The 55,492-nt window shown below is 68.9% G+C and carries 57 protein-coding genes and 1 pseudogene (2 of these 58 only partly in view); 37 read left to right on the top strand and 21 right to left on the bottom strand.

All coding sequences use genetic code 11. The features are described from left to right. On the top strand, nt 1-533 hold the final stretch of the coding sequence (locus tag P3G67_RS11195; RefSeq protein WP_276093301.1) for an NRAMP family divalent metal transporter. Its footprint begins 1,114 nt before the window's first position; only the last 533 of its 1,647 coding nucleotides appear in the window; the start codon falls outside the window, past its left edge; it ends in the stop codon at nt 531-533. 214 nt (nt 534-747) lie between these two features. Here the strand turns inward: P3G67_RS11195 and P3G67_RS11200 are convergent, their stop codons facing one another. Beyond that, a complete protein-coding gene (locus P3G67_RS11200; protein ID WP_276093302.1) occupies nt 748-1,155 on the bottom strand; it encodes a DUF3224 domain-containing protein in 408 nt (135 codons plus the stop codon). Between the two features lie 110 nt (nt 1,156-1,265). On the opposite strand from P3G67_RS11200, the gene P3G67_RS11205 reads away from it, so the two are divergent. Next, nucleotides 1,266-2,237, top strand: a complete 972-nt coding sequence (locus tag P3G67_RS11205) for a helix-turn-helix transcriptional regulator (protein ID WP_276093303.1) — start codon at nt 1,266-1,268, stop codon at nt 2,235-2,237. Nucleotides 2,238-2,382: 145 nt separating this feature from the next. Here the strand turns inward: P3G67_RS11205 and P3G67_RS11210 are convergent, their stop codons facing one another. Further along, nucleotides 2,383-2,556: a CsbD family protein gene (locus P3G67_RS11210; protein WP_269855853.1), complete on the bottom strand. Its 174-nt coding sequence runs from the start codon at nt 2,554-2,556 to the stop codon at nt 2,383-2,385. A 323-nt stretch (nt 2,557-2,879) separates the two neighbouring features. Here P3G67_RS11210 and proP point away from each other — a divergent pair, with 323 nt between their 5' ends. The 9 genes from proP (at nt 2,880) to P3G67_RS11255 (ending at nt 10,010) form a co-directional block, all read left to right on the top strand. Beyond that, nucleotides 2,880-4,430, top strand: coding sequence for a glycine betaine/L-proline transporter ProP (proP, locus tag P3G67_RS11215; RefSeq protein ID WP_276093304.1), 1,551 nt, complete (start codon nt 2,880-2,882; stop codon nt 4,428-4,430). 119 nt (nt 4,431-4,549) lie between these two features. Then, nucleotides 4,550-4,762 (top strand): hypothetical protein, encoded by a 213-nt coding sequence (locus P3G67_RS11220; protein WP_269855854.1) that lies wholly within the window; start codon nt 4,550-4,552, stop codon nt 4,760-4,762. Nucleotides 4,763-5,249: 487 nt separating this feature from the next. Then, complete coding sequence (locus tag P3G67_RS11225) at nt 5,250-5,675, top strand: STAS domain-containing protein (RefSeq protein ID WP_276093395.1); 426 nt, start codon at nt 5,250-5,252, stop codon at nt 5,673-5,675. 88 nt (nt 5,676-5,763) lie between these two features. Next, nucleotides 5,764-7,239 (top strand): bifunctional phosphatase PAP2/diacylglycerol kinase family protein, encoded by a 1,476-nt coding sequence (locus P3G67_RS11230; protein WP_276093305.1) that lies wholly within the window; start codon nt 5,764-5,766, stop codon nt 7,237-7,239. 52 nt (nt 7,240-7,291) lie between these two features. Beyond that, nucleotides 7,292-8,134, top strand: coding sequence for a YihY/virulence factor BrkB family protein (locus P3G67_RS11235; RefSeq protein ID WP_276093306.1), 843 nt, complete (start codon nt 7,292-7,294; stop codon nt 8,132-8,134). A gap of 111 nt (nt 8,135-8,245) precedes the next feature. Then, a complete protein-coding gene (locus P3G67_RS11240; protein WP_313880008.1) occupies nt 8,246-8,509 on the top strand; it encodes a DUF5133 domain-containing protein in 264 nt (87 codons plus the stop codon). Nucleotides 8,510-8,952: 443 nt separating this feature from the next. Beyond that, a complete protein-coding gene (locus tag P3G67_RS11245; protein ID WP_276093307.1) occupies nt 8,953-9,147 on the top strand; it encodes a hypothetical protein in 195 nt (64 codons plus the stop codon). A 126-nt stretch (nt 9,148-9,273) separates the two neighbouring features. Continuing rightward, complete coding sequence (locus tag P3G67_RS11250) at nt 9,274-9,525, top strand: hypothetical protein (RefSeq protein WP_276093308.1); 252 nt, start codon at nt 9,274-9,276, stop codon at nt 9,523-9,525. 140 nt (nt 9,526-9,665) lie between these two features. Beyond that, entirely contained in the window at nt 9,666-10,010 is a 345-nt protein-coding gene (locus P3G67_RS11255; protein ID WP_276093309.1) for a hypothetical protein, read from the top strand. A 72-nt stretch (nt 10,011-10,082) separates the two neighbouring features. On the opposite strand, the gene P3G67_RS11260 is transcribed toward P3G67_RS11255, so the two are convergent. The 5 genes from P3G67_RS11260 to P3G67_RS11280 all read right to left on the bottom strand — a co-directional run bounded on the left by P3G67_RS11260 (nt 10,083) and on the right by P3G67_RS11280 (nt 13,823). After that, a complete protein-coding gene (locus P3G67_RS11260; protein ID WP_276093310.1) occupies nt 10,083-10,760 on the bottom strand; it encodes a hypothetical protein in 678 nt (225 codons plus the stop codon). Nucleotides 10,761-10,859: 99 nt separating this feature from the next. Further along, a complete protein-coding gene (locus P3G67_RS11265; protein ID WP_276093311.1) occupies nt 10,860-11,858 on the bottom strand; it encodes an AI-2E family transporter in 999 nt (332 codons plus the stop codon). A gap of 325 nt (nt 11,859-12,183) precedes the next feature. Continuing rightward, nucleotides 12,184-13,050, bottom strand: coding sequence for an RNA polymerase sigma factor SigF (locus tag P3G67_RS11270; protein ID WP_276093312.1), 867 nt, complete (start codon nt 13,048-13,050; stop codon nt 12,184-12,186). 170 nt (nt 13,051-13,220) lie between these two features. Next, complete coding sequence (locus P3G67_RS11275; protein WP_269856116.1) at nt 13,221-13,391, bottom strand: hydrophobic protein; 171 nt, start codon at nt 13,389-13,391, stop codon at nt 13,221-13,223. A gap of 66 nt (nt 13,392-13,457) precedes the next feature. Then, a complete protein-coding gene (locus P3G67_RS11280) occupies nt 13,458-13,823 on the bottom strand; it encodes a hypothetical protein (protein ID WP_276093313.1) in 366 nt (121 codons plus the stop codon). Between the two features lie 448 nt (nt 13,824-14,271). Here P3G67_RS11280 and P3G67_RS11285 point away from each other — a divergent pair, with 448 nt between their 5' ends. After that, nucleotides 14,272-14,805: a general stress protein gene (locus P3G67_RS11285; RefSeq protein WP_276093314.1), complete on the top strand. Its 534-nt coding sequence runs from the start codon at nt 14,272-14,274 to the stop codon at nt 14,803-14,805. A 247-nt stretch (nt 14,806-15,052) separates the two neighbouring features. Here P3G67_RS11285 and P3G67_RS11290 read toward each other — a convergent pair whose 3' ends face one another. After that, the gene (locus tag P3G67_RS11290) at nt 15,053-15,532 is read right to left on the bottom strand and encodes a MarR family transcriptional regulator (RefSeq protein ID WP_269855865.1); all 480 of its coding nucleotides are present in this window, start codon (nt 15,530-15,532) and stop codon (nt 15,053-15,055) included. A gap of 147 nt (nt 15,533-15,679) precedes the next feature. Between P3G67_RS11290 and P3G67_RS11295 the strand changes: the two genes are divergently transcribed. The 9 genes from P3G67_RS11295 to P3G67_RS11335 all read left to right on the top strand — a co-directional run bounded on the left by P3G67_RS11295 (nt 15,680) and on the right by P3G67_RS11335 (nt 24,281). Further along, the gene (locus P3G67_RS11295; protein WP_276093315.1) at nt 15,680-16,843 is read left to right on the top strand and encodes a PP2C family protein-serine/threonine phosphatase; all 1,164 of its coding nucleotides are present in this window, start codon (nt 15,680-15,682) and stop codon (nt 16,841-16,843) included. 175 nt (nt 16,844-17,018) lie between these two features. Beyond that, a complete protein-coding gene (locus P3G67_RS11300; RefSeq protein ID WP_276093316.1) occupies nt 17,019-17,921 on the top strand; it encodes an STAS domain-containing protein in 903 nt (300 codons plus the stop codon). Beyond that, complete coding sequence (locus P3G67_RS11305; protein WP_276093317.1) at nt 17,918-18,337, top strand: STAS domain-containing protein; 420 nt, start codon at nt 17,918-17,920, stop codon at nt 18,335-18,337. Before P3G67_RS11300 ends, P3G67_RS11305 begins: the two co-directional genes overlap by 4 nt. Continuing rightward, a complete protein-coding gene (locus P3G67_RS11310; protein ID WP_269855869.1) occupies nt 18,337-18,777 on the top strand; it encodes an anti-sigma regulatory factor in 441 nt (146 codons plus the stop codon). The genes P3G67_RS11305 and P3G67_RS11310 overlap by 1 nt, the downstream gene beginning before the upstream one ends. Beyond that, on the top strand, nt 18,777-19,820 hold the full coding sequence (locus P3G67_RS11315; protein WP_276093318.1) for an ATP-binding SpoIIE family protein phosphatase: 1,044 nt from the start codon (nt 18,777-18,779) through the stop codon (nt 19,818-19,820). Before P3G67_RS11310 ends, P3G67_RS11315 begins: the two co-directional genes overlap by 1 nt. Continuing rightward, on the top strand, nt 19,817-21,682 hold the full coding sequence (locus P3G67_RS11320; RefSeq protein ID WP_276093319.1) for a PP2C family protein-serine/threonine phosphatase: 1,866 nt from the start codon (nt 19,817-19,819) through the stop codon (nt 21,680-21,682). The genes P3G67_RS11315 and P3G67_RS11320 overlap by 4 nt, the downstream gene beginning before the upstream one ends. Before the next feature lie 45 nt (nt 21,683-21,727). Further along, nucleotides 21,728-22,954 (top strand): PP2C family protein-serine/threonine phosphatase, encoded by a 1,227-nt coding sequence (locus tag P3G67_RS11325; RefSeq protein ID WP_391858235.1) that lies wholly within the window; start codon nt 21,728-21,730, stop codon nt 22,952-22,954. A gap of 164 nt (nt 22,955-23,118) precedes the next feature. Further along, a complete protein-coding gene (locus P3G67_RS11330; protein WP_276093321.1) occupies nt 23,119-23,550 on the top strand; it encodes an ATP-binding protein in 432 nt (143 codons plus the stop codon). A 245-nt stretch (nt 23,551-23,795) separates the two neighbouring features. After that, nucleotides 23,796-24,281 carry a MarR family winged helix-turn-helix transcriptional regulator gene (locus P3G67_RS11335; protein ID WP_276093322.1) on the top strand — a complete coding sequence of 162 codons (486 nt, stop codon included), beginning with the start codon at nt 23,796-23,798 and terminating at the stop codon, nt 24,279-24,281. A gap of 41 nt (nt 24,282-24,322) precedes the next feature. Here the strand turns inward: P3G67_RS11335 and P3G67_RS11340 are convergent, their stop codons facing one another. Together P3G67_RS11340 and P3G67_RS11345 are read right to left on the bottom strand one after the other, a co-directional pair. After that, nucleotides 24,323-24,757, bottom strand: a complete 435-nt coding sequence (locus P3G67_RS11340) for an SRPBCC family protein (protein ID WP_276093323.1) — start codon at nt 24,755-24,757, stop codon at nt 24,323-24,325. Between the two features lie 128 nt (nt 24,758-24,885). Then, the gene (locus tag P3G67_RS11345) at nt 24,886-25,059 is read right to left on the bottom strand and encodes a CsbD family protein (RefSeq protein WP_276093324.1); all 174 of its coding nucleotides are present in this window, start codon (nt 25,057-25,059) and stop codon (nt 24,886-24,888) included. 159 nt (nt 25,060-25,218) lie between these two features. Here P3G67_RS11345 and P3G67_RS11350 point away from each other — a divergent pair, with 159 nt between their 5' ends. The 3 genes from P3G67_RS11350 to P3G67_RS11360 all read left to right on the top strand — a co-directional run bounded on the left by P3G67_RS11350 (nt 25,219) and on the right by P3G67_RS11360 (nt 27,753). Next, the gene (locus P3G67_RS11350; RefSeq protein ID WP_269855877.1) at nt 25,219-25,776 is read left to right on the top strand and encodes a hypothetical protein; all 558 of its coding nucleotides are present in this window, start codon (nt 25,219-25,221) and stop codon (nt 25,774-25,776) included. Between the two features lie 160 nt (nt 25,777-25,936). Further along, the gene (locus tag P3G67_RS11355) at nt 25,937-26,356 is read left to right on the top strand and encodes a hypothetical protein (protein WP_276093325.1); all 420 of its coding nucleotides are present in this window, start codon (nt 25,937-25,939) and stop codon (nt 26,354-26,356) included. 125 nt (nt 26,357-26,481) lie between these two features. After that, nucleotides 26,482-27,753 (top strand): PP2C family protein-serine/threonine phosphatase, encoded by a 1,272-nt coding sequence (locus P3G67_RS11360; protein WP_276093326.1) that lies wholly within the window; start codon nt 26,482-26,484, stop codon nt 27,751-27,753. Here P3G67_RS11360 and P3G67_RS11365 read toward each other — a convergent pair. After that, nucleotides 27,750-27,938, bottom strand: coding sequence for a hypothetical protein (locus P3G67_RS11365; RefSeq protein WP_276093327.1), 189 nt, complete (start codon nt 27,936-27,938; stop codon nt 27,750-27,752). The genes P3G67_RS11360 and P3G67_RS11365 overlap by 4 nt on opposite strands. Nucleotides 27,939-28,104: 166 nt before the next feature. On the opposite strand from P3G67_RS11365, the gene glgX reads away from it, so the two are divergent. Further along, the gene (glgX, locus tag P3G67_RS11370; protein ID WP_269855881.1) at nt 28,105-30,243 is read left to right on the top strand and encodes a glycogen debranching protein GlgX; all 2,139 of its coding nucleotides are present in this window, start codon (nt 28,105-28,107) and stop codon (nt 30,241-30,243) included. Nucleotides 30,244-30,487: 244 nt separating this feature from the next. Beyond that, nucleotides 30,488-32,068 carry an APC family permease gene (locus P3G67_RS11375; protein WP_391858236.1) on the top strand — a complete coding sequence of 527 codons (1,581 nt, stop codon included), beginning with the start codon at nt 30,488-30,490 and terminating at the stop codon, nt 32,066-32,068. Between the two features lie 203 nt (nt 32,069-32,271). Here P3G67_RS11375 and P3G67_RS11380 read toward each other — a convergent pair whose 3' ends face one another. Further along, nucleotides 32,272-33,627, bottom strand: a complete 1,356-nt coding sequence (locus tag P3G67_RS11380; protein ID WP_276093328.1) for a histidine-type phosphatase — start codon at nt 33,625-33,627, stop codon at nt 32,272-32,274. Nucleotides 33,628-33,967: 340 nt separating this feature from the next. On the opposite strand from P3G67_RS11380, the gene P3G67_RS11385 reads away from it, so the two are divergent. Continuing rightward, nucleotides 33,968-34,846, top strand: coding sequence for an RNA polymerase sigma factor SigF (locus P3G67_RS11385; protein ID WP_269855884.1), 879 nt, complete (start codon nt 33,968-33,970; stop codon nt 34,844-34,846). A 209-nt stretch (nt 34,847-35,055) separates the two neighbouring features. On the opposite strand, the gene P3G67_RS11390 is transcribed toward P3G67_RS11385, so the two are convergent. The 3 genes from P3G67_RS11390 to P3G67_RS11400 all read right to left on the bottom strand — a co-directional run bounded on the left by P3G67_RS11390 (nt 35,056) and on the right by P3G67_RS11400 (nt 36,456). After that, nucleotides 35,056-35,736: a DUF5701 family protein gene (locus P3G67_RS11390; RefSeq protein WP_276093329.1), complete on the bottom strand. Its 681-nt coding sequence runs from the start codon at nt 35,734-35,736 to the stop codon at nt 35,056-35,058. Between the two features lie 138 nt (nt 35,737-35,874). Then, the gene (locus tag P3G67_RS11395; RefSeq protein WP_276093330.1) at nt 35,875-36,057 is read right to left on the bottom strand and encodes a hypothetical protein; all 183 of its coding nucleotides are present in this window, start codon (nt 36,055-36,057) and stop codon (nt 35,875-35,877) included. A 36-nt stretch (nt 36,058-36,093) separates the two neighbouring features. After that, a complete protein-coding gene (locus tag P3G67_RS11400) occupies nt 36,094-36,456 on the bottom strand; it encodes a PRC-barrel domain-containing protein (protein WP_276093331.1) in 363 nt (120 codons plus the stop codon). 426 nt (nt 36,457-36,882) lie between these two features. On the opposite strand from P3G67_RS11400, the gene P3G67_RS11405 reads away from it, so the two are divergent. Further along, nucleotides 36,883-38,535 carry an FAD-binding oxidoreductase gene (locus P3G67_RS11405; RefSeq protein WP_276093332.1) on the top strand — a complete coding sequence of 551 codons (1,653 nt, stop codon included), beginning with the start codon at nt 36,883-36,885 and terminating at the stop codon, nt 38,533-38,535. Between the two features lie 288 nt (nt 38,536-38,823). Further along, a complete protein-coding gene (locus tag P3G67_RS11410; RefSeq protein WP_391858237.1) occupies nt 38,824-39,039 on the top strand; it encodes a lasso peptide biosynthesis B2 protein in 216 nt (71 codons plus the stop codon). Between the two features lie 27 nt (nt 39,040-39,066). Here the strand turns inward: P3G67_RS11410 and P3G67_RS11415 are convergent, their stop codons facing one another. Further along, nucleotides 39,067-40,047: an alpha/beta fold hydrolase gene (locus tag P3G67_RS11415; RefSeq protein WP_276093333.1), complete on the bottom strand. Its 981-nt coding sequence runs from the start codon at nt 40,045-40,047 to the stop codon at nt 39,067-39,069. Nucleotides 40,048-40,547: 500 nt separating this feature from the next. On the opposite strand from P3G67_RS11415, the gene P3G67_RS11420 reads away from it, so the two are divergent. After that, on the top strand, nt 40,548-40,787 hold the full coding sequence (locus P3G67_RS11420; RefSeq protein ID WP_276093334.1) for a chaplin: 240 nt from the start codon (nt 40,548-40,550) through the stop codon (nt 40,785-40,787). 263 nt (nt 40,788-41,050) lie between these two features. On the opposite strand, the gene P3G67_RS11425 is transcribed toward P3G67_RS11420, so the two are convergent. Then, on the bottom strand, nt 41,051-42,064 hold the full coding sequence (locus P3G67_RS11425) for an acetamidase/formamidase family protein (RefSeq protein ID WP_276093335.1): 1,014 nt from the start codon (nt 42,062-42,064) through the stop codon (nt 41,051-41,053). Further along, a complete protein-coding gene (locus tag P3G67_RS11430) occupies nt 42,061-43,557 on the bottom strand; it encodes an APC family permease (RefSeq protein WP_276093336.1) in 1,497 nt (498 codons plus the stop codon). Before P3G67_RS11430 ends, P3G67_RS11425 begins: the two co-directional genes overlap by 4 nt. A 320-nt stretch (nt 43,558-43,877) precedes the next feature. Between P3G67_RS11430 and P3G67_RS11435 the strand changes: the two genes are divergently transcribed. Further along, complete coding sequence (locus tag P3G67_RS11435; RefSeq protein WP_276093337.1) at nt 43,878-44,594, top strand: YoaK family protein; 717 nt, start codon at nt 43,878-43,880, stop codon at nt 44,592-44,594. A 153-nt stretch (nt 44,595-44,747) separates the two neighbouring features. Here P3G67_RS11435 and P3G67_RS11440 read toward each other — a convergent pair whose 3' ends face one another. Beyond that, complete coding sequence (locus P3G67_RS11440) at nt 44,748-44,972, bottom strand: hypothetical protein (RefSeq protein ID WP_276093338.1); 225 nt, start codon at nt 44,970-44,972, stop codon at nt 44,748-44,750. A 207-nt stretch (nt 44,973-45,179) separates the two neighbouring features. On the opposite strand from P3G67_RS11440, the gene P3G67_RS11445 reads away from it, so the two are divergent. Then, complete coding sequence (locus P3G67_RS11445) at nt 45,180-45,710, top strand: hypothetical protein (RefSeq protein WP_276093339.1); 531 nt, start codon at nt 45,180-45,182, stop codon at nt 45,708-45,710. Then, nucleotides 45,707-48,475, top strand: a complete 2,769-nt coding sequence (locus P3G67_RS11450; protein WP_276093340.1) for a M48 family metalloprotease — start codon at nt 45,707-45,709, stop codon at nt 48,473-48,475. The genes P3G67_RS11445 and P3G67_RS11450 overlap by 4 nt, the downstream gene beginning before the upstream one ends. A 384-nt stretch (nt 48,476-48,859) precedes the next feature. On the opposite strand, the gene P3G67_RS11455 is transcribed toward P3G67_RS11450, so the two are convergent. Further along, nucleotides 48,860-50,620: a SulP family inorganic anion transporter gene (locus tag P3G67_RS11455; protein ID WP_276093341.1), complete on the bottom strand. Its 1,761-nt coding sequence runs from the start codon at nt 50,618-50,620 to the stop codon at nt 48,860-48,862. Between the two features lie 560 nt (nt 50,621-51,180). Between P3G67_RS11455 and P3G67_RS11460 the strand changes: the two genes are divergently transcribed. The 3 genes and pseudogenes from P3G67_RS11460 (at nt 51,181) to P3G67_RS11470 (ending at nt 53,695) form a co-directional block, all read left to right on the top strand. Further along, nucleotides 51,181-51,645 (top strand): MarR family winged helix-turn-helix transcriptional regulator, encoded by a 465-nt coding sequence (locus P3G67_RS11460; protein ID WP_276093342.1) that lies wholly within the window; start codon nt 51,181-51,183, stop codon nt 51,643-51,645. A gap of 372 nt (nt 51,646-52,017) precedes the next feature. Then, nucleotides 52,018-53,220 carry an MFS transporter gene (locus P3G67_RS11465; RefSeq protein ID WP_276093343.1) on the top strand — a complete coding sequence of 401 codons (1,203 nt, stop codon included), beginning with the start codon at nt 52,018-52,020 and terminating at the stop codon, nt 53,218-53,220. Between the two features lie 59 nt (nt 53,221-53,279). After that, a pseudogene (locus P3G67_RS11470) lies at nt 53,280-53,695 on the top strand (GlcG/HbpS family heme-binding protein). Nucleotides 53,696-53,823: 128 nt separating this feature from the next. Here the strand turns inward: P3G67_RS11470 and P3G67_RS36010 are convergent. Beyond that, the gene (locus P3G67_RS36010) at nt 53,824-53,916 is read right to left on the bottom strand and encodes a DUF6191 domain-containing protein (protein ID WP_391858242.1); all 93 of its coding nucleotides are present in this window, start codon (nt 53,914-53,916) and stop codon (nt 53,824-53,826) included. 885 nt (nt 53,917-54,801) lie between these two features. Here P3G67_RS36010 and P3G67_RS11475 point away from each other — a divergent pair. Continuing rightward, on the top strand, nt 54,802-55,492 hold the 5' portion of the coding sequence (locus tag P3G67_RS11475) for an alcohol dehydrogenase (RefSeq protein WP_276093344.1). It continues 320 nt past the right edge of the window; the window shows 691 of its 1,011 coding nt (coding positions 1-691); it begins with the start codon at nt 54,802-54,804; the stop codon falls past the right edge of the window.

The raw sequence follows: 55,492 nt of genomic DNA on the forward strand, positions 1-55,492 counted from the left end.
ACGCGGGGTTGGTGGCCGCGGCTGCGGCGATCGTGTTGATCCCGGGCTCGCCGTTGGGGTTGCTGACCGAGGGCGTGCAGACGCTGGCCGGTGTGCTGCTGCCGTCCGCCTCGGTCTTCTTGCTCCTGCTGTGCAACGACAAGGCCGTCCTCGGCCCGTGGGTCAACGGGGCCAAGACCAACGCCTTCACCACGGCCGTGGTCGGCGTGCTGGTCACGCTGTCGATCATCCTGACCGCCTCCGTGCTCTTCCCGGACATCACCGCGGGCGCGATCATGGACATCATGGCCGCCTGCGGAGTGGTGGGCGTCCTCGGCGCCGGATACGCCCTTACCCGGCACCGCACGGTCATCAAGGAGGACCCCGTCGACCGGATCGGCCGGGACACCTGGCGGATGCCGCCGCTGGCGACGCTCACCCGGCCCACCATGTCCACCGCCCGCAGGATCGGCATGGGCGCGCTGCGCTCCTACCTGTTCGTCGCGATGGTCCTGGTGGTCATCAAGATCGTCGAGGTCGCCCTCGGCCACTGAACTCTGAGAGCGGCGGGGCGGTGGTTTCCCAGCCCGCCCCGCCCCGAGCGCACGGCGGGCAGCCCTGGCGAAGGGTGGTCCAGCACGCCAGCGGGTCTCGTCGCTGACCGCGATGGGGCCGTCGGCGGCGGCCAGCCCGGCCCTCGCCGCGGACGCCGAGCCGCGCCCGAAGGTTCGGACACTGTTTACGGCATCACGCCGTCGTGGCTGGCTGTCAGCCCAACTCGTACTCGAAGGTGTAGGCGACCGACGGCTCGCCGTGGTGGGCCGTGAAACCGCCGGTGCCGGTCAGCCCGACCAACTCTCCGGTGCCTGTTCCCGGTACAACCTCGAACGTGCAGTGCACGGTGCCGTCGGCGTCGAACGAGCCGCGCTGCTCCACGACGAAGGCCCCTTCCCGCCCGTCCAGTTGGCCGGTCAGCGCCTCCATGCCGGTGAACGTACCGGTCTTCTCGGTGACGTAGACGATGGTGTACTCACATGTGGTGTCCGCTGCCTTGATGCCACCGGAGAACGCGTTGGTGACGGAGGCATGAGCGAGTCTGGGAATCACATCGCTCGAACTGACCGCCTGCTCATCCCAGTTGGCGAACGTGAAGTGGCCGGTGGTCTGCGTGGGCATGGGAAGTCCTCTCGCTCTCGGTCCGCCACACGCGTTCCTGCGTGCGGTGTGTGACCAGCGTGACCGCCATACCTGACACCCTCTGTCAGGTATGGCGGGACACTGTTTCCATGCGCGCTGACCGGCTTGTCTCCCTCCTCCTGCTGCTCCAGAACCGTGGGCGGATGACCGCTCCTGAACTGGCTGCCGAGCTGGAGGTGTCGGTCCGTACGGTGTACCGGGACATCGAGGCGCTCAGCGCGTCGGGCGTCCCGGTCCGCGCCGACCGCGGCCCTGCCGGCGGCTACCGCCTGATGGACGGCTACCGCACACGACTGACCGGCCTCACCGATGCCGAGGCCCACGCCCTCTTCCTCGCCGGAGCACCCGGCCCGGCGCGTGAACTGGGGCTGGGCGCCGTGCTGACGACCGCGCAGCTGAAGGTGCAAGCGGCCCTCCCGGCCGCACTGGCGGAGCGGACCCGGCGCATCCAGGACCGGTTCCATCTGGACGCGCGGGCATGGTTCCGTGACGCGGACCCGGTCGCGCATCTGGCGCAGGTCGCGCAGGCGGTGTGGGAACAGCGGGTGCTGCGCACGCACTACCGGCGCTGGGGCGGTGAGGTGCGCCGGGAGCTTCGTCCGCTGGGCATCGTCCTCAAAGGCGGAATCTGGTACCTGGTGGCGTTCGCCCACGGTTCGGTACGCACTTACCGGATATCGAGGTTCCTCGCGGTGGACACCACGGAAGAGGTCTTCGAACGCCCGGCGGGGTTCGATCTGGCCGCCTACTGGCAGGAGTCGTGCCGCAGCCTGGAAGCCGCACTCCACCAGGGAACCGCCAGACTGCGCATCTCGCCACGGGCACAGCGGCTGTTGCCCATGCAGTTCGGCGCGGTGGGTACCCGCGCCTTGGACGGCGCCGGGCCGCCGGACGCGGAGGGCTGGGTGCAAGTGGAAATGCCGGTCGAGGGAGAGGCGGTCGCGGTCAGCGACCTGCTCAGACTCGGCGCGGAGGCGGAGGTACTCGGCCCTCCCGAACTCCGGCAGGCCATCGCCAGGGCCGTCGCCGTACTGGCGGGCCGATACGGAGTGGCACCGTGACCCCACGGCACCTGCAGACGGCCATCGGGATGGATCGGGATGGAGGAGTAACTGTGAAGGCATGGCCGGGGGCCCCCCCGAACGCGGCGCCCCCCGGCCATGTGCCCGCAGACGCGGACAGCTGTGCCCCCAGGATCGGCGACGCTCAGTGCTTGAAGGCGTCCTTCACCTTTTCGGCAGCCTGCTTGAGGTCGCCCCTGGCCTGGTCGACCTTGCCCTGGGTCTCCAGCTCCTCGTCCTCGGTCATCCGACCGACCGTCTCCTTCGCCTTGCCCCGGAGCTGGTCCTTGGCGTTGCTGGCCTTGTCCTCGGCACCCATGTCCTGCCTCCACATCACATTGGTGTCTCTGCTTGACGAACAGGCGCTTGCCCAGGGCCCGATGACGTACACATCCATTCCGACGGACACCCGCAGAAGGCTGCTGGGACCCCTCCGGACGGGGTGTGGCGACGTACGGCCGGTGTGACAGGAGTACCTGGTGGGAAGGCGCGGGACGAATGGTGTGTGCGCACCCTCGCGGTGCCAGCGGCGTACGACCACCGGTCGACAGCGGATGCGGAGTCATGAAGCCAGGAAACAAGTCACCTCGCGATGTGGGACGCGAGTTCGGAAAGGGTACCGGCAGCGCTGGTACCGAGCGCATGTTGCGCGTGCTGCTACGCGGTCGTAAGAAGCGGCTGAGTGAGGAAGACATCACCGTCGTCGACCGTCTTCAGGTGCGGCGAGCCGTCTCGGCGGCGGCGCTCGGCAACATGATGGAGTGGTTCGACTTCGGGGTGTACGCCTACCTGGCCGCCACCTTGGGGAAGGTGTTCTTTCCGGCCAGCTCGCCGGGAGTGCAGGTCATTTCCGCCTTCGCGACGTTCGCCGCCGCGTTCATGGTGCGCCCGCTCGGCGGTTTTGTCTTCGGGCCGCTCGGTGACCGTATCGGCAGGCAGCGCGTACTGGCGGCGACCATGATCATGATGGCTGTCAGCACCTTCGCCGTGGGCGTCCTGCCGACATACGGGACGGTCGGCATGGCCGCGCCCCTGTTGCTGCTGGTGTGCCGGCTCGTGCAGGGCTTCTCCACCGGCGGCGAGTACGCCGGAGCCACCACCTACATCGCCGAGTACTCGCCGGACCGCAAGCGGGGGTTCCTCGGGAGCTGGCTCGACTTCGGCACGTTCGTCGGCTACTCCCTGGGCTCCGCCCTGGTGACGGTCCTGACCGGCGTCCTCAGCGACGCGGACATGGCCTCCTGGGGCTGGCGCGTCCCGTTCTACGTGGCTGGGCCGCTCGGCCTGATCGGGCTCTACATGCGGCTGCGTCTCAAGGAGACACCGGCGTTCCAGCGGGTCGAGGAGGCCCGGCGCGAGGGTACGGCGCAGACGCCGCCAGACGAGGACCCTGTCGAGCAGTCACGCATGTCCGGCCGAGGACGTCTGAAGGAGCTGGCCACCCGGCACTGGAAGGCCATGGTCATCTGCATGGGCCTGGTGCTGGTCTACAACGTCACCAACTACATGGTGACCTCCTACCTGCCGACCTACATGACGGCGACGCTCGGCGCCCCCGCGCTGACCAGTCAGTTGCTGGTGCTCGGCACGATGCTGCTGGTGGTACTCACCATCACCGTGGTGGGCCGGTCCTCCGACCGCATCGGCCGTCGTCCGGTGCTGCTGTCCGGTGCGATGGCGATGGTCGCCTTGGCGGTTCCCGCGTTCTGGATGATCCGGCAAGGAGGCCTGCTCTGGCCCGCGGCAGGCTGTGTGCTGCTCGGGTTGCTGCTGGTGACGTTCGCGGGGGTCAGCGCCTCAACGCTGCCCGCCCTCTTCCCCACGCATCTGCGTTACGGCGGGCTGTCCGTCGCCTACAACATCTCCGTGTCCCTCTTCGGCGGTACCACACCGCTGTTGGCCTCGTTCCTCGTCAACACCACGCACAACGCCATGGTGCCCGCCTACTACTTGATGGTCGCGGGCCTCATCGGTACCGGCGCGGCCCTCGTCCTGAGGGAGACCGCGGGCAAGCCGCTGCGCGGGTCCGCGCATACGGTGGAGACCGAGGAGGAGGCACGGGAACTGGTGGCCGCCCACCGAACGCACGAGGCGCGTCGGGCCCGCAGGGTGTGGATCGCGCTACGCCACAGGGCGGTTGGAAGTCGAGGCGGTAAGCGGCCGGGTAAGGCCGCCGCACGGTCGCCCCGCTGACGTACGCCTCAACTCGGCTACCCCTTCGCGCCGGTGACCCGGGCCGGTGTCACCCGGTCAGGCCGGGGCACCCGTCCCCTACGGGCAATCGACGGCTGACATCACGGAAAGAGGGCGGAGTGGGAACGAACAACGGCGCGCGAGCGCTGGACGCGACTCAACAAGCACTCGTCGTCGCTGAGACGATCGAGGAACCCGGTTCGAAGGCGGTCGCCTTGGCGCTCTTGGCGGTGGAGGCTCGTCTCGACGACATCGCGGCGGTGGCCAGGAGCGTGGATCACCGCCTGGAGCAACTCAACCAGTACCTCGGTGCCATCGCGAACAAGCCGTAGCGCAGTATTCCGAGCGGTTCGTGCTGGCCGCCGCCGGGCCGAACGCCTGTCGGTCGCATGCCGGTTGGCACGTGAGGTCCCGTAGTGGCGCTGCCGACGGGAAGCTCACCCGATTGGGCGCGTGTGGTTTCACTGACTTGAGGCAGGCGTACCCCAACGTTTCGAGGAGAGCACAGAAGGGAGACCGAGGAGGTCGTCGCGAACCCCCCACCGATGGGAGGTGGTTGACCAGGACACAACGTGGTGCTTCGCCCGTTCTGCTGCTCTGTCACACGGCGAAGCATGGCTCTGGGCGGGGACACGAGCGGGTCCCGGGACACATTCACAAGTCCCGCTCGGTCCCCGCCAACCTGTGTCCCGGGACGACAGTACGGGCGAGGAGGACGCCGGCAGCGCGAGGACAAGGACTTCGGACAACCGTGGTGGATGAATCCCCGTGGCCGGGGTAGCCGCCGTTGCACAGATCCCGAACTTCGGAGGTGCCGACTTGTCATCCGAAACCGCGCCGCTGTCCGTCGATGTGGCCGTGCGTCAGCCTGATGTGGCGGTGGTGTCAGTCGGTGGTGATCTCGACGTCGATACCGCGACCGAACTGCACTACCAGTTGGCCAACCAAATCGCCCACGGCCGCAGGAATCTGGTGCTCGACCTTTCGGCGGTTCCCTTCATGGACTCCTCGGGCCTCAACATCATCCTGCGCACCTTGCAGGAGGCGCGGCGGATCGGGGGGAGTGTGCAGGTGGCGGCACCGACGTCGGCGGTGCGCAGGATCCTGGAACTGACCGGAGTGGGTCTGGCCACGCCGATCCGCGAAACGGTCGACGAGGCGATGCGCGGGGTCGCGGACGCGGTCGAGACCGCCAAGCGCGGCAGGCAGGACGACGAGCCCGCGGTGGACCGTACGGAAGACTGAGTGCGGGTCAGGGGAGAGCCGCGCAGGAAAAGTCACCCAGGGGTGCATACCCGTGCGTACCGCTCCACAGACCGGGTAAACGACCGCCATGAAACGACGTCCCGCCAGAGCAAGGCGACTCATTTGCGTTGACCAGATCGTGTTCGGCCGGATCGCCGCCCGGACCTGGCCGTTCGCCGAATCGACACTGCCACGGCTCAGCCGGGCCGCCGACCATGGTGTGCTCTGGATCGGAACGGCCGCCGCGATCGCGGGTCTCGGTGGCAAGTCCGGGCGGCGGGCGGCCGGGCGCGGGCTCGCGTCGCTGGCGTTGGCATCGGCGGTGGTGAACACCGTGGGCAAGCGGCTGGTGCGCCGACCGCGTCCGCTGCGGAACGCGGTCCCGGCCATCCGGCAGCTGCGACGGCAGCCGTTCACCACTTCCTTCCCGTCCGGGCACGCCGCCTCGGCCGCTGCCTTCGCGGCCGGAGTGGGTCTCCAATCCCCGCGCTGGGGCGCGCTGGTGGCGCCGGTGGCGGCGTCCGTGGCGTTCTCCAGGGTGTACACCGGCGTCCACTACCCGAGTGACGTGCTGGCGGGTGCGGCCATCGGAGTGGGCGCCGCCGCCGTGGTGCGTGCGCTGGGCGCCGACCGACGGGAGTCGAAACCACCGCGCGCGGCGGCCCCGGCGCTGGACGCCGGTGAGGGCCTGGTCGTCGTGGTCAACAACACCTCGGGTGTGCCGCCCCTTCTGGTACCGGCCGCGGAGCGGCTGCGGGCCGCTCTGCCGAAGGCACAGGTGATTGAGGCGACCGAGGACGACGACTTTCCGGGACTCATGGAGAAGGCGGTCCGCCTTGCCGCTGAGTGCGGCGGCGCTCTGGGCGTCTACGGCGGTGACGGAACCGTCAACACCGCGGCGGCGATCGCCTCCCGAGAGAACGTACCGCTCGCGGTCTTCCCCGGCGGTACGCGTAACCACCTCGCGATGAACCTCGGCGTGGAGGAGATCGAGGACACCGCCCGCGCCGTGCGGAACGGCCAAGCCACCGCGATCGATCTGGCGTACTTCGACGGAGCCGACGGTGAGCGCGTTCCGTTCGTCAACACCTTCAGCATCGGTGCCTATCCGGAGCTGGTACGCGTCAGGGAACGCTGGTCCCGCCGACTGGGTAGCTGGCCCGCCAGCGTGCTCGCGGCGCTCCACGTGTTGCGCACCGCCGATCCGGTGCCGGTGGTCCTCGGCGGCCAACGGCGCCTGGTGTGGCTGGTCTTCGTGGGGAACTGCACCTATCGCGGCAACGGGGTGGCACCCCTGCGCCGAAGCGACCTGGCGGACGGCGTGCTGGACGTTCGCGTCGTGGAGGCCGGCCCCCTCGCCCGCGCGCGGCTGATGGCGGCGGCCGTCACCGGAGCGTTGGGGCGTTCCCCGGTCTACTCCGAGAAGAAGCTGCGCGGCCTGCGCATCGAAGGACTCGGCGAGGAGGCACACCTCGCCTACGACGGTGAAGTCAGCCGTGCCCCCAGCACGGTGAGCATCGCCAAGGCGTACAAGGCGCTCGTCGTCTACCGCCCCGGAGTGTGAGTTACCGCGGGGCCGGTCGCCCCGGGGAGAGCACAGGTGGGAAGGGGGAGTGGTGTTCACCGGGAACACCCGCGCCTGGGCCACGGCGCTGCGGCAGACGCCCGTCACGGCCTGGAACGAGGACCTCACCGACTGGGCCGCGGCGCTCACGTACTACGCTGTGCTGGCGCTGTTCCCGGTGCTGCTCGTCGTCCTGTCGGTACTCGGGCTGTCCATTCCGGGTGCCGCACCGGGGGCCATCGACCACATCACCCAGGTCGTGCCCGCCGCCTCCCGTGGGCTGCTTCGGCGGAGCCTGCTGGAGATGTCCCAACAGCCGAGCACGACATGGACGTTGGCTGCCCTGGGTATGACGGGCTCACTGTGGTCGGGGTCCAGCTATCTGAGTGTCTTCCGTCGCGCCCTGCACGCCATGTACGGCGTGGACAGCCACCGTCCGGTCTGGCGCACGGCTCTGCGCATCCTGCTCACCGCGCTGCTCGTCATCCTGCTTCTCGTGGCGAGCGCCGTGACCCTCGTGGCGACGGGCGGAACCGCCCGGCGGCTGGGCCGGTTGCTGGACCTGGCCAGTGCCACGCTCGCCGCGTGGGAGGTGCTGCGGTGGCCCGCCATGCTGTGCCTGGCCGTCGTGCTGACGCTGGTGGTGTTCCGTACCGGGCCGGCGGCTTCCCGACCACTGCGCCGGATGGCGCCGGGCGGGGTGGTGGCGGTGCTGCTGTGGTTGACCGCGTCGGCCGGCTTCGCCACCTACGCTTCCCATGTCAGCACCTATCAGCGCGTCTACGGCTCGCTCTCGGGCGTCGCGGTGTTCCTCATCTGGTTGTGGGTCTCCAATCTCTCCCTGCTGCTGGGTGCCCAGTTCAACGCCCAACTGGCGAAGGCGGAGGCCAAGTGACCGCGGTACGGAAGACCAGCCGGTGAAGTGGTGGCGCATGCGCCGACTGTGGCCGGGTAGGCGCAGCCGCGGTCAGACGGGGTGTCGACGGGCGTGAAACGAAGGGGAGAGATGGCCTTGCTGAAGCCTCATCCGCTGGTGCTGCGCAACCTGTTGGAGCGGTACGAATCCCTGGCCGGGCGGTCGGTGAACACCGCCGAGCCGATCGGGGTGCGGCGTGAACTGGAGGACGTCACATACACGTTGTGCGTGTCGACGGGTACGCGGGACGTGCGGTCCGCGGTGGCGGCGGCCCGGGGGATGCTGGAGGAGGCGTTCGCGGCCAGCGTGGCGCCTGTCGAACCCCGAACGCCCTCGATAACCACGGCCGCTTGACGTTCCCGCGCTGGTGGCCGCAGGGGGACACGGCGCGGAACCCCAGCCCGAGCCCGGCATCGTCCGGGCTCGGGCTGATCGCTGTCGGACCACCGCGCTTGCTCCGCGGAATCCCGGGAACAAGTCCCTCCACGGCCACTGGAAGGATGGCAGCCCATGTGGATGGCAGCGCCCACCGCCCCCACGCACGTAGCCGTGGTGATCATCGTGGTCTTCGTCGTAGCCGGAATCGTCGGCATGATCACCAGCCACAGGGACAAGCGATAGCCGCCGAATGACGGTGGAAACCGAAAACGGGCGGATGGCTGGGAGCTTGTGTGCCCGCTTTCACCGAAAACACATGACAAACTGTCGGACTGCTTTTGCGATATCGAGGTTTGCTGCTCTCCGAGGTGGGGATTCGTTGTGGCGGGTGCATTTCTCGCGGTAGGGAGGACTCGACTGTGCGTGCGATCGGTACGGCGAACGTCGGAGCGGACCGGGCGAGCGGTAACCTGGCCGAGGTGGTCGAACACCCGCCAGCTGACGCGGAGTTGACGACCGAGGAGCAGGTGGAGCGGGCTTGTGCGGACCTGCGCGCGGCGGTGGAGGAGTTCCACCAGGAGCTGGCCGACTTCGAGGGCGCCCTCAGGAGGTAGCCCGGAACGGCAGCGGGCCGTGCGAAATCGGGTCGGTTTATAGGGCGGTGCTATCCGCCGCGCATGGCGGTTTCCGCTGACAGAAATGGGGCGAGCCAGGTGGTCGCGGATCACGATGGGGCGTCAGTGGTGGAAAGGCTCCGGCACCGGGCGGCAGCATTCGTGGACAGCCACGCCGAGCTGTTCGTCACCGTGGAGGACGACGGCACGTTGATGTTCGGCGGAGACGACCAGGCCGGGCTGTTCCGGGCCGCCGCGGAGTGGCTGGAGGAGGACCCCGCCTGCACCGTCGCGGGCGTCGCCTGGGGCCCGGCGGTGACGGAGCCGCCCTGGACGTTGGCCCTCCACCTGCGACACCCCGGCCCGCCGGGCCACTGAGTAGGCGGCGCGGGCGTCCCGGCCGGGCTAAGGCATCTGCGCGCTGTCGCGGTGCCTGCCCGGCCCGGTTTCGTACTCCGGTAGGGCCACCGGATCGGCCCAGTACGCATCGCACCGGAGAATCCGGATATCCGAGAGGTATGACTGAATTTCCCACACCCGCCCACCCCCAACTGATCGGCGCCCGGCCCCGCTCTCTCGTCGAGAGTGCTTACCAGAACCTGCGGCAGCGGAGCGTGCGGGCCGATCAGTTCACATACGGTGCGTTGGACGCCTACCGGTGGACGATGGGCAGTGGCGTCAGCGCTCCGCTCACCGGTGCCCAGACCGCCGGGGTGCCCGATCTGGAACGGTTGACCTCGGAGATCGACGCGGCGGTCGTCCAGTTGGAGGACGTCACCCAGCGCGCCGGCACCCGTGACTTCACACAAGGGGTGCATGACGCGTTGGCGTGGGTGTGCGGGCTCAGCGACGAGAAGCCCTGAACGCTTGTGTCAGGCGCCTGGACGGTGGCTCAGGGCCACCGTCCGGGCCGCGGTGTGTGGGAACCGCCGTGACTACGGCTCGCTGATGACGCGGACGGACTCGACGGGGCTGCCCGCGGTCCGCGCGGCCTCGTTCCTTACGGCGTCGAGGTCATGCGTGGTGAGCTTGGCCCCTTCCAGGTGCACGTAGACCATGTCCGGCTGGGGGTCGACGGTCGCCTGGACGTCTGGCAGCCGGGCGACCAGGCGGCCGAGAGCGGCTGTGTCGCCGTGGGCGGCGGGGGAGCCGGGCTTGACGGGCGCGAGTACGCCCGCGCTGTAGATGTCGCGGCCCTGGCTCGCGAACCGCAGGGCGGGGACGACGTCGTCGCGCACCGCACGTACCTGCTGTGCGTCGGCCTTCCACAGCCGCAGCACGATCGCCGGCCGTCCCGGGTCCTCCTTGCCGACGACGGTCCAGTCGGTCACCCCGGCGCGGCTGAGACCGTGGTACACGCCGTCGAGCCGCTGCCCGAGCGGTGAACCGTCCGGGGTGCTGATCGTGAGGTCCTGGACGTGGTGGCGCAGCGCCGTGAGCGCGGTCGCCCCGGAGGGTGTGGCTGATGTGGTCTGTGCGGTTGGTGTTGCGGCTCCCGCCGGAGCGGCGGCGCCGGCCATCAGGCCGGTGAGCAGCGCCGATCCGACAGCGGCCGACGCGGCGGTCCTCCTCCGCGAGGTGTGTTTGCGGGTTCGTTCGTGCCGCGCAGTCATGCTCGTCCCTTCCGTGGACAACGTTCTCGTGGGTGCGCGGCTACCCCGGATGCGAACACCTACACGGCCGCCATCGGGGGAGGACGCGGCAGGGGCTGGTCAGCCTGCTTCGATCCGCGGGAAGACGAACTCGTCGAGGAACAGTCCCAGCGCCATGGCGGCCGGGATGGCGACCAGCGCGCCGATGATGCCGAGCAGGGCCCCACCGACGAGAACGGCGACGACGGTGACGATGGGATGGACGTCGACGGCGAACCTCATCACCCGCGGCACGATCAGGTAGTCCTCCGCCAGCCGGAAGAGTACGTAGAACACGGCGGTGGCGATGGCGATGGGCAGTGAGACCGAGAGCGCCACCAGGCTGACGGCGATGCCGCCGATGGTGGATCCCACCATCGGCACCAGGTCCATCAGGGCCACGAGGACACCGAGCGCCGCCGAGTAGGGGATCTGCGTCCCCGCACACCAGGCGAACGTGGCCAGTCCGGCGATTCCGGAGGTGGCCAGGTTGCCCAGCATGTACCGTCCGGTGCGGACGACGATCTCCTCGGTGAGCGCGGCCACGCGTTCACGGTGGCTGCCGGGGACGAACCGGTAGCAGAAGTCCTTGATACGTGGCAGTCCGACCATGAAGTAGAGCGAGACCACCACGACCACGACGGTTGCCGTCACGGTGCTGACCACCAGTTGGCCGGCGCCGAGCAAGCCGTCGAGGATGTCGGATCCTCCGCTCGACAGCTGTTGCTTCGCCTTGTTGATGAGGTGGTAGCGGTCCTCCAGCCGGCCCAGGGTTGAGTGGTGGTCGTGGAGTTGCTGGAGCCAGCCCGGCACGGCGTGGACGAAGGCGGTGACTTCTTCCATGACGGGGGGAACCACCAGCGCCACGAAGCCCGCCAGGACCGCCGCGAAGGCGACCACCACCAACGCGACGGCCCACCCTCTGCGCATCCGGTGCCGCACCAGCCAGCGCACGATGGGGTCGAGACTGATCGCCACGAACAGCGACAGGAGCAGCATGACCAGCAGCTCGCTGATGCGGATGACCTCCTGTGCCAGGAAGTAGGCCAGCACGCCGCCGAGGGTGAGGCTGAAGCCCATCCCGAACCAGGACCCGGCCCCGCCGCCGGAACGGCGCAGGCGGGCGCCCGGCGCCCCGGGAGGTGCGGTGAACGTGTTCCGAGATCTTTGGCCCCCGGAGCCGGCGGGGGAACGCCCGTTGACGGGTGGCCCGCTCTGGGCGCGCTCATGCCTCATCAGGGTTTCCTGGTTGTCGAGGAGGTCGGCACGCGCTCGGCGTACACCGCTCAGTCACCGTAATCGTCCTAAACGTGGAGCGGGTTGACCGGCAGAACCGTACCGCTGGAGACCGCCCCGCACGGCGGGGGCGTTGGCGGGCGTGTCCTACGCCCGCGCCCGGCAACTGTCAGGCGCCCGCCAGTAGTTGGCTGCGCAGCATCTTGAGGGTCCGGGCCAGCAGACGTGAGATGTGCATCTGGGACAGGCCGAGTTCGGCGCCTATCGCGGCCTGGGTCATGTCAGCGCCGAAGCGCATGGCCAGGATCGTGCGTTCCCGCTCGGGAAGTCGGGCGATGAGCGGCTTGAGAGCGGTGAGGTTCTCCACGCCTTCGAGCGCGGGGTCCTCATAGCCGAGGCGGTGGACCCAGGAGGTGCCCTCGTCCTCCTCGGCCGAGGCCTCGGCGTCGATGGAGCTCGCGGTGTAGGCGTTGGCCGCGATCTGGGCTTCGAGTACCTCCTCCTCGGTGATCCCCAGCCGCTCGGCCAGTTCGGCGACGGTGGGGGTCCGGTCGAGTTGTGCGGCCAGGGCGTCACTGGCCTTCGCCATGTCGATGCGAAGTTCCTGGAGCCGACGCGGCACCCGTACCGACCAACTGGTGTCGCGGAAGAAGCGCTTCATCTCACCGACGATGGTGGGCAGGGCGAAGGTGATGAATTCCACGCCGTAGTCGGGATCGAAACGGTCGACCGCCTTGATCAAACCGATCGTGCCGACCTGCAGGACGTCCTCCATCTGGTCGGCCCGGTTGGAAAAGCGCTTCGCGGCGAACCGTACCAACGCCATGTTCAGCTCGATGAGGGAGTTGCGGACGTACTGGTACTCCTGGGTGCCTTCTTCAAGCACCGCCAAACGGGCGAACATCACCCGCGAGACCTCACGCAACTCCGAGGGGTCCGCCTTGCCTTCGGCCAGCAGGGTGGTCAGTTGCTCAGGAGTTGACTCCCTTTCCACCGCGGTTTCAGGAACGGCCTTCTCGGCGAGCTGCCCCGACATGATCGCCCTCCCATCGATCCGAAGTCTTTGACGCCTCAGCGCCTACCCGCCTCCTCAGTTCCAAACCACGGCCATTTCCCGAAGTTTGGCGCAGCGTCCCTGCCCACGACAGTGGGCCCCACCGGAATCCGGTGGGGCCCACTGTCAAAAGCTCTCATGACGGCCGTCGGTCACCATCGGTACCAACGGCCCCGTGCGCCGGCCGAGTCGGTGGAGCGCACGAGGAAGCCCAAGAGCCAGATGACCAGCACCGCCACCGCGACCCACCAAAGGATCTTGATGGCGAAGCCGGCACCGAACAGCAGTAGTGCGAGGAGCAGAACGAGTAGCAGGGGAACCATAGTCATCGACCTCCTACGGCCACGCCTGCCCTGCGCTCCGGCGTTCAATCGAGCGGCGGCCACCTGTTACGAGTTGGGCCTGGGAGGCTGCGGTGGCTTGTGGCGCTCCGGGAGCGGGCGGGGCGTGATGGCGTCCTCGCCCTGCTGTTCCGCGCGCATCCGCTTTCCGGTCTCGCTTTCGCCGATGCGCGGCCCGGCCGGCGTCTGCGGTCCGTCGAAACCGGGCGAGGAGAAGCCGGGGGAGGTGTAGCCGGGCGAGAACGATGAGTCGTCCTCGCCGGTCGACTCCGCCGCTGGTGGTGCGGTGGTCGGCTTCCGGTCCTCGGGCTGGCCGTGTTCGCGGGCCGCCCGCTGATCGGGGTCTTCGGGAGCCGCGGTCCTCCGTGACCGGGCCGCGGTAGGGGACGGCTGTTGACGTGGTGTTCTGCGCACTTGGCACCAGGCTCCTCTCCGGACGCTCCGGCGATGGCACCTCGTTAGTGTGCTGGCTCGGGAGCGTTCAATGGACGTCCTCGGAACGTCTTCCCGTGTGCTGCGGATGTACAACGGCCTTTTGAGCGGCTCCGGTTGGCCGTCGCCATCGCGCGAGTGAGTGACGAACCGAACAAAGTCGTGTCCGGCGGTGCGAGGTGTTCTGCGCGGTATTCCGGCCGAGGTTCGCGAACCTGTTCCCCGAATCCATGGTGTCAATTGGGGGCGCATCTGCGGCTCGTTGGCGGTAGTGCGGTGCCAAGGAAACACGCCATGCGTCTCTGTAGTGCGATGCCGGAGCCCTGCGGGCATGGCGGATTCCGCAGCGGAAAGGCGCACGTGTGCGGGCCCGCCGCTGTGTTGTGCCGCGGCTGGGAGAAGTCAACGTATGAGTGAAGGGAGGCGCGGCATGAGTCAAGTGAACGGTGTCGTCGGTGTGTACGGTTCGATGCGGGAAGCCGAGGACGCGGTGCGGATTCTGCTGCGGCAGGGAATCCCGGCCGACCAACTGTCCGTCATCGGACAGGACTTGCGGAGCGAGACACGGGTGCACGGTTTCGTCACCACCGGAGACGTGGCCAGGTCGGGGGCGACGACGGGGGCGTGGGTGGGCGGTCTGTTCGGACTGCTGTCCGGCACCGCGCTGTTGCTTGTGCCCGGTGTCGGGCCGCTGCTGGTGCTCGGCCCGCTGGCCGCGGGCGCGGTCTCCGCGGCGGAGGGTGCCGCGACGGGGGGCGGACTGGGAGCGGTGATGGGGCACTTCATCGCCAAGCGGCACGTGCCCAAGTACATCCGGCACGTGGAGGCGGGCGGCTACCTGCTGATCCGCCAGGGCCCCGGTGCCCAGGCCGGAGTTGACCTGATGCGTGAGGTGACGGACGCCGCACACGTCGAGCACCACGACGACCTGGTTCCCGCCCACCTCGCCACCGTCGTCCGCTAGTTCCCCGGGCAGCCGGGTGTCGGAAGCGGCCCGCTCCGCCGGGCCGTCGGCGATGGGAACGGATAGCACCTTGCCACCGGAAGACAGTTGCCGTTTGACAACTATGGCGGTCAGGCAACAGAGTTACGACGTCACAGGTGTGCAGGGAAGGATCTTGAATGTTCCGGTGGGCGAGGGAGAGTCCTCGCGCCGGTCGGCCGCGGAGCGCGGACGTGCGCCGGGTGGTGGCGGACTGCGGTCCCGCTGGTCAGGCGGAGTGTGCGTCAGCGGTGTCGTCGTGGATCTGCGTGGCGGCGGCGGCGCAGAACGCCTCCAGACCCTCCAGTAGCGCCGTCCGCTTTCGGGCGGGCATCTGCGCCAGGACGGCCTGCAGTTCACGCTCGCGGCGGGAGCGTAGATCGGCCAGGAAGGCCCGGCCCCGACTGCTGAGGTGCAGCCGCAGTTCGCGGCGGCTGGTGCTGTGGGGCGCGCGCTCGACGAAGCCCACAGCCTGGAGGCGGTCACACAGCCGGCTCGTCGACGGGGGAGTGGAGCTCAGGGCGTCGGCGAGGGTGCGGAGGTTGATCCCCTCGTTGTGTTCGAGGATGAACAGCACGCGTAGCTGGGACACCGACACCGGGGCGGTCGACGCCCGGCCCCACAGGACCTCCAGCAGTTCGGCGGCCTCTGAGGCCACGCGCGCCACCTCGTCGGGCTGTCGGCGTGAAGGGGAGGCAGTCACGGTCATACTCTCGCAGGCTCATCGGGTGCTGTCAGTCGGCTAAGGGCGGCTAGCTGGCTACACCACAGTAAATACCGGCGAGGCCGGATCAAACGACAAGGCTCCGCTTGCGGGTGCGATGCTCTCCTGGCAAAGAATGGCTTATCCAACATCGTGAACAGATTCGAGGCCGCCGAGCGGGCTCTGCGTAAGGCGGCCCCCCACCAGTTGGTGGACGCCCTCGGCGCGGTGCTGACCGACCGGTACGCGGCGAAGTCCGTCGAGCTTCTCCTGGTGGACTACGGGCTGACCGTACTCCAGCCGGTGACCGCCCCGCCACACACCGGGGAACCCGTGCCGGTGCACAACACTCCCGCCGGGCGGGCGTTCGTGGTGCAGCGGTCCGTCGTCGAGGGCGTCGGCGAGGGGATGGCGAAGGTCCACTGCCCGGTGACCGTGCGCGGGGATCGGCTGGGTGTGCTGTGCCTGGTGGTGCCGACCGACGTCTGCACTCCGGAACGGCTCGCCGAACTCGCGGACGTCGCCGAGGTCCTGGGGCACGAGGTCGTCGTCGCGGAGCGGGACACGGACCTGTATCTACGGGCGCGCCGCAAGGACCGGTTGACACTCGCGGCCGAGATACAGTGGCAGCTTCTGCCAGGCCGCTCCTGCGCCCGGCCCGAGTACGAACTGGGTGCCCACCTGGAACCGGCGTACGCGATCTTCGGCGACAACTTCGACTGGTCGGCGACCGAGGACCGGCTGATGCTGTACGTCACCAACGGCATGGGCGAGGGGATAGAGGCCGCGCTCCTGACCAGCCTGGCGATCAATGCGCTGCGCAACGCCCGGCGTGCCGGTCTGTCGATCGCCGACCAGGCCGCGCTGGCCGATCAGGCGGTCTACGCCCATTACCGCGGGGCGTCGTACCTGTCGGTGCTCATGGTGGACTTCGACCTCGCCACCGGCCGGGCGCGGGTCGTCGACGCCGGATCGCCGCGGATGTGGCGTTTGCGGCGCGGCGGTGCCGTGCAGCCCATCACCTTCGAGGCACAGCTGCCGTTGGGCATGTTCGAAGAGACCGACTACGTCGCGGAGGACTTCCAGGTGGAACCCGGCGACCGGCTCGTGTTCGTCAGCGACGGGGTGTACGAGGCCGCCTCACCCTCGGGTGAACGCTACGGTGAGCGGGCACTGGCCCGAGCCATCGCCGCCACCCAGCTGCTGTCGGCGGCCGAGGTGCCGCGCGAGGTGCTCAGACAACTGGCAGCTCACCGCGGTAGACCGGTGCCGCACGACGACGCTCTCGTGGTGTGTCTCGACTGGCACGGACGGTAGGCCGGCGAAGCCGAAGCACGGACGCGGGGCACGACCTTGGGCCTGAGCCGTGGGACCACTTCGCGGCATAGCGATTGCCAAACGGGGTACGACACCGACGCCGAAGTTTGCCGTATGACAAGGAAGCGCACGACGTTCCCACGGCGGGTGCTGGGAACGGTGGTACGGATTGGAGATGCGGGTGCCGGAACACGAGACGGGAGCGCAGTGGTCGCCGTCCAGGGAGGTCGGGGACTTCCTGCGGCGCTTCCGTGAGCAGATCGCCCAGCGGTGGGCGGACGCGACGCTGTTTCGGACGGTGTTCACCGTCTCCCGGGACGAGGCGGTGGAGGCGTGCAAGGTCGTGATCGACGCGCTGTCCGTGGTCGCCGCCTCGGAGCGTATCGAGGACATCGAGGCACCGGGCTTCGCGGTCGTGCGCGAGCAACTGGGTCGCATGTCCGCGTCGCATGTCCGAATGGGGCGCACTCCGGCGCAGATCGCCAACGAAGTGGCCGCGCTACGGGTTCCGGTTACCGACCTGCTGGCTGCGGAGTCCCGCGACCTGCCGACCGAGCGGGTCCAGCGGACCACGTTGGCCCTGACGGTCCTGATGGGCACCCTGCGCCTGGCGGTGATGGAGACCACGCTCACCGAGGGCGAGGAACTCATCGACCGTCAGCGCCAGCAGCTCCTTGAGTTCGCCACTCCGGTGATCAAGCTGTGGGACGGGATCGTGGCCGTTCCGCTCATCGGCACGCTGGACAGCGCGCGCAGCCAGGTGGTGATGGAAAGCCTCCTGGAGGCCGTCGTCGCCCAGCAGGCGCGCTTCGCGATCCTGGACATCACCGGCGTGCCGACCGTCGACACCCTCGTCGCCCAGCATCTGATGAAGACGGTGGCGGCAGCGCGGCTCATGGGCGCGGAGTGCATCGTCTCCGGTATACGGCCGGCGATCGCCCAGACGATCGTGCACCTCGGCATCGACCTGGGATCGGTCGTCACCCGCGCCACGCTGGCCGACGCCCTGGCGTTGGCTCTGCGGCGACAGGGCACGGGCGCCGCGGTCGGCGTGTCCGCGGAGGTCGATCCGACGTGACGTGCCCTCGTACGGAGGCGATTGGCGCGCACGTCCCGGTACTCACCCTGGGCGACGTACTGTTGGTGACCGTCCAGGGGGACCTGGACGACCAGACCGCCGAGTACCTGCGCCAGGACATCACCCGGGCGGTCGCGGAGACCACCGCCACCGGCGTGGTGATCGACGTCTCCGGGGTGGAGGTCGTCGACTCCTTTCTGGGACGGGTCCTCGCCGACATCGCCGCCACCGTCAAACTGCTGGCGGCACGGACCGTGGTCGCCGGAATCCGTCCCGCGGTGGCGATCACGCTGGTGGAACTCGGCCTGACGCTACCGGGGCTGTGCACCGCCCTCCACGTCGAGCAGGCCCTGCGCCTGCTGCGGGAGCCGTCCGGAGCGCACTGTGGCGCGCATCCACGGCAAGGGGGCGTGTGATGCACGTGCCCAGTACCGTCGCCGCGAGGTTGCCGATCGGCTCGGACATGGACCTGACCTGGATCAGGCAACACGTCCGACAGGCCGCCGCCGAACTCGGCTTCGGACTGGTCCAGCAGACGAAACTGGTCACCGCGGCCAGTGAGCTGGCGCGTAACACCCTTGTACACGGTGGAGGCGGTCACATGGAGTGCACACCGGTGGCGCGCGGCCGGATCCATGGCCTGCGCCTCGTGTTCACCGATTCCGGGCCGGGGATTCCCGACACGGAACTCGCCTTGTCCGACGGTTACACCTCCGGCGGCGGGCTGGGCATGGGCCTGGGCGGTGCCCGGCGGCTGGTGCACGAGTTCACTCTCGACAGCCGGCCGGGAGAGGGCACCACCGTCACCATCACCGCCTGGGCCTCCGGGCCTCCCTACCCCCGCAGGGCGTTGTGATGACCCGGGTATGGGACGTTCCGGTACACGATTCCACCCGTGTGCGCGATGTCCGCGTCGCCGTGGAGGCGGCGTGCGGCCACACCGGGCTGACCGCCGACCGCACCGCCGACGCGGACCTCGTGGCCACCGAACTCGCCACCAACCTGCTCAGACACGCCGGTGGTGGACGAGTCCTGATCGACACGCCCAACGACGGGCAGGCCGTGGTGCAGATCCTGGCCGTGGACCACGGGCCAGGCATCCCCGACGTCCTCGCCGCACTGCGTGACGGCTACTCGACCAGCACCTCGCTGGGCGCGGGCCTGGGGACCTGCCGTCGTGTCGCGGACGCCTTCGACCTGCACACCGTCCTCGGTCGCGGCACGGTCGTGCTGGCCCGGCTCGCCGATCGCGGCGCCGCTCAGGCGGGCGCCTCGAGACCGGCCAAGGAACTGCCCCGGGTCGGCGGGGTCCATGTGGCACTGGAGGCGGAACACAGCGGCGACGCATGGGCATACGTACGTGGCGAGAACCGGCTGACACTGATGCTCGCCGACGGCCTCGGCCATGGCCCCGAAGCCGCGCGGGCCTCCACCACAGCCGTGGACGAACTGCGCCGCATGCCCGATCTGACACCGGGGGAGATGCTCCGGCGCCTGGACAGCGCGCTGCGCCGGACCCGCGGAGCCGCGATCGCGCTGGTCCAACTCGCCCACGGCACCGACCGCCTGGTGGTCGCCGGTGTCGGCAACATCGGCGCGCGGCTGCGCACGGACGGCACCTGGCATTCGCTGCTCTCCCGGCCGGGCATTGTCGGCGCCTACCTCCCCGCCCTCATCCCCGAGCACCAAGTGCCCTGGAACCAGGACAGCCTGCTGGTCCTGCACAGTGACGGTCTGCCCAGCCGCTGGATCCCGCCCCAGGACCCGCGCCTGGACGCCCATGACCCAGCTGTGATCGCCGCGGTCGTGCTGCGCGACGCCAGCAGCTCGGCGCGCCCGGCGCGTGACGACACCACAGTGGCCGTAATGACCCCCGCACCGCTGGACCGCCCGCTATGACCCGCACCCACGCCTGGCCCGTCGCCAGTGTCTCCGACGCGGCCCACGCCCGTATCGCCGTGGCGCGCCTCGCGGCGGCCGGAGGCGTGCCCGCCGTCGAACGTGCCCGGCTGCTGACGACGCTGACCGCCCGGTTGAGGAGGTGTCCGGAGGAGCCCGGATCCTGGCAGTTGGTCTTCGAGGCGCTCGACGCACCAGCGGACGGCGAACCCGGATGTCTCCGGCTCGCCCTGCGTCGCATCGGCCGGTCCTCAGCAGAGCCTTCCTGGCAGAGGACCGTCGTGTGCCCCGACCCCGAGCGTGCGGCTCGTCAGGCCGCCGAGCCGCCCACTCCGCTCGCCGAGGCGTTGCTTCTCGGGGACGACGACACCGCGGCGCTCCTGAGCCGCCTGGACGAGCTGGAGCGACTCGTCCGTCTCCACCGGGAGGAACTCCACCACACCAACCAGGGTGTCCTCGCCCTCCACGCCGAACTGGACGCGGCCGACCGGACGCAGCGCGAGTTGCTCGCCGCGGAGAAGGCGGCCCGCGCGGAGGCGGAAGGCGCTCGCCACCGGCTCACCTTCCTGGCCGACGCCAGCGCCGCCCTGACCGCCTCGCTCAGCCACCGGGAGATCCTCCGCCGCCTTCCTGAGCTCCTCGTGCCGCAACACGCGCGCAGCGCCGACGTCTGGCTGCTGGAGGGCGACGACGCCCAGACGCGGGCTCCACATCCCGCGGCCGCCGTCGTCGCCGCGCGCAGCGGGCGCCCGCAGTACGCCGCGGACCATCCGGGAAACCTGCCCGGCGTCGGCGATCTGCCGCCCTCGGCACTGGCTCCGGGAGTGCCCCTGCTCTGTCTGCCGCTCACCGCCCGGCGCTCCACGCTGGGGGTGCTGACCCTCACTCCTCCCGGTGACCGTTTCGACACCGACAACACCGTCATGCTCATCGAACTCGCCCGCCGGGCCGGGATCGCGATCGACCACGCCCTGCGGTACGAGCACAACCGCGACATCGCCGAAACACTCCAGCGCACGCTGCTCACCGACCTGCCGGTCACCTCGGGACTCCAGCTCGCCGCCCGCTATCTGCCCGCCACCCACGGCCTGAACATCGGCGGAGACTGGTACGACGCCTTCGCCCAGCCGGACGGCAGCCTGATCGCCGTCATCGGCGATGTGACCGGGCACGGACTCCACGCGGCGGTCATGATGGGCCAGCTGCGCAACGCGCTGCGCGCCTACGCCGTGGACGGCGACTCCCCGGGGCGGTTGCTCACCCGCCTCCACGCCTTCCTCCACCACCTGGAGCCGGACCTGTACGCCACGGCGGCCATCGCCCGCTTCCGTCCCGGCGACCCCACCGTCACCTGGGCCGCGGCGGGCCACCCGCCGCCCGTGGTGCGCACCTCGGAAGGGCGGGTTCGGATCCTGGACGTCAAGCCGGGGGCCATGCTCGGCATTCCGCTCAGCCAGGGCATCAGGGACCACACCGTGGAACTCCCACCAGGCTCCACCCTCGCGCTGTACACCGACGGCCTGGTCGAACGGCGCAGGGAGGGGCTGGACCCGGGCATCGCCCGCCTCGGCACGGCGCTGGCCGAGATCGACGCGGCGGACCTGGCCCAGGACCTGGACGGCGTGGCCGAGACCGTGCTGGGGCGCATGCTGCGCGACTCCGAGCGTGAGGACGACGTGTGCCTGCTGCTCTGTCACACCGGCACCGAACCCCTGGGCGCCCCTGGCGCGCCGCGGCTGCGCAGGCGCCCGCACCATGCGGCAGCGTGCGGGCCAGGCTCCGCCAAGCCGATCACGTCGCCCCCGCCGAGCGGCGCACAGGTCCCACCACCACCGTTGGTCACGGACAATGCACAGGACTGACCGACCGAGCACACGACTACGGGCCCAACACGCCCCGAACAGGACGTGGACGCTGTGACCAACGACGATAGACGCAGGACCGCCGAGGCCGTCCTGCGCGAGGCTGCGCCGCACGCGCTGATCCCCGCCGCCCAAAGGCTGCTGGCGGGCCGAGTGGGGGCGCGGTCCGTCACGTTGCTGATGGCCGACTACGGTTCGGCGGTGCTGCAACCAGTGCCGCAGCCGCCGCACGGTGCCGAAGCCGTACCAGCTCACCACGGCCCTCCCGGTCGCTCCTACTCCACGCAGGTCCCCGTGGTGGAGCGGACCGAGGACCCGGCTGTCGTTCTGGCCCACCTGCCGATCACCGTGCGCGGTGACCGGTTGGGAGTGCTCTGCGTCGAGCTGCCCGCAGCCGACGCGGACGCCGCCACGGTGTCCGAACTGGCCGAGTTCGCCACCGCGTTGGGCCACGAGCTGCTCGCCGCGGACCGGGACACGGACCTGTACCTGCAAGCCCGCCGCCGTAAGCGCCTGACCCTCGCGGCCGAGATGCAGTGGCAACTGCTGCCCGGTCGCGGCTGTGCCCGGGACGAGTACGTCCTCGGCGCCCATCTGGAGCCCGCCTACGCCATCGGCGGCGACAACTTCGACTGGTCCACCAGCGCCGAGCACCTCACGGTCACCGTCACCGACGGTATGGGCCAGGGGATCGAGGCGTCGCTCCTGGCCAACCTGACCGTCAACGCGCTACGCAACGCGCGCCGCGCGGGGGTCGGCATCGCGGACCAGGCCAGCCTCGCTGACCAGGCGGTCTACGCCCAATACGGGGGCGTGGTCTACGCGTCCACCCTGCTGCTGCGGTTCCACCTCGACACGGGTCTCGTGGATGTCGTCGACGCCGGTTCCCCGCAGTTGTTCCGCCAGCGCGGTGGCACCGTCGAACTCATCGAACTGGAAGGCCAGTTGCCGCTGGGCATGTTCGAGGAGACCCAGTACGAGGAGCAGACCTTCCATGTCGCCCCGGGCGACCGGCTGGTCATCGTCAGCACCGGTGTGCACGGGGCGCGTTCGCCGGACGGCGGATTGTACGGGGAACGGACACTGCGGCGCACCATCAGCGCCTCGCGGCTCGCCACGCCGCACGAGACCGCCCGGGCCGTGGTCCACGGCCTCATCGAGCACTTCGGCAGCCACGATCTCGCCGCCGACGCCACGGTGGTGTGCCTGGACTGGAAGGGCCGCCCCGGCGCCCCGCGCACCGATGAACCGCCTCCGTCCACCCGCACATGAGCGCTTCACGTCGCCGTACCGTGGCCCCTGGCACATGAAGACAACGCATTACGGATTGACGAGAGCACATTGCGAAGTGAAAAGTGCGACGTAGCCGGGTAGACGCACACGTACCAGGCCGCCGGATGCCACTAGGAGGAGCGAGAGAGGGGCGGGTGTCTACCATGACCACGATCGGGGTAGTCGACAACCGTATGTCGTCGCTGCGTTGGGACAGAGCCTATGAAGCCCGTGATCCGAACGTCATCGCCGCCGCGCGGGACTTCGCCACGGAGTTCCTGGAGCATGCCCAGCGCACCATGCGGATGCGGCTCGACGATCGGGTCATCCAGGACGCCCAACTCGTCGTGAGCGAGCTGGTGACCAACACCAGCAAGTACGCCCCTGGACCGTGTGAGCTGAGCCTGGAGCTGGCACCCGGGGGAATCGAAGTCACCGTCTGCGACAGCAACCCCATCGCGCCTCGGCCCGCTCCGCAGGACCCGGACCGCGTGGGCCGGCACGGCCTGGAGATCGCGGCCGCGCTCTCCGAGTACCTGTACACGCGGCGTCACGAGGGCGGCAAGTCCGTCCACGCCCGCATAGCCCTGAGTTGACGCACACCGGAGGCGGGCATGCACCGGCCGTACGCCACCACGGGTCGGCGAACAACGCCGGCCCGCTTACCTCGCGGGTCTTTGGGTACGGCGCTAGGACGAACAACTGCCCGTACCGACTCCAGCGGAGAGATTTCCCGTGCCGTACCGTGATGGCGTCGTCCGCCGTGGGATAGCAGCGGTCCCGATGCGGACCGCCCCGATTCGCCGCGCGACGAACAGCCCTTGTGGAGGTTGAGTGGCCCATGGGCTTTGGCCAGAGTCCCGGGCCGCGTCCGGATGAATCCGCCGAGCGGATGTCCGGTCCCGTGCAGGAACTCGTCGCGGTGTGGTCAAGAGCCTTCCATCTCGCGGCGCCCCACGTGTCCACGTTGCAACTGCGCGCCCTGGAGGCCTTGGAGGACCGGCGCAAGCTCAATCTGACCGGTCTGGCGGCGGAGTTGGACATCGGCATGCCCACCGCGAGTCGGCTGTGCGACCGTCTGGAGGCGGCCGGTTTCCTCGAACGGTCCGTTCAGCCGCGCAACCGGCGGGAGGTACTGCTGTCGGTCACCGCGCAAGGCAGGCGGCTGCTCGATGACATAGCGGCGCGACGACGTCGAGCGCTGGCCGCTGTACTGACGGCGATGGACCCCGAAGAACGCGCCGCACTGGTGCGGGCGTTGCAGGCCTTCCTGGCCGCCTCCGTGACGGCGCGAACGTACGGATCGCGCGGCACCGGGAACGAGTAGGCACGCCGACCGGGGCCAAACACCCGTGGCGCACAGCGGATTCACTCGCGGAGCAGAGCGTCCAGGACGCGGTCGAAGACCCGCTTCGCGATCCAGCGAACGGGCCGGTCGAACACCGAAGGCAGCCACCGTACCCGTAGGTCTTCGCGCCACTGGATCCAGCAGCCGGTGCCGCGCGGGCACACCTCGATCGTGGCCCAGCCCGACACCACGGAACCCCGCTTCTCCAGACGGCAGAGGCCGCAGGTGCCACCAGCCGGTGGGTCCCACAGCACGACCTCCATGGGATCGTCGAACCCGATGGCGCCGACGCCGGTGCGGGCGGCGAACCTGGTGCCCACGCGGGTCGGCGGCGATGTCGTCACGACGACCCTGGTGAGCGGCATGTGCGCGCCGTGGCGCTCCCAACGGGTCAGTCGGCTCCAGGCCTCGCCGGTCGGCAGGGCCGAGCAGCGCTGGATCTGGAAGAGAACCACTGCACAGAGGATAGGCGCGCCGCGGCCCTACGGCCACGCGGGCCCGCATGGTCGACCACGGCCGTGCGGGCCCGCGTGCCCGGCCGCCGGGCTGGACGGCGCGATAGGGCGTCGGCGGGCCGACCCCGTCAGCGCTTGAACGCGTCCTTGATGTTCTGCCCGGCCTGTTTGAGTCCGCCCTCCAACTGCTCGCCCTTGCCTTCGCTCTCCAGGTAAGGATCACCGATGGCCTTGCCGGTGTCCTTCTTGACCTTGCCCTTGGCCCTCTTGACCGCGTGCTCGGCCTTCTTGCCAGCACTCATGGCCAGCTCCTTCCACGGCTCCCTTGGATCCCTCTTTGGGCTCCCCAAGCCACGTCTGCCCGTATGGCACCTTTTAAACAAAATGTCGCAGGTTTGATGTGTTTTGCCGCAGGGAAGCCGACCACTCGGTGACTGCCTGCAACGCAAGGGGTGAACCCGATGTCAACAGGGACCCTCATCGCCATCATCGTTCCCGTGGCGGCTGTGATCGTCATCGCCGCCTTGGCCACATCGCTCGTCATGCGTCGCCGTCGGCTACGGGAACGCTTCGGACCGGAGTACGAGCGGACGGTCGAGACCACTGACAGCCGCCGGGCCGCCGAACGCGACCTGAGCGCACGCGAGAAGCGCCACGACGCGCTGGACATCAAGCCCCTGGCTCCGGCGGCACGGGACCGGTACAGCGACAACTGGGTGCACGTGCAGGAGGAGTTCGTCGACCGGCCCGAAGACGCGGTACACGACGCTGATCGACTCGTGACGTCGCTGATGCACGACCGCGGCTACCCGACCGAGGGCTACGAGCAGCAGCTCAAGGACCTCTCCGTCGAACACGGCCGCACCCTGGAGCACTACAGGGCCGCCCACGAGATCGACGAGCGCAGCACTCGCCACCAGGCGACCACGGAGGAACTGCGAGGTGCCATGGTCCACTACCGGGCGCTGTTCGAGGAACTCCTCGGCGATGGCGGCCAGCAGCGTCCCGTCCGGGCATAGCGGGGGACCCCCGCCTGGTACGGAGAAGCCAGGAAGGCCGGACGTGGACGGAACGAGCACGGACCAGGAAAGAGCACAGACCATGCGACACGAAACAGACCCAGGTCAAAGCGGCCTCTCAACCGAGGACATCGCCGGAGCGCAGGAAGACACTGAGGACGTGGCCGCGCCGCCGACCGAGCAGCCCACCTACCCGGGTGAAGGCACCGAAATCGAGACGGGACGGGACGCGGAAGCCGGAACCGCCGCCCCCGAGAAGGCGGAAGCCGGAACCGCCGCCCCCGAGAAGGCGGAGCCCGCCACGGAGGATCTGCCCCAACTGCTCAACGAAGAGGACCAGGAGACCTTCCGGTCCCAGTGGCAGGAGATCCAGAACAGGTTCGTCGACGACCCCCGTGACGCCGTGCACTCGGCCGATGCCCTCGTCGCCGAAGTCATGCAGACTCTGGCGACGACCTTCGCCGAGTACAAGCAGGGCCTCGAAGGGCAGTGGAACCGGGGCGAACAGGTCAGCACCGAGGACCTGCGCACCGCGCTGCAACGCTACCGCTCGTTCTTCAACCGGTTGCTCAGCGCCTGAGTTGGGACGGCCCGGACGAGTACCCGGACGCCTCCTCCCGGCTCCGGCGGGAGCCACCCCTGCCAGACGATCACGGGTCGAGGCGTCGCGTCGCTGTATCTCCGAACACGGCAGGTGACGGAAGGATGGATGACGCGGGATTCGGCGCCTTGCTCCGCGAGTTGCTGGAGGAGTCGCACCACCTGCCGGTGGAGGGTATACCCGCCCTGGTGGCGCGGGCGGCCAGGGAACTGGGGCTGGACGAGGCCACCGTCTACCTGGCCGACGTGCAGCAGGAGCGGCTCGTGCCGCTGGGGACGGTACCGGACAGCAGCCAGGGCGGCCTGCCGGTGGACGCAACGCTGGCCGGCTGGGCCTACCGCACGGTCTCGTTGCGGGTGGCTGAGGACGGCCAGGAGGGACTGGCGGCCTGGCTGCCGATGATGGACGGAATCGAGCGGATCGGTGTCTTGGGCCTGCACGCCCGATCGCTGGACGGCACACTGCTGGGCCGCTGCCGGGCGCTGGCGTCGTTGACGACCCTGCTGCTGCTCTCCAGGAGCATGTACAGCGACACCTACCTGCAGGCGACACGCGCTCGGCCGATGCGTCTGCCGGCGGAGATGGTGTGGGCCTTCCTCCCGCCGCGGACCGTGGGCACCCGGCAGGTCACTTCCAGCGCCGTCATGGAACCGGCCTACGACATCGGTGGCGACGCCTTCGACCACTCGCTGTCCGACAAGGCGCTGGACGCCACGGTCATCGACGCGATGGGCCACGACCTGGCCTCGGGCCTGGCGGCGGCCGTCGGCCTCGCGGGCTGCCGGGTCGCCCGCCGCGCCGGCGGTGATCTGAAGGACATCGTGGAGACCATCGACCACGCCCTGGCACAGTGGCTCCCGCACCGCTACCTCACCGCGGTCTTCGCCCACCTCGACCTGGCCAGCGGTCAGCTCAGGTGGGCCAACTGCGGTCACCCGCCGCCGCTGCTCATCCGCGGCCAGCACGTCATCTCCGGCGCCCTGGAACACCACGCCGAGCTGCCACTCGGCCTGGGACCCGGCTACCCCGACGTGCCCCGCCGCATCCATCACGCCCAGTTGGAGCCCGGCGACCGCGTGCTGTTGCACACCGACGGCGTCACCGAAGCACGCTCCGGCACCGGAGAGGTGTTCGGGGAACGGCGCTTCACCGACTTCGTGATCCGCGCCATCGCCGCCGGTGAACCAACGCCCGAGGCGCTGCGCCGACTGCTTCACGCGGTGCTCGACCACCGGCGGGGGCAGCTCGACGACGACGCCACCATCCTGCTCTTCGAATGGCACCCGCCGTCGGCGGAACCCACGGACACATCAGGGATCCAGACCGCAACCCACCTACCCGGCAAGGGCGTCAGGGCCGCACCCGCGAACGGCTAGCGGTGTCGGCGCGGGTGCCGTCGTGCGGCGAGCCCGATCACGAGCGCCACCACGAACAGCAGCGCGGCTGACACCCCCGCGTCCGGCCACGGCCTGCCGTCCGACCAGTGCTGGACAAGCAGCGCGAGCGCGCCGCCCGCCATCGCGAGTCCGAGTAACCGTATCCACCACGTGAACTTCGACATGCCCCGCGCCTACCCGGCTCGAAGTCGTCGAGTCAGCTCGCGAACCATCCTGCCCCCGGAGGACATAGGTCATCGACTCGCGGGAAGGCTGCAGCACACGGGGTATGCATCGTGTCACCCTGGGCGAGCTGGTGCTGTGATCCGTCCGACCTGGAGGTTTGCGAACATGCCGATTTGGCAGGACGCCGCGGACTCGAACCGGTGGCCGGGCAGCGCCTTTCCGCTCGGAGCCACCTACGACGGGAGCGGCACCAACTTCGCCGTCTTCTCCGAGGTGGCCGAGAAGGTCGAGCTGTGCCTGTTCGACGAGCGGGACGGTGAGGAACGCGTCGAACTCAGGGAAGCCGACGGCTTCGTCCACCACATCTACCTGCCCGATGTCGGCCCCGGTCAGCGGTACGGATTTCGCGTCCACGGCCCCTACCAGCCGGGCCGGGGACACCGGTGCGATCCCAACAAGCTGCTGCTGGACCCCTACGCGAAGGCGATCGAGGGGGACGTCGAGTGGAACGAGGCGGTCTTCCCCTACCGTCTTGGCGCGCCGCACCGACGGAACAACGCCGACTCCGCCCCCTACGTGATGAAGTCGGTGGTGACGAACCCGTACTTCGACTGGGGGCATGACCACCGGCTACAGATCCCCTACCACGAAACGGTGATCTACGAGGCCCACGTGAAGGGCCTGACGCGGACCCACCCGGCCATTCCCGAGAACATCCGGGGCACCTACGCCGCCATGGCGCATCCGGTGATGCTGGATTACTTCACCGAACTGGGCGTCACCGCCATCGAGTTGATGCCGGTCCACCAGTTCGTCCAGGACCACCATCTGAAGCAGCAGGGCCTGTCCAACTACTGGGGCTACAACACGATCGGATTCTTCGCCCCGCACAACGCCTACTGCTCCTCGGGCCAGCGAGGCGAACAGGTGCAGGAATTCCGCTACCTGGTCAAAAGCCTGCACGAAGTGGGCATCGAGGTCATCTTGGACGTGGTCTACAACCACACGGCGGAGGGCAACCACCTGGGCGCCATGCTGGCGTTCCGCGGACTGGACAACGCCGCCTACTACCGGCTGTCCGACGACCCCCGCTACTACTGGGACACCACGGGCACCGGTAACAGCCTGCGCATGGACCATCCGTTCACCCTGCAAATGATCATGGACTCGTTGCGGTACTGGGTGGACGAGATGCACGTTGACGGCTTCCGCTTCGACCTGGCGGCCACCCTGGCCCGGCAGTTCCACGACGTGGACCGGCTGTCCTCCTTCTTCGACCTGGTCCAACAGGATCCCGTCATCTCCCGGGTCAAGCTCATCGCCGAGCCCTGGGACGTCGGCGACGGCGGTTACCAGGTGGGGAACTTCCCGTCGCTGTGGACCGAGTGGAACGGAAAGTACCGCGACTGCGTGCGTGACTTCTGGCGGGGCGAGGGCGGCACCCTGGGGGAGTTCGCCTCCCGCCTGACCGGTTCGTCGGACCTCTACCAAAGTGACGGACGCCGACCGTACGCCTCCGTCAACTTCGTCACCGCCCATGACGGATTCACCCTCCGCGACCTGGTCTCCCACAACGACAAACACAACGAGGCCAACGGCGAGGGCAACCGCGACGGGGAGAGCCACAACCGCTCGTGGAACTGCGGGGTGGAAGGGCCGACCGACGACCGGGAAGTACTCGCCCTGCGCGCCCGCCAGCAACGCAACTTCCTGGCCACGCTCATGCTGTCCCAAGGCGTGCCGATGCTCTCCCACGGGGACGAGCTCGGCAGGACCCAGCACGGCAACAACAACGCCTACTGCCAGGACAACGAGCTGTCCTGGGTGGACTGGTCGGCGGTCGCCGAGGGTAGCGCGATGCTGGAGTTCACCCGGGAACTCATCGCGTTCCGCAGGAACCACCCGGTGTTCCGGCGGCGGCGGTTCTTCCAGGGCATCGCGGTGCGCGGTGGTGGGGACGGCCTGTCGGACATCGCCTGGTTCACTCCGGCGGGTCGTGAGATGACCGACGAGGACTGGGACGCGGGGTTCGCCAAGTCGTTGACGGTCTTCCTCAACGGGCAGGCCATCTCCGAGCCGGACCCGCGCGGTCGCCGCATCCAGGACGACTCGTTCCTACTGCTGTTCAACGCCCACCATGAACCGCTCACCTTCACGGTGCCGCTCGGCCTGGGGGCATGGTGGAGCGTGGCCGTGGACACGGCCATCCCCTATGTGGAATACCGATCGCTGATCAAGTCCGGTACCGAGGTGGAGGTCGAAGCCCGAGCCCTCCTGGTGCTGCAACAGTCCCGGCAGGAATGAGTACCACGCCGCTCCAGCGCCGGGTCCCGAGCGCCTTCCGCCCCGCTCTTGCCGAGCAGTGGGTGTGGCGCCACACTGCTCAGCAACAGTCCGCACTCACGAAGCTCCATCCGTCGTCGAACTCGGGCGCCCGCCAAGCGCGTTGGACAAAACGTCGTGCACGCAGCGCTCGCCACGAACCGTGCTGGGAACCAGGTTTCGAACCCATGTCGCAGATGCCCGAGCCGCGCAGAGGAGCCGCACGGTGACGACGACACGTGTCGCTGGTGATGAGCACACCAACGGCCAAGACCAGCGACTGCGCCGCCGACTGGGGTTCTGGCAACTCACCGCCATAGCCTTCGGCGGCGTGATCGGCTCGGGCTGGCTGCTCAGCCCGATGCATGCCGCCCGCACCGCCGGCCCCGCGGCGCTGCTCACCTGGATCGTGGGCGGCCTCGCCCTCGTTCTGATCGCGCTGGTCATGGTCGAGTTGGCCGCCTCGATCCCGGAGACCGGCGGGCTGGTGCGGTGGCCCCTCTACACCTCAGGACGGCTCGTCGCGACATTGGTCGGTTGGGGCATCTGGGTTTCGTACGCCACCAACCCGCCGAGCGAGTCGGCCGCGGTGCTGCAGTACGCCAGCCACTACATCCCGAACCTGTACCGTGCCGGCCACCTCACACCACTCGGCATGGTGGCCGGACTGGCGCTCATGGCGGCCTTCGTCGCGGTGAACTGGTTCGGCGTACAACTCTTCGCCCACGTCAACCTCGCTGTCACCGTGGCCAAGTTCGCCATTCCCGTGCTGACCGTGGTGGCACTGCTCGCATCCGGTTTCGACGGCCACAACTTCACCGGGCACGGCGGCTTCGCGCCGTACGGGTATGCCGCACCGCTGTCCGCGATCGCCACCGCCGGAGTCATCTACGCCTACACCGGCTTCCAGGGCCCCATCGACCTGGCCGGAGAGGCCCGCAACCCGCGCCGCGACATCCCACGCGCGGTGATCACGGCACTGCTGCTCTCCATGGCCCTCTACCTCGTCCTGCAGATGGTCTTCATCGCCGCCGTGCCCGCCGGGAAGCTGGGCGGTGGCTGGCACGGCGTCAACTTCAACTCCCCGTTCGCCGAACTCGCCACCTCACTCAACCTGACCTGGCTGACCTGGGTCCTCTACGCCGATGCCATCGCCTCGCCGGTCGGTTCCGCACTCGTCTTCACCGCGGAGACCAGCCGGGAGGCCTACGCCCTGGGCAAGAACCGGCTGTTGCCCGCCGCCGTGGCCAGAGTGCACGCGGGCTCCGGGGTGCCGCGACGCGCACTCTTGGTGAACTTCGCCATCGGCGTTGCCTTCCTGCTCCCCTTCGGCAACTGGCAGTCCATCGTGGCGGCCACCAGCGTGCTGGGCCTCTTCGCCTACTCCATCAGCGTCGTCGCCGAGGCCTCGGTACGGCGGGTGGACCCCGGACGAATGGCCAACTGGGTACGCGGCACCCGCTGGTTCGCCCCCGCGGCCTTCGTGATCGCCACCCTCATCTTCTACTGGGCGGGCTGGCACGAACTGCGCGTCGCCCTTCCCGTACTCTTCCTGTCCGCGCTGCTGTACGCGTACCAGCAGATCCGGCGGGAGCGCGACCTCGCCGACCTGACCGCCGGGCTCTGGCTGGTCGGCTACCTGGTGGCGCTGCTGCTGTTCTCCTGCCTCGGCAGCTTCGGAGGCTCGCGGGTGATCCCCGCACCGTGGGACTCCGTCGCGGTGGCAGCCGTCGGGCTGGCGGCGTATCTGCGGGCGCTGCACGATTCGGCGCGCCACCTCGCCGTGCATCCGCTACCGCACGGATAGCCGGGACCGCGGTTGCGCGACAGTCAGGCGGGGACGGACTCCCGGGCATGGCCGTGCGCCCGCTGGGCGAAGGCACGAGCCGGTGTGCCGGTGGCATCCTCCGCGTCGGCATCGGGCCGGCCGCCGTCGCGACGAGGATGACAGGCGGCCGAGAGGCGGTGCTGGTATCCGCGCCGAACCCGTCTGAACGGCCGAGGAGGCGATCACCCGCGGTGGAGGCAACGCTCCAGTTCTGCGAGGTCGTAGAAGTAACTGCCCCTGGCCACGGGCCTGCAGGAAGCCTTGAACGCGGTTTCCCTCTCGTTGTAGAGCATCCGCACGAGGTGTTCGGTGCCGCCGCCGTCGCGGGGCCCCGCGTACACATCCCACTGCACGTTCGCGGCCATCGGTGCCACTCTCGCACCACGCCAGGGGTTGTTCCGGTAGGTGTACGGCCGAGACGGGTCCGCTGCCCTGGTGCTGCCGGGTAGCCCCAGCAGCACGGCCAGGGGCTCGATCTCCTCGGCGTGGGTGAACCGCAGCACCGCGCCTTTGCCACTGGTGCCGCTCGCCTTCGCCTCTGCCTGCCTGAAGAGGTCGTCGAGCAGGACGTTCGCCATCTTGTAGGTGATCGTGCGCCCGCGGAAGGCGGGCCCCTTCTCGTAGAACTCCTCGGCGTCGTCCAGGTACGCGAACCACTCGGCGTCGCGTGCCGGGAGGAAGGCGTCGAGGTCCGAGTTCGGGGTCTCGATTCGCAGATCGGGCGCGACGCTGTACAGCTCGTACAGCGAGCGGGAGAAGTCGATCTGGTCCGCCGTGCTGGTCGCCGCCACGAAGTCCGGGCCGAACAGCCGCGAGAACACGTCCTTGGCCGCTCGGGCCGTGCGTGGCTCGCCGTCGATACGGGTGAGGGTGGCCCCCAGCTCCGGGTCATGGGACAGGTAGGCCTGGTAGTCGGCGTTCTGCGGCTGTTTGTGGAAGTACAGCAGATCCTTGTCGGCGACCGGCTTGCGTATCAGCCCGACCAGGCCCGGATCACCCTGGACCAGGCCGCTGGTGAAGGCGTTGGCGCTGGCCACGGTACGGGGAACGCCGGAGGTCTCCACCTCGATCGGCTCTCGCCGGTTGCGGATCGTGCGGAAGAGCGAAGGCAGGCGGCGCTCCATGCGCAGCGCGGTCTGCCGCTGCTCCCGGGCACCGAGCCCGGAGAGGTTGCCGTAGCCGATCGAAGCGGCGCCAGTCAGCAGCGATCGTATTCGCGGGGCGAGTTGGGCACCGAGTGGGGTCAACGCGCTCTGCCTCGCGGCACTGTTCAGCACCGCGACCACCGAATCGCCGTCATCGCTGTCGGTCATCGCGCGGGAACCATGGCGTGAGACGGTCTCGGTGAAGATCGGGGTGAAGCCGTGGGGCGGGCGCTGGTAGTCGCCGAGTCCCTCCTGCGGAGCGTACGGCGTCTTCGTGGAGAGGAACTGCCACTCGGCGTGTGCGTGGCGGACATCCTGGGCGAAGGCGTGGCCACTTACGAGGGCGACGGACGCCAGCAGGGCTACGGCGGTGGCGACAGCAGAGCGCTTCACGGCGGGTTCCTTCGAGGAGGCGAGGGGCGGTGGACCTGACGACCTCACAGGCGACTCATAGGAGCCTCACAGCCGTGTTCGAACCCGCCCTGGCTTCCAACGGAGCTACGGGTGAGGTGTGGGTGAACTCGGGAGCCGTCCCGGACGCCCGGACGGTCCTGGTGCGTCCGCGGGCAGCGGCGCGACTGACGACTGAGTGGCGCCGGTCAACGCGCCTGCGAACCTCGTGGCGCTAACAGGACATTGGGGGCTGCGGCGATGTTTAGCGTCCGCCAGATGGGTAGGAGGCTACTCAATTGTCGAACAACAACTGTTCATCGACTAGCAGGAGGCAAGGAGAATGTCGGTCCAGCTCGCTCACCAGCAGGTCGGCGCCAAGGGTGACGATGTCGTGGACAGTTCCAGTAGCGAGGACGCGTACTGTCTTGACGCGCTCGTCGAGGGACGGGCGACCACCGCGGAGGTTCGGCAGGTCAGCAAGGCGATGTTCGAGCGTCTTGAGGTCCTGGAGGAGGGGACCGAGGAGTACCAGTACGTTCGCAACACGCTCATCGAGTCGAACATGACGCTGGTGCGGTTCGCGGCCAGGCGGTTCTCCCACCGCGCGGACCAGATGGAGGACATCCTCCAGGTCGGGACGATCGGGCTGATCAAGGCCGTCGACCGGTTCGATCCCGCCTACGGCGTCGAGTTCCCCACGTTCGCCATGCCGACGATCATCGGGGAGATGAAGCGGTTCTTCCGTGACACGAGCTGGTCGGTGCGGGTACCGCGTCGTCTGCAGGAACTGCGGATCGACATGGCCAAGGCGACCGACGCCCTCGCCGCGGAGCTCGACCGCGCGCCGACCGTCGCCGAACTCGCCGAGCGCCTGGGCATCAGCGAGGAGGAGGTGCTCGAGGCCCAGGTCGCGGCCAACGCCTACACAGCCTCGTCCATCGATGCCCAGTCCGACGATGAGGACGAGGAGGGCACCTCGTGGATCCAGCGTCTTGGCGTGGAGGACCCCGCCCTGGAAGGGGTGGAGAACCTCACGGCCCTCAAGCCGCTCATCGCCGAACTCCCCGATCGCGAACGCGCCATCCTGTCCATGCGGTTCGGCTCCGACATGACCCAGAAGGAGATCGGCGAAAAGCTGGGTATCTCCCAGATGCACATCTCCAGGCTGCTGTCCCGGACACTGACCCGGCTGCGCACCCGGCTCCTCAGCGAGGTCTGAACTGAGCCGGAACAACGGCACCACCCGGATGGGGGCGCCTGCGCTCCAGGCGACGCGCTGGAGAAGCCCGCAGCCCGAGAGGAGAAGGGGCGGTGGGAACCGGGCGAAAAGCACCGGTGAACACTGACCGGGAGTACCCAGCCGGGCGCGGCGGCATCAGCGGTGCCGCCGCGCCCGGCCGAAGGCGGCCGTCACGTGTTCACGGCTCCTTACAGGTCCTGGACCCGGCGGCCCGTCGCGGAGGCGAAGCCCAGCCAAGTGTGCCGGTTGCCCGCCCAGCACCAGCCGATCTTGGGGGCGTTGCGGCGCTCGCGGCCGTCCCGTCCGGTGCCGTTGCTGATCCAGATCGCAGGGGTGCGGGCATCCAGGGCGCCGTTGGCTTTGCGCAGCCGGGAGCCGATGGTCATGAAGCAGTGGTTGCGCTCCAGGACGGCGGGCTGCTGCATCACCCAGTGGACACCCTCAGTGAGCAGCAACGGGGTGCGGGCCTCCGCGGTGAGGGCGGGCAGCGCCTCGTTCGGGCTCCAGTTGGCCATTTGGTCGCCGCGGTCGAGGCCGGTGAGGAGGTAGAGCGGGGCGTCGGGCAGCGAGACCGTGTCGAGTGGGGCGAAGAGGTCGACGTCGGGCATGTCGGTGACCACGAAGCCCGGCTTGCCGTCGTGGCGGAGCAGCGGCGCGAGGGCAGAAGCAGGAGCGTGGTCCGGGTGCACAGCGAGCAGGGCGCCGTCGCCGCCCGCAGGGGCCTCGGCGGCCGCGGCGAAGGAAAGAAGTTCGGTAGCGGGCAGCCCGGCGATCTCGTGCACTCCCAGCTCGATCAGTCGCTCGGCCTGCACGCTCAGAGCCGGGAGTACGGGAAGAACGGTGGATGTGGCGGACGTGGTCTCGGACACGATGCTCCAGGGGTAGCGACGTGGACGGGCCCACAGGCAACGAGGCGCCCCGCCGGATCATTCCCGCCGCCGCCCCCCGCCGAGACACAACGACATATGCAGGGTGGACCCGCGCGCATCGGAAACTCCTGGCAGCGCTCACTGCCTGATGATGCGATTCCGCTTCACCACGCGCCCTACCGCGAGAAGGAGAGCGGAGGCGGCGGTCACCAGGAACACGGCGCACGCCACCGCGAGGAGCCACAGCAGGCCCTTGACCATGAAGCCGATGAGACCTGCCACGACGCAGGCCAGAACCACTGCGAGAACCGCCGTACGCATTCTTGCCCCACCTCCTGGTATCGCTCGTCCCCGGCCCTACCGGCGTGCCAGACGCCGACCGCCCGGGGTCTCGGCTGGTGTGTACTCCAGCCCGTAGTGGTTGTACACATCGACCTCGGCCTCAACCGGAAGCACACCGCCTGGCTCAAGTGCCGGCGCCTTCCGCACCAACGCCGCGGAGTAGGCGACCCTCACGTGCCGGGGAGCCACTGTCGCGCCGCGCAGTGGTACGAAGGCGTGTCGCTGGCTGGTGAGTAGGCCGAGTTTGACCACCGCGAAGACCGGTTCGTCCGAGGATGTGTCGACGTAGACGTCCGCGAGGCGCCCCACCCGGTGTCCCTCGGGGTCGACGACCTCCTCGCCCAACCAGTCGATGATCGACTCCGCGTTGACGCTCATCTGCCCGCCCGCCCTTCGCCCGGCACGCGACTCACCGTGTCGGCGTCCTTCCCGCACGGATCCCTACGGCAGCGCCTGCCCGATATCTCGCGACCGACACCATCCCCTGCACCCGATGCTGGTGACGAGAGGGTGTGCGAGCCGTCCGTCGAACTGGGTTCAGCCCGGGGGAGGTTGAGCGATGGGGCCCGGGTCGGCCACCCATACGCGGACAAGTACGCATGGCCAACTGGCTGTGAACGGTGAGTGAATGCCGATGGCTTCGTGACCTCCTGCTCAGCGGCGGCCCCCTGCTCGTGGTGGTCCCCGCGCGCTGTGAAGTGCCGTGTGACGAGTTGACTTTTGCCGCGACGTTGGTATGTCGGGCGGCAACACGGGCAGCAGTGCTCCCATCGCGGACGGACTCGGAATTCCAGGGAGATGCTGATGGGCCGAACGGATGACTGCTCGCTGAATCGCCGTGGGCTGCTCGCCAAGGCCGGCGCGGTGGCGGCCGGTGGCGTTGCCGCGGGGCTGGCGGGCCCGCTGGCCGCAGCGCCCACCGCGACCGCCGCCGCGGCCGGACCGCAGGCCACGGCGTTCGGGCCGGTGGCTGTCCGGCCTGGCGACCGGCGGTACGCCAGCTTGTTGCTCGGCGACAACTTCCGGTTCGTTGGCCGCCCGGAGGAGATCCGTGTGGCCGGGTCCACGGATCAGGTGTTGCGTGCCGTCTCGGACGCGGTGCGTTCCGGGCGGCGGATCGCGGCGCGTAGCGGCGGGCACTGTTTTGAGAACTTCACCGCCGATCCCGCGGTGCGGTTGTTGTTGGACCTCTCCCCGATGGACGCGGTCGGATACGACGCCGAGCGGGGCGCGTTCGCCGTGCAGCCGGGGGCCACGCTCGGGCATGTGTATCGGACGTTGTTCAAGGGCTGGGGCGTGACGATTCCGGCGGGTGGTTGCCCGGAGGTGGGTGCTGGCGGGCACTTCGCGGGTGGCGGATACGGGCCGCTGTCGCGGCGGTACGGCTCGGTGGTGGATCACCTGTACGGGGTGGAGGTGGTGGTCGTCGACCGTGACGGTACCGCCCGTGTGGTGGTGGCCACCCGCGAGCCGGACGACCCGAACCGTGACCTGTGGTGGGCGCACACCGGCGGTGGCGGCGGGAACTTCGGCGTGGTCACCCGATACTGGCTGCGCTCGCCCGGCACCACCGGCACCGACCCGTCACGGCTGCTGCCGCCAGCACCACGCAACGTGCTGGAGTGCGTGGTCGTCTGGAACTGGGACCGGCGCATGACCGAGCGGGCCTTCACCAGACTGCTGCGCAACTTCGGTGACTGGCACGAGCACAACAGTGCGCCCGGCTCGCGGTACACGGGCCTGTACGCGATCCTGATGCCTATGCACCGGGTCTCCGGAAGCATGCAGATGACCGTGCAGATCGACGCGGACATCCCGAACGCCAACGACCTGGTGACCGAGTTCCTCTCCGCGGTCACCGCCGGAACCGGTCTGAGCCCGACGCTCAACACGCGGCAGACCGCGCCGTGGCTGCACCCCACGACCTGGCCGGGCACGGGGGAGGCCGGTGACGTGGCCACTCGCCGCTACAAGCTCAAGGCAGGTTATCTGCGACGCTCCTTCACCGACCGCCAACTCGGCGCGATATACCAGCACTTGACCGACTCGTCGAAGAACTCGACCAGGGGAATGCTGCTCATCGGGTACGGCGGCCGGGTCGGTGCGGTGCCTTCAACGGCCACGGCGGTCGCCCAGCGGGACGTGGTCATGAAGGCCGTGTACCAGACGATCTGGTCCGACCAGGCCGACGACGCGGCCAACCTGGCCTGGATCCGGGACTTCTACCGCGACGTGTACGCCGACACCGGCGGGGTTCCCGTGCCCAACGAGGTCAGCGACGGCTCGTACATCAACTACCCGGACGTCGACCTGGCCGACCCGGCGTGGAACACCTCGGGCGTGCCGTGGCACACGCTCTACTACAAGGACAACTACCCACGCCTGCAACGGATCAAGGCTCGTTGGGACCCGCGCAACGTGTTCCACCACGCCCTGGCGATCGAACCGGCCAAGTAGCCGATCGGCGGTAGTACAGGGGCTGGCAGACCCCCGACGTGCCGCCGCTCATGTCACGACATCGGCGATGTCACTTCGGATTGGTCGTCTCTGTGCGCGGTGCGGGACCGGGACCGGGGTGAGACGAGGGCGCGAGCCGCCTGTCGGCGGGTATGGCGCCGGAGCACGGGAAGCGGAGCGAGCCGGCGTAAGCGGCATACGGGAGTCGGGTTCGTACCGCCGGGACCTCAGAGGGGTTGGGCGGGGTAGGAAGGCGTTGCCGAAGCGCAGCAGAGCGGAGCGGCTCGCATGGGCGAGGCCGGTGTCGAGATCGCCCAGGACGCGCTGGCCACAGCGTTGTTGTGCCGTCTCGGCGGAACCTGGCCCACCTGGTGTACCGGGGTGCGCACCGCTCCGTTCCGCGCCCACGCGTGGGTCGAGGTCGGTGGCGTACCCATGGGGGAACCCGTCCCGGCTGGCTACTACACCCCGACCCTCAAGGTTCCGCCTCGTACACAGCCATGACAGCGGCCGTCCTTCGCTGCGCCGACTTCAGGCGGGCAGGCTGCCGAGCCAGTCGGTCAGGAGCCGGTTGACCTCGGTTGGACGCTCCTGCTGGATCCAGTGGCCGCAGTTGTCGAGGATGTGGGAGGAGACAAGGCCAGGCAGCGTGACGGGATAGGCGTTGATCGCCTCGGCCATCCACGTGGTGGAGGCATCCAGGCCGCCGCCGATGAACAGCGACGGCTGCGTGATGGGGGCACCGTCGAAGTCAGCGAGGTCCTCCCAGTCACGGTCCATGTTCCGGTAGCGGTTCAGCGCGCCGGACAGCCCCGTACGCTCGAACTCTCCGGCGTAGACGTCGAGATCGTCCTCGCCGAGCCAGTTGGGCAGCCGGTCTGCGGGAAACCGGTCGCGTAGCGTCCCGCCCGCGCTGACGAAGTGCGGGTCCGCGGCGCTCGTTGGGGGCATCGTGTCGGCGGACAGGGCCGCGTAGAAGCCCGCGAGCCAGCCGCGCACATCGGGCTCGATCTCCGCCTCGGCGCGACCGGGCTGCTGGAAGTAGGAGACGTAGAACTCGTCGTTCCCGCCCATCCGCTCGAAGATCTGACTGGGCCGCGGGCCGCCGCGGGGAGCGTAGGGAACGCTCAGCAGCCCGACCGCACGGAAGACCTCCGGCCTGAGCAGGGCGGAGTTCGCGGCGATCGTCGCGCCCCAGTCGTGGCCGACGACCACCGCCGACTCCTCGCCCAGCGCGTGCACCACCGCGGCGTTGTCATCCACCAGATCGAGCATCCGGTACGCGGCCGTCCCGCCAGGCTTGGAAGAACGGCCGTATCCGCGGACATCAATGGCGACCGCGCGATACCCGGCCGCAGCCAGTACCGGCAGCTGATGGCGCCAGGAGTACCAAGACTCCGGGAAGCCGTGCACGAGCAGCACCAGTGGCCCGTCTCCCTGCTCCACCAGGTGGACCCGGCCTGCCGGAGAGGCGACCAGGCGGTGCGTGGCATCCGTAAGCTGCTTCGGCATGGGTCCTCCAGGACTGTTGGTCGGCTGTGGGCCACACCGCAGCGACTCGCTGGTGCATGGCTCAGCGCCGATCATGCGACGTACGAGTGGGCGACGACGAGACTCCTTGCCGGTTCAGCAAGAAACTGCACGACGCACGCTCACGGGCTGGGTCAGGCGGCGGGGTTTGGTCCAGTGGCTGACCGCGCACAGCCGCAATCCGCCCTCCCCGGTGCCTTGTTCGAGCCAGCCTGCCATCTCCTGCGAGCCGCGAGCGGGGCGTCTCTACCGCAGAGAGCAGTCAAGCGGTCAACCCGCGCTGCTCGGTGCGGTTCGCAGCAGTCCCTGATTGCGCGTGCGGGGAGTTGCTCGTCCGTTTTCCCGAAGGTGCCCTGGGGGGCTCATGAACTGACCGCCGAACGGGTGTAATTCCCCGAACGGGGCATTTTCAGCAGGGCGGGAGGCGTCTACCCGCATACCGTGGCGGATCAGTCGTTTGTGACCCCCATGAGGAGCGTGGCGTGAAGAAGTTGCAGAAAGCTGTCGTTGTGACCGCCGTTGCCGGAGGAGTCCTGGCCAGTGGCAGCGGCCTGGCATTCGCTGACTCCGTTGCGAGCGGAGCGGCGGTCGGATCGCCGGGCGTCATCTCCGGTAACGTCATCCAGGTCCCGATCAACGTCCCGATCAACCTGTGCGGCAACAGCATCGACATCATCGGGCTCCTCAACCCGACGTTCGGGAACACCTGCATCAACTCGTGACCAGTCGCTGACCACCGAGCTGCGGCATCACGACGACCGGTTCCGGGCAGCCGCGCCGGAACCGGTCTTTTCGCTTGCCCGGCTCGCTCGTACGGGCGTCGCGGCTCGGCCTCCGGCGGCCGCCGCGGCGCGGACGGCGTTGAGCGGAGCGGCGCACCGACGCGGAGCCGGTGCACGAGGTCGGGGCTGGCGATGAAAAGTGTCCCGGACGAGAGGAGGTCGGCCAACACTTCATCCACCAGGCGCCGTTGGCGGGTCAGCCGTTACGCGGGGATCAGCGAGGCAGTTTCACGCAGTTGGCGGTGCAACTCGCGATGGGTGGTCCCCGCGGGCAGCCATTGTTTGCGCAGCTTCGCGACGCATGTGTAGTTCGTGTCGCAGACGTTCGCCAGCGGCGACTCCGCGGCCTGTGTCACCAGTTGGTACGCGTCGAGGCGGGACAGCCCGAAGTCGCGGTTGAGCCAGTCGACCAGGTCGAGTTGGGCGATCCGGAAGGCGTCTTCGAGCGGACGGGCGGAGCCGGTGGAGATGATGTGGGTGTCGGATTCCAGCCGCGGCCAGGGCGTGGTGACGCCCTTGAGGAGTTCGACGATCACCACGGTGTTCATCGCGCACTCCACCGCCACCCCGCACGTCTCGCCCTCGCCCTGCCGCGCATGCCCGTCGCCCAGACTCAGCATCGCGCCCGCCACGTTGACGCCGAGGAAACACGTCACGCCAGACCGCATCTCGGGGGTGTCCATGTTGCCGCCGTGCGCGTCGGGGACAAGGGCGGAACGCACCTCCAGTCCGGCGGGTGCGACCCCGACCGTGCCGTGCATCGGATCCATCGGCAGTTCGATCTGGATGCCGCTGTCGCGGGCGCTGAACAGGCAGGTACGACGTGCACGGTCAAGTTCCCACATCCAGACGACCTCGGGCAGCGGCTCCTGCAGTGATGCGGTGGTGTGGGTCGAGGTGAGCGCACCGAACAGCGGCACGGTCGTGGAGGCGGCCCAGTCGCGCGCGGGTTCGATGGACACGAAGTGCACGGCCACCGTGTCTCCCGGCTCGGCGCCTTCCACGTAGAACGGGCCGGTCTGCGGGTTGAGGAACGGGAACTCGCACACACGCGAGACCAGATCCTTCTCCGACCGGACGCGCCCGGCGAAGCAGTCTTCGGTGTACAGCCGCAGTACCGTCCCCGGCTTGATGTGCGTCAGCGGCGGTACGCCGCCGAACGTCCAGGCGAACTGGTCCGGTTCGGGCCGCACGGTCACGATCTTCGGATCGCTCATTCGGGTGCCGCTCCACTTCTGTGAGGGGTTCGCTGTTCCTCGTCCTGGGCATGGACCCGTCCGACCAAGGCAAGCCGCTGCGGATGGCGCCGCCGCAACACGAGCAGCACGCCCGTACCCAGCAGCATCCACACTCCCACCACCGCACCCGCGTACGACACGGGCGCGGCCAGCTTGGCTACGAACCGGAAGACGGGAAGTCCAGCCGCTGTCAGCAGGGCAGGTACGAAGGCGGCGATGCCCAGGACCGGGAACAGCAAGTGCGGTACGAGGCGCAACTGCGCGCGTCGCCTGCGTAGGAAGAAGCCCGCACAGGCGAGGTTCACCACGATGTAGACACCGATGACGACCGTCACGATGATGGTCGCGACAAGGTAGAAGGCCGTGGTGGGGCCGTATCCGAACCCCAGGCCCAACGCCACCGCCAGTGCGACAGCGCACTGGGCACCGACGGCCACCACGGGGGAGCGGTGCCGGGGGTGCACGACGGCCAGTGCGCGAGGCAGTACCCCGACGCGCCCGAACGCGAAGGCCGTACGTGTCGCGGTGGTGACGCCGGCGTTGGCATTGCCCACACAGGAGTTGACGACGGCGAGGAACACCAGCACCCACATCAGCCCGAACGACGCCCGCGCCACCCCGTCCCAGGATGCCGCCCCCTCTGCCCCGAACGAGGCGAACCGGTCGGGCCCGTAGAAGACGGCCATGGCATACGTGGTGAACACATAGATGCCTCCGACTCCCAATGCGGCGAAAAGCACCGCCAGGCGCACGGTGTGACGTGGCCGGTGGGCTTCCTCGGCAAGTGGGGCGGCGGACTCGAAGCCCGCGAAGGCGAGGATGCAGTAGACCGAGCCGGCCAGGACGCCACCGGCGCCGGAGAACCCTGGCGCGGTGTGCGCGGTGGTGAAGACGGACCAGGTGTTGTGGGCTCCGGCGCGTACGGTGAGCAGCACCGCGAGGAGAAGGAAGACGGCGATCTCGAAGAGGCCCAGGGCGGTGCCGAGTCGGGCGGCGGCCCGGATGCCGTACACCCCTGCCACGGTGATGACCGCCGCCCCGGCCAACGCCCATGGCCACCACAACTGGGCCGGGTAGCCAGCCCATTGGCCATGGAGGCTCCCGGCCATCGTGAAGCCGAGTTGAAGCAGCAGCATCGGGGCGACCAGTGCCTCCACGAACACATAGGCCCAGGCAACCAGGAACCCTACTGCGGAGTGCAGGCCCTGGGCGCTGTACGTGGCCACCGAACCGGCGTCGGGAAGGTGGCGGGCCAACTCGCCCACACACGAGGCGGTCAGCAGACAGCCGATGAGCGCGACCAGCACGGACAGCGGAAGGCTGCCGCCGGCGAAGGCCGCGCCACCGGGGATCGAGGCCACGACGGCGGCCCCCGGGGCCATGGCGGTGATGCTCTGGAACAACACCTCGCGCACGCCCACCGCGTCACGCCGCAGCCCGGCTTCGCCACCATCCTGCCGGTCCGTCACCATCCGTTGCTCCTCAGGCGTTGCCCGCAGTGGTGATCGCGTGTCGCGGAGGCCAGGGTAGGTGCGTGAACGGTGTGGTGGAAGAGGGCGAGATGACGATGGCTTGAGCGGCCCGCGTGCCCAGGGTTCCGCTTGTCGCTTGAATTCAACTCCCCGAAATTACTGGCGATTTTATGGCTGAAAAGCTTCGACCCACGTCCCAAAGATTCCTCGGTTTTGTCTTGGATTCGACAGGATTTTGCACGCCCATGGTTGTTCGGGCAAGATCAATCCGGAGCTGCCGACCGCGTCACGGCATTCGTACGCATACCCATGGAGCCTTCATGCGCACTTCACTGCCCGGCCTCAAGGCGCCCGACGACCCGATGCCCGCAGCGGTGCTTTCTCTTACGGTGACGAGCGGAATGCTGGATGCGATCAGTTTCCTGAGCCTGGGCAACGTCTTTGTCGGCATGATGACCGGCAACGTCATGGTGGTGGGCTTCGCTCTCGGGGGAGCGCCGCACTTATCCGATCCCGCTCCGTTGCTGGCCGTCGCCGGGTTTGTGGCGGGTGTCGCTACGGCAGGTGCCGCTTTCCGTGTCGCGCCGGGTTGCCGGCGTTGGCTGTTTTCCGCTCTGGCGGGTGAGATTTCCCTGCTCGCGGTGACCACGGCAGTGGCGTTCCTCGCTCCCGACTCGCGGATGGGCCGCAACGCTTGCGTCGTGCTCTTGTCGACGACCATGGGCATCCGTTGTGCCGTCATTCGCCGCATCGGCGTCCCCGAACTCCGTGCGACCTTCGCGTTCACCGGTGCCCTTGTCGCGCTGGTGCACGACGCCTGCGCCGGCACCGGCGCCCACGCCTCCCGCCGGTTCGGCATCATCGCCGCCATGACCTTCGGCGCTGCTGTCGGTGCGGCAACCGTCATCCAACTCGGTCTCGGCTGGTCGCTGCTGGCCACCTCCCTCGCCGTCGCGGCCATCACGTTCGCCCTCCGGTTACATCCACACCTCAACCGGAACGACAGCTTCTTTGGGCTCGATGGGGTTGGGAGCTGAAGTAATGGCGGGTCGGATCCCTGTGCCGGAGTGATCCAGATCGGATCTGTCCGTGGCGGCGACTTCGTCGGGGCGTCCGACGCGGCCGAGCGGAACCATGGTCGCGGGCTCTGCACGTGCAGGCACGGCCAGCGTAATGGAAGTGGCCCCCGGTCAGTTCAGACCGGCCACCGCCCGTGCCGGTGGGCTGGCCAGCAGTCGTCTGGGCAGACTGCCGTCATCTGGCGGGCCCGCGTGCAGCCAGCGGGAGACTGCTGTCGCGTCGGCGGGATCGGTGAGGGGGCCGAGGCGGGTCGGCGTGCCCGTGGGTCGGCGGCGGGTGTCGCAGGGCTGGACCACGGCGAAGATCCGGGGTGGCGCTGTCGACGCCCGCCGCATCTGGCCAGGGCCACGACGACCCGTCGCTGTCGTGTGCTCCTGCCTGCCCGGACATCCCATGGCCTGCCGCTGGCTGACTGCGGTACATGCCGCTCCACGGCTTGTGCCCCCGGGAGTACTCCGAAAGCCCGACCGAACAGGGGAGTTGGTGGTTCACTCACAGTGCGGATCGCGGCCAAGGGGCGGCTGCGCAGGAGGGGGATCGCGATGCGGGATGCGAAAGAGGCTGCTCGGCAGGAGTTCGTCTCAAGTGTTGCCCGGCAGGCCGTTGCCGTCGTGGCACCCGAGGAGTTGGCGTTCTTCGCCCCACTTGCGGCGGAGTTCGCCAGGCGTGGCGAGGTGCGGCGCGATCACCGGTACTCGGACGGGATCATCGAGTCGGGCTGGGACGCGGCGGTGGCGCTGGTCACCCCTGTGGCGCTGACCTTGGCCAGTTCGCTCTACAACCGGCTCACGGACAACGTCAGCGACGAGATCATCAAGCGTGGCGGCCGTGAACTGGGCCGGGCCTGGAGCCGGTTGCGCGGACGACGACGAGCCGATGGCATCGCGGCGACCGCGCCTGAAGCCGAGCCCGGTTCAGCGACCGCCGCGGATCTGCGTGACCAACTTCTCCAGCGCGCAGGGCAGTTGCAGTTGCCACCGGAGAGTGCCACGGCGCTGGTGGACGCTTTGCTTGCGGTGGTTGCCAAGAGTGCAACGGGCGAGGACGGGTCGACGGGGAACGGCCTGAGATGACGCGTTCCGCCGACGGCCCGTTCAGCGCTCCGGCCAGCACAACGTTACGTTTCGGCACGCTCATCCTGCTGTCCGCGAGCGCGACCGCGATGTGGTATTGGCTGTTCAGCACCATCTGGCGCCCGATCGACGGCGTCGCCGCCCAGGCACGGTGCGAGGTGCGCAGCGGCTACTACCTGGCGATGGGCAAGTGGCTGCCGCCCGACGAGCAGGCGCGATACAACCAGTACCACCGGTGCATGGCGAACGTGACGCCCAACAGCGTTCTGTGGGTGGCGGTTTCACTCGCATTGCTGGCCGTGGTGACGCTGGCGCTGTTCGCCCTACAGCCGGTGTGGCGCAGGCGGCGCAAGCGGTTGATACCGATCGAGGCGCTGTCGGCGGCGGACACCACGGCCCTGCGGGAGGAGTTGCGGGCGCTGGTCCGCACCGCGGGCCTGGCCCGGCCACCGAGGTTCCTCATCGAGTCGGCCAATCCGCGTCCCGCAGGACGGGCGTTCGGGGGACTCGGGCGGCGCGAGGTGTCGTTGAGCGCGGGTTTGGTGGTGCAGCTCCGGCATTCTCCGGAGAAGTTCCGCGCCGTGGTGCTGCACGAGCTGGCCCACGACCGCAACGGAGACGTGACCATCACGTATGTGACACTCGCGGCCTGGCGCGCGTTCGTGCTGGTGACGGTGATCCCGGCGCTGGCCTCCCTGGTGGACCCGGCCCTGGCCACGGCCCAGCCGTTTCGCAACCCGTTCCAGGTCGGATGGTCGCTGTGGAGTACCCAACTGGCCACCTTGGGCTGGTTCTTCCCGGTCCTGACGGCCCTGGTCTACGTCTCACGCATCGCGGTCCTCCGGGTACGGGAGGGCTACGCCGACGCGCGGGCCGCGCAGTGGCTGGCGCCGGCGGTGTTGCGTGAGGTCTTCACGGCGGCCGCTGCGCAGGACGGTACTCGGTGGTGGCACACCCATCCGAGGTTGGCAGCTCGTGTCCGCCTGCTCGGGGAGCCTGTGCGCCTGCTGCGGCCCGGGTTCTGGGAGAACTTCACGGCTGGCTTCGCCGTGCAGATCGCGGGCATCTACGCCTATCTGGCGCTGGACTCAAGCTGGGACGGCTCGTCCGGCTCACTCATCAACCAGGGTGCGCACGACGCGGCGACGTTGGTCACGGCCATGGTGGTGGGCATCGCCGGCTGGCGCGGTGCCAGCTTCATCGGATCCGGACAGGGCGGGCGCGGTGTCTACACTCGCGCGGGGCTCGGCCTCGGCCTCGGCCTTGCCTCGTCGTACGGCCTGGTCATGCTGCGCGAGGGCCTGCTGTTGCACAACTCCCCTGCCCTCTCGGTCAATTCGTTCACGCTGGCCGGCCTGGGACGGGATCTGGTGCTCGTCGCGCTCATGCTGGTGTGCACCGTGCTGCTGTGCCACTGGGCCGGCTACTGTTCGCAGTTGGTGGGTGCGACGAGCCGGTGGCCGGGTGGTCTGCTTGCCGCCGTCGCCGTGCTGGCCGGAGCTTGGGCCTGTCTGCGCTGGTGGAACAACCTCAACTACGGCATGCCACCGATCGCGGACACGTTGGCGGGCGACGCGTCGATGTGGCGGCAGAGTGTGCTGGAGGCTCACTGGACCGTGCTGGACCCGGCCGTGGTGAAGGGCGTCCTGTACCCCTTCGTGCTGTTGCCCGTTCTCGGGCCGGTCACCAGCTTCGCCGCGCCACTGCTCTGGCTGGTGCCGTTGCTGCTCGGCGCGGCCCGGCGGGGGACTGTGCGGTCCGCCGCACGCAGCGGTGTCGTCGCGGCGCTGGTGTGGCTGGTGATCGAGGTCAGCCTGCGCGCGGTGGCCCATGCGACCGTGCCGTCCGGGACCCGTGCGGGAGGTGGGTTCGCCGTGGTGTTCGTCTGCTGGGAGATCGCTGCCGTCCTGGTGGTCCAACTGGGCACCGGTCTGGTGCTCGGCGCCCGGCGGATGAGACTGATGCCAAGTCTGTTCGCGACCACCGTCACCGGTGTGCTGTGTTGCCTTGCCCTGTGGGCAGCCCATGTCACCGACTCCTGCGTGCCCGGTCTGCAGATCTCGACGGCCGGTTGCCCAAGTCACGGCGATGTCTTCGTCGCCTTCCAGGCCCTGCGGGACGTCGGCTTCCTCGGGTCTGCCATGACGGTCGGCGGTGTCCTGCTCGGGCGGGCGCTGCGCCGCTCGCCCCGGTCACGTCCCGCGCTGGGGCACTTGTCCGGGACGGCACCGCGCCTCGGCCTGGTGGCCTTGGCCTGCGGCTTCATAGGACTGGCCGCCTGGCCACCGCCGCACCATGAGAAGGTCGACAGCGTGGGTGTGGACTACGTGGCGCCGCACTTCGACCCCGCGGAAGTCGCCCGAGAGAGCTATCCGGATTGGCTGAGGGGCGGTGGGATCGCCCAGGCCCTCACGGCGCAGAGCGCCCTCACCAATCTGTTCAAGGCAGCCGAGCCCGCACTTCGCCAGCAGGCCACCTGGGCCGCGATCTCCCACGACTCGCGATTCCGACTCGCCTGCCAGACCCTCGCCCACGTCGCACCGCAAACCGGGGCCTTCCCGCCACCGCCGGGAACCGCGACCAGCGCCCACTGGGCCGCCTACGTCCAGTTGATCGCCGGCTTCGCCGAAAGGTGCACCGCAGCCACCGAATCCGCGGATCCCGGCACCGAGACGGCAGATCTGACGGCCGCCATGAGAACCTCGCTGCAACCCGCGGACGACATGACCGCGGACATCGTGGCGGCCGGGAAGTCGATGCGCTGACACCCGGCGGACGGTGGAGCCGCTGCGGCGACCGCTCTGACGCTCACCCGCGTCGACTCTGCTGTGAAGTTCATCGACCAAAAGCTGACGGCAACTGAGTTGGGCCAGCCGCGCCTCGTCTGATCGCGGCGTCAGAGCGCCCCTGTATGGCCAGTTGAGCGGGCGCAGTTGCAGGCCAGGGAGCGACTTGGTCGGGTAGGGAAGGGTCAGGGTGACAACTCCCAATATAGCCGTGCAAGTTGGCGCACGGTGGACCGCGTCTCGCCTTCCAACTGCGCGAGACCGCGGCCAGCGCTGCCTTCCGTGACGCCGTAGCGCATCATCGGCCGCCTCGGGCCTCGCCCGGCGTTCAGCCCGGCACGCTGGTCCGCAAGGACGTCGTGTTCATCGTCGACGGAACCCTGGTGCCTGCCGATCCTGTACGGGACAGCCGTCAGCAGCCTTACGTGGTCCAGGCGGACCGACAGGGGGGCGGGCTTCGGTACCACCCGTGTCGGCGACGGGATACTTGCTGGCCCGTGCTTCGTTCGCCAGGCCGACAGCGCGCATGGCCTTTGTGTAGTCCGGGCCGACACCACGCAGCAGCACGTGGGTTCCGCGACGCGCGAACGCATCAACGACCGCCCGCAACGCCATCAGGGCGGTGGCGTCGACCGAGGTCACCCGAGACATGTCCAAGATGATCAGGCGGGCCGGGGATCGTCTGACGGGGTGCAGGAGACGGTCGGCGGTGGCGAAGAACAGCGCCCCTTCGAGGCTGAACCTGTCCGTTTGCTCCTCTGGGAGTCCTGCGCTCAGATTCCATCTGACGGGAAGCGATTCGAAGAACACCGGTCTCCCAGGCGCGGGCACCGGCTCGACGTGTGCCGTACGGGCGATTTGCCGCAAGGCCAGTGATGCCGCCAGCGTGGATCCGGCGGCAAGAGCGATCGCGAAGTTGAAGACAAGCGGAGTGGCCGCTGTGACTGCCACGACCACGGTTTGGCTTCGGTCAACACGGGCGAGCGTGCGCAGTGCTTTGACGTCGATCGACCGGACCATGGTGGCGATCACGACCCCTGACAGCGCTACGCGAGGAATCTGGGCGATCAGCGGTGCGGCGGTCAAGGAGATGAGGGCCAAGGTCGAGCAACCCGCAAGGGAGGCGACGCGGGACGTGGCGCCAGCACGAACGTTCACGGCCGTGCGCGCGGCGCTGCCTGTGGCGGCTATGCCTCCGAAGAGAGGAGCGGTGAGGTTGGCGGCTCCCTGGCCGAACAACTCCCTGTCTTCGAGACGTTGGTCCGCCGCGTTGATCGGTTGTGTCGAGATGACGGCCCGCAACGACTCAAGAGTCACCAGCAGCGCCAACAGTGCGGCGGAAGGCATAAGGGCCGGCACCGAGGAAGCTTCCAGGAACCTCACCGAGGGCAGGGGGACCCCGCCGGTGCCGTATCCGATGTGGTGCAGTGCCAGATGCAGTCGGAGGGTCAGCACGGTGACAGCGGCGATTGTCACCGCGGTGACGAGTCCAGGCAGCGGCGATCGGCGGTCGACCAGACGCACCGTCATCGTCACGCTCGCCACAATCACGGTATGCCAGTGCGGATGTGCCATAAATGCCGTGAGCGCCCTGGCCGCTGTGAAGGCGACAGGGCCACCGTGCCTGCCGGACGGGCCCAGAATGACGGTGAGTTGCCGAAGCACGATTACCAGTACGCCACCGATGGTGAACCCTTGGATCACTGACACGGGCATATGGCGCACGACGCGACTGGCGCCGATGAGGGACGCAATGATCAGGAGAAAGCCGGCCAGTAGTCCTACGGTAAGGGAGCCGGCGGGCCCGTAGGTACGTGTCACGGGAGCCAGGACCGCGACGAGCACTCCCGTGGGAGCGGTGACTTGTAGAGGAACTCCGCCCAGCAGGGCCGCGATCGCTCCACCCAGCACTGCGCTGATCACCGCGGAGGCGGCCCCAAGTCCGGAGGCGACTCCAAGTCCGAGTACTGAGGGCAGCATTGACACTGCCGCGAGCGCTCCCGCTCTGACGTCCCTGCGCAGCGAGCGGCGGACGGCACCCAGGTCTTTCTGGGCGGAATGGACCGAGCGCGAATCGCGGGCTGCCGTGCGAAGGCGCGCACCGGAACTACCAATGTGACTCAATCAGAGCCACCGCCTTCACACCGACGTGAGCAGGGGATGGAGCGCGGGTTACGGCGGGCGTGTCTCCTTTTTGCCGAGCGACGCCCCGTGAACCAGTGCTGCGGTAAGACCAGAAGGTCTTGTGATGAACGGCTTGGATTGAGGTGTGACGTCAGCCGCCCAGAAGTCTGGCGCGGCAATCACGGCCTCGGTTGGTAAATTGCTTCGAAGCGGCGTCATTTGTCGCTGAGTCAAAGTCAGGTGCAGTGTCACACTTTCTGCGTGGCCCACGCAAGCAGTCTGTGACTATCAATCTCATATAACTGGCTGGGCTGGAAGACAAATGCGTGGGGCCGACTTCCGGGGGCGCGGTGGTGTCGCAGGCCTTACGCATCGGCCCTCGCGTACGGAGGTGGTCGCCATGCGGTCCGACGCCCGGCGGTTTCGCGGTGGCTGCGGCCAGGCCGGGTGGCAGACGCTCTGCTCCTTACTTAGCCTACTAATTGCAGGCGCGGTATATTGTGAAAGTGTGATCGATGCTGGGCTGTGGGGGAGCCCCGGCTGCAAGTGGAGGAGGAGCCATGGCTGCCACGGACGCCACGGCGACCGGTCTCGCTCACGGCTGGTATGCCCTCTCCCTCCTGCACGGTCGGATCGAGGCGCACATCGAGCGTGCCCTGCAGAGTGGGCATGACCTCAGCGTGCGGGAGTACTCCCTGCTCGACGTTCTCAGTCATCAGCACAACGGCGAGGGCGGCCATCTGCGCATGAACCAGGTCGCCGACGCGGTGGTCCTCAGCCAGAGTGCGACCACCCGGCTTGTCACGCGCTTGGAGGACCGCGGGCTGCTCGCCCGATATCTGTGCCCGACCGACCGCAGGGGCATCTACACCGATGTCACCGAGGCTGGGCTCGCCCTGCTCGCCGAGGCGCGCCCGACTCATGACGCGGCGCTGCGCGAGGCCCTTGACCGTGCCGGCCAAGATCCCCGACTGACGTCGCTCGTGGCGGCTGTCGAGACGCTGGACGGTCCCGCGGCTGCCTGACGCCGCGCGCCGACCCCCGGTCGAGTTTCGTGGGCGCCTTCGTGGCGTTGATCTCCGCCTTGCGCGGATCGGGCTGCTTTGCCGGGCGCCGACCGGCGCAGTCCCTGCGGTAGCGATGGCCCGTAGGTCGCCCGGAGTGCTTGGTGCGCGCTCTGATTGCTGGCTGCATGGCTTCTGGTTTGCCTGGTCGCCCTCCTCGCGCGGGTTTGTGTACGTCGGCGCAGCCGGCGGCTGTGGGTGCTGCGGCGCTGTAGGGGCCCTCCTCACTGACTCCACACCTCTTCCGATAGATGCACTTGCAAGTATCAGGCGTCTGCAACTATTGTGAGAGCATGCTAAAGGCTCACTCAAGCAACACGGAAGGTTGAGTCAATGCCTCTCGCGCTTCTCGCTCTCGCCATCGGTGCCTTTGGTATCGGCACCACCGAATTCGTGGTGATGGGTCTGCTGCCTCAGGTCGCTGCCGACTTCCACGTCACCATCCCCACCGCAGGACTGCTTGTCACCGGCTATGCGCTCGGCGTGCTGTTCGGTGCGCCGCTGATGACCGTGCTCGGCACGAAGGTCCCCCGCAAGCGGATGCTCATGCTGCTGATGGGCCTGTTCATCGCGGGCAACCTGCTGTCCGCACTGGCACCCAGCTTCGGGTTGATGCTCGCCGGGCGCCTTGTCACCTCGCTCGCGCATGGTGCCTTCTTCGGGATCGGCTCGGTCGTCGCCGCCGAGCTGGTCGCCCCCGGGAAGAAGGCCGGGGCCATCGCCACCATGTTCACCGGCCTGACCATCGCCAACGTCGTCGGAGTGCCACTCGGCACCTACATCGGCCAGGCCGCGGGTTGGCGGACCACCTTCGCCGTCGTCGCGGGACTCGGCGTGGTGGGCCTGCTCGGGATAGCCAGGCTCGTCCCCGTCCTGCCCCGCCCCGAAGGCGTCCATCTGCGTCATGAGGCCGCCGCCCTGCGCAACCCCCAGGTCCTGCTCGCCATGGCCATGACGGTGCTCGGCTTCGGCGGTGTCTTCGCCGCGATCACCTACATCGCGCCGATGATGACCCGCGTCGCAGGCTACTCGGACGGCGCGGTCACCTGGTTGCTGGTCCTGTTCGGCGTCGGGATGGTCATCGGCAACCTCGTCGGCGGGCGGTTCGCCGACCGCGCGCTGATGCCGATGCTCTACACCACCCTCGGCGGCCTGGCCCTCGTGCTGGGTCTGTTCACGCTGACCGCGCACAGCAAGGTGCTGGCCGCGATCACCGTGCTGCTGGTCGGGGCGCTCGGCTTCGCGACCGTACCCCCGTTGCAGAAGCGGGTTCTCGACCAGGCGCACGGCGCCCCCACTCTGGCCTCCGCGGTGAACATCGGTGCCTTCAATCTGGGCAACGCCCTGTCCGCGTGGCTCGGCGGCATCGTCATCGCCGCAGGCCTCGGCTACACCTCGCCGAACTGGGTCGGCGCGATCCTGGCGGGCTCTGCCCTCGGGCTCGCCTTCGGGTCCGCGGCCCTTGAGCGCCGCGACCAGCCGAGCGCGCCGCGCGCCGCCGCCAGCCCGGTGCACGGCGAGTTCGTTTCCCGCTGAACTGCGGCCCGTTCACCGTCTCATTCCCACGTTTGTCCACCACCGTCTGAGGAGTCACCTTGAACGCCCACGCCTTGCTCACCACCACCGACGCCGAGACCCTGGTCGGTGCCGCCCGCACCGCCGCAGAGACCGCAGGTGTCCCGGTCAGCGTCACTGTCCTGGACGCCGGCGGACATCTGCTCGCCTTCCGCGCGACGACCGCGCCGTGCTGATCTCGGGGGAGACCAGCACCCGCAAGGCCTACACCGCTCTACAGTTGGACTCCGCCACCGCCGACCTGGTCGACGCCGTCCAGCCCGGTGGCCTCTTCCACACCCTGCCCACCGCCCTCGACCGCCCATTGCTTTTCATCGCCGGTGGCGTCCCGATCCACCATGGCGGCCGACTCATCGGCGCCCTCGGCGTTGGCGGCGGCGCCCCTGAGCAGGACCACGCCTTCGCCACCGCCGCGCTGAGGGAACTGGCTGCCTGACCGCAGAAGGCCATCCTTGCGACGGCCGCCGCCAGGCGGTCGGCGGCCTCTTCCCCGATGAGGCAGGCACCGGTTGCCCGTTGGAGTCGCGCCGCGGATACCGGCAACTCACCTCGTGAAGCCAGAGGCTATCCGCGCCGCCGGGCCATGGCCGTCCCGGCGTCCAGGTCGACGCCCATGCGCGGCGGCGCGGCGCCCTGCGCGTCGTCTCGCAGTGCCAGCGGTCATGAACAGCAGGGCCTCCAGCACCGCGTCACCCTCAGCGCGACTACCACGTAGTCCCTCCGCCGGGTCCAATGCGGCTTTGTCATCGGCCCGTTGACGTGGAACGGCTGGGTCCCGGTGTCCAGGACACCGACGGGGTAGGTCCTCACATGACAAGCGCCCCAGAGGCTGCGGCACCCTTCTCACACATCAAAGTCCGCACCAGCGCGCTGGTGTTCTGCGGCGACCACGTCGCGCTCATCCGCCGTGACCGCGCCGACTCGACGCACTTCACGACGATCGGCGGCAACGTCGAGACGCGGAGCCGTTGCGCAAGGACCTGTGTGGATCCGCCGATCGGTCCGTCTCTCGCCGCGGATGTATGACGCGAAGCTCGCCGTCGCGTCCGTGCGGGAGTGCGGTGAACAGTTCTGGACCTCCGACGGGCCAGCAGGCTGGTGGTCGACAGGCGGAAGCAGGATTCGGGCTGGCGCCTTCGGCCACCTACGGGGAGGGGGCGCGCCAGGCTCCTCACGGTGCGGGCGTCCTTTGCTGTGGGGCCTGGGGTAACCATCGGGCAGCCCACCACTCTCTATCACTGCTAACGGCAATCTGTTAGCATCGATTTATCGGTGCTAACGCCACAGCGTTAGCGATGATGATCGCCCTCGCGGTCGCGGGGTACGCAGGAGTAGGAGGCGTGAAGTTGATCTTTATGGCAAGGCCGCCCGGGAGGGCCCTCGCCGACAGCGTTCCGCTGGGCTCGCTGGCCACTGCCGAGGGAGTGGCGGAGTATCCGCCAAACCAGTTGCCCCGGAATCCCTGACTTCCCGGCTCTCTGAAGCGTCCCAGGCCTTTCGGCCTCATCAAGTTCTTGTCTGCAGCAATAAGGAGAAATGGTTATGGCGTCCTCGACGATGCGTGCCGCGCAGGCGGTTACGGCGGGTGGCGAGTTCGTGATGGCGACTGTTCCGGTGCCGGAGCCCGGGCCGGGTCAGGTGCGGATCAAGGTGCACGCATGCGGTGTGTGCGCGGGGGAGAACATCGTGCGCCTCGGCTTGTTCGGCGCGCAGCTTCCGCGGGTTCCCGGCCATGAGGTGGCCGGTGTGGTGGACGCGTTGGGGCCTGGTGTGACCGCCTGGCAGGCGGGGGACCGCGTCGGTATCGGCTGGCATGGCGGGAGCTGCTTCGTCTGTGACCCGTGCCGTGAGGGTGACTTCACCAACTGCGTCGACCGCACGATCGTCGGACTGCACTACGACGGTGGCTACGCGGAGTACATGGTGGCACCCCAGGACGCCCTCGCTCGTATTCCGGACGCGTTGTCGTTCGAGGAGGCGGGGCCGTTGATGTGTGCGGGAATCACCACGTTCAACTCCCTGCGCAACTCCGGCGCGCGCCCGGGCGAGACGGTGGCGGTTCACGGTATTGGCGGTCTGGGGCATCTGGCGGTGCAGTTCGCCGACAAGATGGGCTTTCGGACGGTAGCCATCAACCGTGGCCGTGCCAAGGAGGAACTGGCGCGTCAGTTGGGAGCTGATGAGTACATCGACAGCAACGAGGGCAGCGCGGGTGAGGCACTGGCGCGCCTCG

Origin of the sequence: Streptomyces silvisoli, from assembly GCF_029269905.1 — a bacterium.
GTDB lineage: Bacteria > Actinomycetota > Actinomycetes > Streptomycetales > Streptomycetaceae > Streptantibioticus_A > Streptantibioticus_A silvisoli_A.

Excerpts from the sequence above, each read along its gene's own strand:
- P3G67_RS11200 (WP_276093302.1), bottom strand. The coding sequence starts at position 1,155 with ATGCCCACGCAGACCACCGGCCACTTCACGTTCGCCAACTGGGATGAG.
- P3G67_RS11205 (WP_276093303.1), top strand. The coding sequence starts at position 1,266 with ATGCGCGCTGACCGGCTTGTCTCCCTCCTCCTGCTGCTCCAGAACCGT.
- P3G67_RS11210 (WP_269855853.1), bottom strand. The coding sequence starts at position 2,556 with ATGGGTGCCGAGGACAAGGCCAGCAACGCCAAGGACCAGCTCCGGGGC.
- proP (WP_276093304.1), top strand. The coding sequence starts at position 2,880 with ATGTTGCGCGTGCTGCTACGCGGTCGTAAGAAGCGGCTGAGTGAGGAA.
- P3G67_RS11230 (WP_276093305.1), top strand. The coding sequence starts at position 5,764 with ATGAAACGACGTCCCGCCAGAGCAAGGCGACTCATTTGCGTTGACCAG.
- P3G67_RS11240 (WP_313880008.1), top strand. The coding sequence starts at position 8,246 with ATGGCCTTGCTGAAGCCTCATCCGCTGGTGCTGCGCAACCTGTTGGAG.
- P3G67_RS11255 (WP_276093309.1), top strand. The coding sequence starts at position 9,666 with ATGACTGAATTTCCCACACCCGCCCACCCCCAACTGATCGGCGCCCGG.
- P3G67_RS11260 (WP_276093310.1), bottom strand. The coding sequence starts at position 10,760 with ATGACTGCGCGGCACGAACGAACCCGCAAACACACCTCGCGGAGGAGG.
- P3G67_RS11265 (WP_276093311.1), bottom strand. The coding sequence starts at position 11,858 with ATGGGCTTCAGCCTCACCCTCGGCGGCGTGCTGGCCTACTTCCTGGCA.
- P3G67_RS11270 (WP_276093312.1), bottom strand. The coding sequence starts at position 13,050 with ATGTCGGGGCAGCTCGCCGAGAAGGCCGTTCCTGAAACCGCGGTGGAA.
- P3G67_RS11275 (WP_269856116.1), bottom strand. The coding sequence starts at position 13,391 with ATGGTTCCCCTGCTACTCGTTCTGCTCCTCGCACTACTGCTGTTCGGT.
- P3G67_RS11285 (WP_276093314.1), top strand. The coding sequence starts at position 14,272 with ATGAGTCAAGTGAACGGTGTCGTCGGTGTGTACGGTTCGATGCGGGAA.
- P3G67_RS11290 (WP_269855865.1), bottom strand. The coding sequence starts at position 15,532 with ATGACCGTGACTGCCTCCCCTTCACGCCGACAGCCCGACGAGGTGGCG.
- P3G67_RS11300 (WP_276093316.1), top strand. The coding sequence starts at position 17,019 with ATGCGGGTGCCGGAACACGAGACGGGAGCGCAGTGGTCGCCGTCCAGG.
- P3G67_RS11310 (WP_269855869.1), top strand. The coding sequence starts at position 18,337 with ATGCACGTGCCCAGTACCGTCGCCGCGAGGTTGCCGATCGGCTCGGAC.
- P3G67_RS11315 (WP_276093318.1), top strand. The coding sequence starts at position 18,777 with ATGACCCGGGTATGGGACGTTCCGGTACACGATTCCACCCGTGTGCGC.
- P3G67_RS11320 (WP_276093319.1), top strand. The coding sequence starts at position 19,817 with ATGACCCGCACCCACGCCTGGCCCGTCGCCAGTGTCTCCGACGCGGCC.
- P3G67_RS11330 (WP_276093321.1), top strand. The coding sequence starts at position 23,119 with ATGACCACGATCGGGGTAGTCGACAACCGTATGTCGTCGCTGCGTTGG.
- P3G67_RS11335 (WP_276093322.1), top strand. The coding sequence starts at position 23,796 with ATGGGCTTTGGCCAGAGTCCCGGGCCGCGTCCGGATGAATCCGCCGAG.
- P3G67_RS11345 (WP_276093324.1), bottom strand. The coding sequence starts at position 25,059 with ATGAGTGCTGGCAAGAAGGCCGAGCACGCGGTCAAGAGGGCCAAGGGC.
- P3G67_RS11350 (WP_269855877.1), top strand. The coding sequence starts at position 25,219 with ATGTCAACAGGGACCCTCATCGCCATCATCGTTCCCGTGGCGGCTGTG.
- P3G67_RS11360 (WP_276093326.1), top strand. The coding sequence starts at position 26,482 with ATGGATGACGCGGGATTCGGCGCCTTGCTCCGCGAGTTGCTGGAGGAG.
- P3G67_RS11365 (WP_276093327.1), bottom strand. The coding sequence starts at position 27,938 with ATGTCGAAGTTCACGTGGTGGATACGGTTACTCGGACTCGCGATGGCG.
- glgX (WP_269855881.1), top strand. The coding sequence starts at position 28,105 with ATGCCGATTTGGCAGGACGCCGCGGACTCGAACCGGTGGCCGGGCAGC.
- P3G67_RS11385 (WP_269855884.1), top strand. The coding sequence starts at position 33,968 with ATGTCGGTCCAGCTCGCTCACCAGCAGGTCGGCGCCAAGGGTGACGAT.
- P3G67_RS11395 (WP_276093330.1), bottom strand. The coding sequence starts at position 36,057 with ATGCGTACGGCGGTTCTCGCAGTGGTTCTGGCCTGCGTCGTGGCAGGT.
- P3G67_RS11400 (WP_276093331.1), bottom strand. The coding sequence starts at position 36,456 with ATGAGCGTCAACGCGGAGTCGATCATCGACTGGTTGGGCGAGGAGGTC.
- P3G67_RS11405 (WP_276093332.1), top strand. The coding sequence starts at position 36,883 with ATGGGCCGAACGGATGACTGCTCGCTGAATCGCCGTGGGCTGCTCGCC.
- P3G67_RS11410 (WP_391858237.1), top strand. The coding sequence starts at position 38,824 with ATGGGCGAGGCCGGTGTCGAGATCGCCCAGGACGCGCTGGCCACAGCG.
- P3G67_RS11415 (WP_276093333.1), bottom strand. The coding sequence starts at position 40,047 with ATGCCGAAGCAGCTTACGGATGCCACGCACCGCCTGGTCGCCTCTCCG.
- P3G67_RS11425 (WP_276093335.1), bottom strand. The coding sequence starts at position 42,064 with ATGAGCGATCCGAAGATCGTGACCGTGCGGCCCGAACCGGACCAGTTC.
- P3G67_RS11430 (WP_276093336.1), bottom strand. The coding sequence starts at position 43,557 with ATGGTGACGGACCGGCAGGATGGTGGCGAAGCCGGGCTGCGGCGTGAC.
- P3G67_RS11435 (WP_276093337.1), top strand. The coding sequence starts at position 43,878 with ATGCGCACTTCACTGCCCGGCCTCAAGGCGCCCGACGACCCGATGCCC.
- P3G67_RS11440 (WP_276093338.1), bottom strand. The coding sequence starts at position 44,972 with ATGCGGCGGGCGTCGACAGCGCCACCCCGGATCTTCGCCGTGGTCCAG.
- P3G67_RS11445 (WP_276093339.1), top strand. The coding sequence starts at position 45,180 with ATGCGGGATGCGAAAGAGGCTGCTCGGCAGGAGTTCGTCTCAAGTGTT.
- P3G67_RS11450 (WP_276093340.1), top strand. The coding sequence starts at position 45,707 with ATGACGCGTTCCGCCGACGGCCCGTTCAGCGCTCCGGCCAGCACAACG.
- P3G67_RS11460 (WP_276093342.1), top strand. The coding sequence starts at position 51,181 with ATGGCTGCCACGGACGCCACGGCGACCGGTCTCGCTCACGGCTGGTAT.
- P3G67_RS11465 (WP_276093343.1), top strand. The coding sequence starts at position 52,018 with ATGCCTCTCGCGCTTCTCGCTCTCGCCATCGGTGCCTTTGGTATCGGC.